Genomic DNA, 57,671 nt, shown 5'->3' with positions numbered 1-57,671 from the left:
CACAACATACTGATCTGTAATTTCATGACCGAGTCTCAAAATAAAGCAGGAGAGCGAAAAGCTCTCCTGTACCGGTTTTATTATTTAACTTCAATGAGTTCTACATCAAAAATTAAAGTACTGTTCGGTGGAATCGTTCCCGGAACACCTTGAGCACCATAACCTAGGTTTGAGGGAATATATAAAGTAGCTTTGCCACCTTCCTTCATTAACTGCAGACCTTCAGTCCAACCCGGAATTACTTGGTTCAACGGAAATTCAATTGGCTCGCCGCGCTGTACTGAACTATCAAATACTGTGCCATCCACTAACTTACCTGTGTAGTGAACTTTAACAACTGATGTGGCTTGCGGTTGTTTACCTGTACCTTCTTTCGTTGTTAGGTACTGTAAACCAGAAGCAGTGGTTTTAACCCCAGCTTTGCTTTTATTTTCTGTTAAGAAATTATCGCTGCTACTTTGTGCTTGCTTATTGCTTTCGAGCTGCTTATTTTGCATTTCTTGTTGGAACTCAGCATATGCTTTTTGTAATTCTTCTTCAGTATATGCAGGTTTTGCACGAGCATGGCCTGCACGAACGCCAGTGACAAAGCTATCAATATCTAATTCTGGAGGCGTTTGATGGGCAACTTCATAACCAAGGGCATAACTTATTTTAGCGACAGCAGAAGCATTGGCAGCTGGTTGAGTTGATGTTGCTGATTGCGTAGCAGGTGTTTTAGTTGCATAGTAAACAGGAACAAGTGCGGCACCGCCGAGTAATACAGCGACAGCGATAGGTAGGGCCTTACTCATATATTTTCCCACAATTATTTTATATGTAAAAAGTTGCTGAAATTCTAGCAGACTTTTCCTGTTCAGCGCTTACCTATCTCTACGATTAGGTAAGGTGCAGGAAAGATCATCATAGTCATGTTCTTATTTTTATACTATAACGGTATGAATATATAAAACATTTTTTATACAGAAAGTGGCATGCAACATAAATTTTGCACATAAAAAAAGCCACCGTATTCGGTGGCTTTTTTGAATAGGCTTGAATTAGTCTTGGTCTTTTGAAGCTTTATAACCATAAGAATAGTTATAGCCATAACCATAACCATAACCAGCTGAGCTACGTTGAATGTCGTTTAGAATAATACCATTGACCTTCACACCCACTTGTTCAAAGCGGTTCACGGTTAACTCTAGTTCTTTCAACTGAGTTTTCGCATAACGAGCAATCACCAAATTCACACCAGCATATTGCGAAATAATGATACCGTCTGTCACAGCAAGTACAGGAGGCGTATCAATGATCACATGATCAAACATCGGTGAAATCAACTCTAAGAATTCTTTGAATTTACCAGAACTTAAAAGCTCAGATGGGTTAGAAGGGCTCTTACCGCGAGTAATCACACTTAAATTTGGAATTTCAGTGGTTTTAATGATGCTGTCTAGATCACGCTGACCATTTAAATACTCAGAAAGACCTGGTTGGTTGTCATGATTGAAGTATTTGTTTAAATAACCACGACGTAAATCGGCATCAACAATTAAAACGCGTTTATCACTTTGCGCAAGAATCGTAGCTAAATTGGTTGAAATAAACGATTTACCGACTTCTGGTGCAGGCCCCGAAATCATGATCAGGTTATTTTTTGCAGATGTCAGTGCAAAGTGAATGGCAGTACGCATACTGCGCAAGCTTTCAATTGCAATATCATCGCTATTTTTAACTGCAAGTACAGGAATGGTCTTTTTCTTCTTCAGTAACTTGATGCGACTTTCTTGAACAGGTGAGCGGGGCACAGTGGCATAAACAGGAAGATCCAGATTGTTTTCAATTTCTGATGAATCTTTGATCCCTGAGCGCAACATGTTACGAAACAACGCAAGTAATGTACCGAGGAAACCACCGAGGAAAATTGAAAGTATCAAGATTTGTAGTTTTTTCGGCGCAATCGGTTCAATCGGCTCTACAGCAGTATCCACAATACGGACATTACCAATTTCACCAGCTTTGGCAATACGAAGCTGTTGGTAAGAATTCAACAACGCTGTATAAAGTTGTTGTTTTACTTCAACTTCACGGTATAGCTGTAAATAACGACGCTGTAAGTCTGGTAATTTTTTTAAGGTAGTATTCAGTTCACCAATTTTGCTATTGATTGCACCCAATTGAGCATTCATTTGTTGCATCACGGGATGTTCACTGGTGTACTTCGCAGAAGCTTCGGCAACTTTTTGCTCTAATTCAGCTTTTTGAGTTTCAAGAGTGACGCTTTGAGTTAAATATAGCTCAGATTCTTTAGTCACATCGACGGTATTAAACTCTTGACGGAATTTGTTAAATTCGCGTTCCGCAACATCCAGTTGTTGTTTTAGTTCAGGTAGTTGCTCATCCAAAAACTTTAAGGTCTGCGCGCTTTCAGCTGAACGGCGTTCAATATTTTGCTGGCTATAGGCTGCTAAAATTGAATTGAGTACTTGGGTAATATGTTCTTTATCTTGACCCTGATAATTTAATCCGAGGACACCGGTCATTTTCCCTTTTTCAGCAACCGAAAAATTCTCTAAAATATTATCAAGTGCAGCAGGTAAAGATTGCTTTTGAATTAGGTAGTGATCTTTTAACTTGTCGCGGGTAAAAATCGAAATATCCCACGATCCATCAGTGGTACGTAATGAATTCGCTTGATTGAGCTTCGCAGTCAGAATTTTTTCTTCAGTTTCGGTATCTATCAGTGTAATGAGATTATCTTCGAAGCTTAAACTGAGGTCTTTATCACGATATACGTTAGGCACATTAAATTGACGGACTTCAAAACTTTTTTCATCGTCTTTAAAAGTTACTGATTTATTTTTATATTCTGTGACATATTCATGCGGGGAAAATAAGCGATCAGTGAAAGAATTTTCTGTACCGGAAATTTTTAGGTCGAGATGTAAACTCTGAATGACATTACCAAGAACTAAACGTGATTTAAGAATCTCAATTTCTGCTTGGGCAGGTTGTTTTTGATCAATCAAGCTTGATAGATCACCCAAGAGTGCTGCTGAAGTTCCTTTACTTTCCTCAACCTGTACCAGTGCATTTACTGCGTAGGTATCAGGCGTGGTTCTTAAATAAAGCAGGGCACAAACGAGACTTAAAATTACACATAAAGCAATTAACTTCCACTGTGCAATCAGAGAGAAAAATAATTCTTTTAAATCAATTGTATCTTCTGTATTGGTATTTTGGCTCATAATCGTACATCAAAAGTTAAATTTGTTTAGTCCAATCTGCAACGCAAGATTGGATCAGTTCTGAGGTCTGGTCAAAAAAAGCTTGATCGTGCTGATATGGGTCAGGCACATTTTTACCTTGCCAATGACCTAAACGAAAAGTCTTTCCCTTTGCAAATGGCCATGTCTGTTCAATATGCTTTTGTTGATTTGAACTCATGACCAAAATTAAATCTGATTTTTTGATCAGTTCAGCATTTAATTTTTGGGCAATATGTCCACTCATATCGATGCCAATTTTTTGCATACAGTATTGAGCTTTTTCATCTGCTGCATGTCCAATCATACCTGAGATTCCCGCTGAATAAATATTCAGATCGGGATGAGCTTTTTTTAGGAGATATTCTGCCATAGGGCTTCGGCAAATATTACCTACACAGACCACCAAAATATTTTTAAATAACATTATTGGCCCAATCTGTCCATGTTATAGATCATATTTGAGAAAGGAATCACTTGATTGATCACACGCTGCCAACGAGCTAAACCGGATGCATCAACATAGACAATATCATTGCTACGCATTTTGAACTGGTTTGCGAGACCAAAATCACCGATACTGGTCAAATCTAAATGGTAAATTTCAGTCATTGGGCTATTCATATCGCTACGCACAACGTATATTTTACCTCGACTCGCTGAAAGTGAGTTAATCCCTAGACTTTCCCCCAAGACGTCACTTAAACTCATTCCTTGATCACGCATTGGTAGGGATTGATTTTTACCAGATTCACCCATTACATAAATTTTCTGATTTTCGCGTGAATTGACATAAATTGTATCGTTAGGCTGTATGAGTAGATTATGTAGTGAATAGCCAGCCTTTTCTAACTGAATGCTATTTAAGTTGTAAGTTTGTCCTTGGCGTACCAAGGTAATAGACGTATTATCGCCAAATTGCGTATTCACACCGCCAGCAAGACCAAGTGCGGTATACACGCTAGTAGGTTGATCCGTTAAATTAAATTGACCGCCTTTCATTACATTACCTTGGACAGAGTAACGTTGTCCTTGGTAGGAAAGTACGCGAACAATCACATCTGGGGTTTTTAAGTAACGAGCAAGTTGGCTGCGTAATTCCTGATTGACTTGTGTCAGCGATTTTCCTGCAGCTTTATATCGGCCAATAATTGGAAATTGGATATAGCCACTTTGATCAATTTGGTAGCCATTAGAAATAATGGCATCTTGATTGTTAATTGTATTTGTTGGGGGGGTTATTTCGGGATATGCCCATAAATAAATAGATAAAATATCACCTGAGTTTAGACGATAACTTTTTTGTTGTTGATTGAACAGATGGGCAAAATTTTGCTGATTTACTTGGGCGGGTTGAACAGCAACTAAATTTTCTTGAGTTAGCTTAATAACATTGACTGTCGAGCCTAAATTAGTCTGAAATGTGCCTTCTTTAGGAAGGTCATAGGTTTGTAAGCCTGAAGTAATGGCACAACCCGTCATACTTAGACTCAAAGCTAACATACAGCTATAACGATAGTAACTCACTCGAATACAAATCCTATTTATAAAATATTTGAATCATTGAAATGCGGGTTTAAGTACCCAAATTACTCATTTTAGAATGTTAAGTTTATACTATTCACCTTGTAGAATATAGTTTTACATTTGTTTTAAATCGTAAGTTTAATCAACACTTGTATGGATGAATATCTTTTTAAAGATCTAGTTGTTATTTGAATTTTTTTAAATATGCAATGTTGGTTTTATAGGGTGAATTGTTTAATCCAATAAATTTTTTTGATTAAAATTACAGTCGTCATAGAACATCATTACACAATCGAAATTTGATTTTCTGATATAATTTAGCGCTATTTACAACATAACGATGATTGATGATTCATCGATGACATAGGCTTCAGTATGTTACAACTCTCCGAATTAAAAATTGCCATAATCGGATTAGGTTATGTCGGTTTACCGCTAGCTGTTGAGTTTGGAAAAAAAGTTCCCGTGGTGGGCTTTGATATTCATCAGAAGCGTATTGATGAATTACGTAGCGGACGTGATCATACCTTAGAAGTCTCTCCTGAAGAATTAGCACAGTCGGCTCAGTTAAGTTACAGCGCAAATTTAGAAGACTTAAATGACTGTAATTTTTTTATTGTTACTGTTCCAACGCCAATTGATGAATATAAACAGCCAGATCTAACACCGTTAGTGAAAGCCTCAGAAAGCATTGCAAAAGTGTTGAAAAAAGGCGATGTGGTTGTCTACGAGTCAACAGTTTATCCGGGTGCAACAGAAGAAGTTTGTATTCCTGTTTTAGAGAAAAATTCAGGCTTAAAATTCAATCAGGATTTTTATGCAGGCTATAGCCCTGAACGAATTAATCCGGGCGATAAATTGCACCGTGTGACCAATATTTTAAAAATCACTTCGGGTTCAACCCCAGAAGTTGCTGATTATGTTGATGAAGTCTATAACCTGATTATTGAAGCAGGCACTCATAAAGCAGCCAGTATTAAGGTTGCAGAAGCCGCTAAGGTGATTGAAAACACCCAACGGGATGTGAATATTGCTTTAATTAATGAATTGGCGTTGATTTTCAATAAAATGGGCATTGATACGGAAGCTGTATTACAAGCGGCTGGTACCAAATGGAATTTCCTTCCATTCCGTCCGGGTTTGGTTGGTGGTCACTGTATTGGTGTTGATCCGTACTATTTAACGCATAAGGCACAAGCGATTGGCTACAACCCTGAAATTATTTTAGCGGGCCGCCGTTTAAATGATGGTATGGGGGCTTATGTGGTGACTCAGCTGGTGAAAGCTATGCTGAAAAAACGCATTCAAGTAGAAGATGCCAAAGTTTTAATTTTAGGCTTAAGTTTTAAAGAAAATTGTCCTGATATTCGTAACACACGCATCATTGATATTGTGAATGAGCTGAAAGAATACCATATTGATGCCGATGTATATGATCCTTGGGTGGATGCAGCTGAGGCTGAACATGAGTACGGCATTAGCCCAGTACAGGCGCTTGAAAATGGCAAATATGATGCAGTAATTTTAGCGGTTGCGCATCACCAGTTTAAAGACATGGGTGTAGAGGCGATCCGTGCTTTGGGTAAAGCTGATCATGTGCTGTATGACTTGAAATACGTGTTATCTCAAGCTGAATCTGATCTTCGTTTGTAAGAGGGCCATACCAAAATGAATCAATATCAACAGGTATGTGAAAACCTTAAAACAGCGCCTAAAACATGGCTAGTGACAGGTGTTGCGGGCTTTATTGGCTCAAACCTTTTAGAAACCTTACTCAAGCTGAATCAAATCGTAGTGGGTTTAGATAACTTTGCTACAGGTCATCAGTATAATCTTGATGAAGTGCAAAGCTTAGTCACAGCTGAACAATGGGCGAAATTCAGTTTTATTGAAGGCGATATTCGCCAGTTTGCCGACTGCCAAAAAGCCTGTGTTGGCGTGGATTATGTCTTGCATGAAGCTGCTTTAGGTTCTGTACCGCGTTCGATTGCCGATCCGATCACCACCAATGACACCAATATCAGTGGTTTCTTAAATATGCTCACTGCTGCGCGTGATGCGGGGGTTGCCAGCTTCACATACGCAGCCAGCAGTTCGACTTATGGTGATCATCCTGCATTGCCAAAAGTTGAAGAAAACATTGGTAATCCATTGTCGCCGTATGCCGTGACCAAGTACGTCAATGAGCTATATGCAGATGTTTTTGCACGTAGCTACGGTTTTAAAGCGATTGGTTTACGCTATTTTAATGTCTTTGGTCAGCGTCAAGATCCAAATGGTGCTTATGCCGCCGTGATTCCGAAATGGACGGCATCGATGATCGCTGGTGAAGATGTCTTCATCAATGGTGATGGTGAAACCAGCCGTGATTTCTGTTTCATCGATAACACGGTTCAAGCCAATATTTTGGCGGCAACAGCATCTGATGACGCTAAAAACCAAGTGTATAACGTGGCTGTGGGTGACCGTACTACGCTGAATGAGTTATATCGCGCCATTCAAGTGGCACTTGCTGAAAATGCGGTGAACTTTGAGCGTGATCCTGTGTACCGTGAATTCCGTGCAGGAGATGTACGTCATTCACAAGCCAGCATTGCTAAAATTGAGCAAGGTTTGGGTTATGCACCGCAGTTTAAAATTGCCGAAGGCATTCAATTGGCCATGCGTTGGTATGTCAATAACTTAAAATGATTTTGAACCGATGATTGCGAAACTCTTCGCAAAGTATCAGTCTATTGGATTGATTACACTCAGTTTACTGGCAGGTGCGATAATGACATTTATCGCACTTCCTGTTTTAACACGCCTCTATTCTGTTGCTGATTTTGGCGCGTATGGCATTGCTTTGGCGATTGTCAGTGTACTTTCAACAGTAGCCAATTTGCGTTTAGATCAAGCGCTTTTGGTTGCCGAAGAGCAAGATAAAAAAAGTCTGATTTTTGAAGGGGCGGTGTTCTCAACAGGCATTGCAATTCTTAGTGGTATCGTCATCAGTGTTATTTTAAATGTTGAAATGGCAGGTGCGGTCGCTACAGGTGTGCTTGCCAATACCTTGCTTCAAAGCGTTTATAGCTATCAATTTGCTGCGCATAAAGAATATTTTTGTGCAGGCTTAAATATTTTTAGAAGTGCCATTGTCGTGGCGGTTCAGCTGTCATTACCATTTGTTATGCAAATCAGTCTGGTCAATAGCTACAATGTCAGCTCGATCCTGATGATTGTGGCGATGTTGCTCTATATATTGAAGTATCAGCTCTATCAAGTCAGTTGGCATGCATTTAAAAATTATCAAGATTTTATCTTTGCCAATACCCCACATGCCTTGCTGAATAGTTTTTCGCATAATTTGCCGTACTATGTGGTGTCGCATTTTGTTGGTGTGCAGGCGATGGGTTTTTATGCCATTGTTGAGCGTACTTTGCGTGTGCCGATCAATCTGATTTCGCAAACTTTGCGTCAGTTCTTTATTCGCAAATTTAAAACCACGGATTCCAATCAAAGTGCTTTAAAGGCGAGTTTACTACTCAGTCTGGTTTCACTACCTTTATTTGCTATTTTCTTTATCTTGCCTGAATCATTATATTTATGGATTTTTGGCAGTGAATGGGTCGGCATCTCAAGCTATTTTCAAATTTTAGCTTTGGGCTATTGGGCGATTTTCTGTAATCCACCGAGCTCAGCTTTTTTGATTGCCAAACGCAACAGCCAAGTGTTATTTAAACTGCAAATCGTGGAACTGATCATTAAGTTTGCATTATTTGCAGGCTTATATATTTTATTTGACGATAAAATTTATATGCTCTTGGCGGTGCCCGTGGCGCTGATCATCTATAACTTTGCCATTTTATATGTGGTGTGGAGAAACAAAAACTGATGTTTTTTAAATTCTTAAAACTGATGAATTGGTTCACTGCACAATGTCGTCAGCAATTTTATAATGTGACTTTTGGCACTAAGTTTCGCTATTTCGGCAAAGGCTGTACCGTGGATATTAGTGGACAAGTGAAGATCGGCAACAATGTCTATATTGGCGATCATGTCAGTCTCATCGTGGAAAATGGTGCAGTGCTTGAGATTGCCGACAACAGCTTTATTGGCGAAAACTGCTATATCAAATGCTTTGGTGGCAAGGTGGTGATTGGTAAAGATGTCAGCATTAATTCTAAGTCCTATATCAATGGCTGTGGTGGTGTGACCATTGGTGACAACACCCGAATTGGCACACAAAGTATCATCATTGCCAGTAATCATAAATTTGGTGAACCTGATCTGTTGGTGAAAGACGCGATTACCAAACAAGGGGTCAGTTTAGGCGAAAATATTTGGCTTGGTGCACGGGTGACGGTACTTGATGGTGTGAAAATTCCAAGCGATTCGGTGATTGGCGCGTGTAGCCTCGTGTCGAAACCTTTGGATGAATCAGGTGTCTATGTCGGTAGTCCTGTTAAAAAAATCAAATCGCTCTGATCTTATTTTTTCATCCTGCATCGTGACTGCAGTTTCCATATCGTAAAGTAGATTTTCAGCGTAAAATAGCTGACTTATTTTCCTCCTTTTAAGTTGCCTCGCCTCATTTAGGTATTGTGTATGTCATTTATGGTTTCTGCTTTTCTACAGCTGTTTGATTTGGCTTATTTTATGGCAAAAGGCAGTGTGGCTTATGCACGTAAAAAAGGTGTGACCGTCGGTGAAAATTGCCGAATTTATATTAAAAGCTGGGGCTCAGAACCATTTTTGGTCAGTATTGGTGATCATGTGACCGTGACCTCAGGGGTGAAATTTATTACCCATGATGGCAGTACTTGTTTAATCAAAGATGAGCAAGGTAAACGCTACCAACGCTTTGCACCAATTCAAGTCGGTTCGCATGTATTTATTGGGGTCAATACCATTGTAATGCCAGGCGTGAGCATTGGCTCAAATGTGGTGATTGGCGCAGGTTCAGTGGTGACCAAAGACATTCCTGATCATAGCGTGGCAATTGGCGTACCTGCAAAAGTGGTATCCAGTTTTGCAGATTATCAAGCCAAAATTCAAAGTACTTGTGCCAGTGACAGTGAGCTTGCAGGTATCACGGATTATCGTGAGCGGGTTGAGCGCGCTATGGCCATTCAAGCCTCAAAAACACCGCATTAATATTCTCCCATTTTAAAATTTAGGTCTGATTATGTTGAATAAAGTCATGTTCTTTTTGCCAAGCTTGGGCGGTGGCGGTGCAGAACGTACAGTCATTCAACTGGCGAACAGCTTTGCAGAACAAGGTCTGAATATTCATTTGGGCGTGTGTGATGTCACAGGTGATAAAGCCAAGTTGTTGCCTGAAGTCAGCCGGAAAATTCAATTGGTGAATTTTAATTGCGGTCGGGTGATGAATAGCATCACACCCTTAAAGATGAAGCTGAAAGCTGAGCAATATGACTGCTTGGTGGCAACGCAAACCCATACCAATATTGTGGCAGGTATTGCCAAAAAGCTGGCAGGCGTGCAAACCGCTTTAATCTTCCGTGAAGTATCGACGCCGTCTAAGAATTTGAAATTACAGGGTCTCGCTAAATTTGTTTTAAAAACTTTGGTGAATTGGACGTATCCCATGGCACAGCAAGTGGTTTGTGTCTCTAAAGGTGTAGAAGCCGATTTTCGTGAATATTATGTTTATAAGAAAAATAACCTGAGCACCATTTATAACCCTGTACTGGATGATGCCTATTTTGAAAAACTGAAAGTGCCCGTCACACACAAATTTTTCAATGAAAGCAATAAAGTGATTTTGGCAGTAGGGCGTCTGACTGAAGCGAAAAATTTTGGTTTTCTGATCAGTTCCTTTAACGCTTTACATGATCAGCATTCTGAAACTCGTCTGATCATTTTAGGTGAGGGTGAACTGCGTACTGAATTTGAAGCTTTAGTATCGGACTTAGGCTTAAACGATGTGGTGGATTTACCTGGCTTTAATTCAAACCCGTATGCCTATTTTAAATATGCTTCGCTATTTGTTTTAAGCTCGAATTGGGAAGGCTTGCCGGGTGTACTTATTCAAGCCTTAGCCTCTAAAGTGAAAGTGGTGAGTACCAACTGTCCAAGTGGACCAATGGAAATTCTAGAAAACTCTAAGTTTGGTTTATTGGTTGAATGTAATGATCAAGCAGGTTTAACCCATGCGATGCAGCAAGCGATATTTGCAGATTATGTGCGATATCAAGAAGCTGATTTTGAAGCGCATATTCAGAAATTCCACAAGGCAACGGTATTGAAGCAGTACTTAAACATGATGGAGTCTGCAACATGAGCAAACCGTTGATGGTACATGTGATCACCAACTTTGCAGGCGTGGGGGGTGCCGAAATGATGTTGGCACGCTTAATTCAGCAAACTGAGCATGACTATCAGCACGTGATCATTGCACTGATGAAAACTTCCAAGGTGTATCAAAGTACTTTAGAACGTTGTCAGTCGCATTATGCGCTCGGTTGGAATGGTTTAAATACGCTGAGTACGGTGAGTCAGCTGCGCGCATTACTCAAAAAGCTACAGCCCGCAACGGTGCAATGCTGGATGTACCATGCCAATGCATTGACCAGTCTCAGTGTTATTGGTTTAGCGAAAAAACCAAAGGTCGTATGGGGTATTCATCATTCTCTTGCTTCTCCTAAAGATGAATCAATCAGCACCAAGATTGCCTTGGGCATAAGCAAAATACTGTCACAGCAACCTAGTGCTATTATTTATTGTGCGCATTCGTCTATGCAGCAGCATCAGGCCTTCGGCTTTAAAAATGGCAATAGCCAAGTGATTGCCAATGGCGTGTTTCTTGATAAATTTCAGCCTAATCCCCAATTGCATGAACCAACCGTGATTGGTTTTGCAGGGCGTTATCACACGGCCAAAGGCTACCCCTATTTGTTTGAAACGATGGGCTTACTCAAGGATCAACACATCATCTTTAAAATTGCAGGTAGCGGCGCGAGTTTAGAGAATCCTGAAGTAAAGGCTTTATTCGATCAATATCAATTGGATAGTCAAAAAGTCCATTTATTGGATCAAATCTCAGATATGCCTGCTTTTTATCAATCGATTGATGCATTCCTCATGACTTCAATTACCGAAGGTTTTCCGAATGTGTTGGTCGAAGCCATGGCATCAGGTTTGCCTTGTATCAGCACCGATGTAGGTGATGCGCAATATATTGTGCAAGAGCTTGGCGAAATTGTACCGCCGCGTAATTCGGCTGCATTGACGCAAGCAATTTTAAATTATGTGCAGCAAAGCAATGATGAAAAATTGCAGTTGAAACAAGCCGTGCGTGAGCGCGTAGAAGCACATTTCAGTATTGAGAAAGTGAGTCAGCAATATATGCAAGTTTGGGAGCAAAGCCGTTGAAATTTCTGATGATCAGCAGTTTTTTGCCTTCTGTTTTAAATTTCCGCGGGAAACTGTTGGAAGCTATTCATGCACAAGGCCACGAAATTCATATTATGGCGCCTGAATTCGCATCATTCCCTGAAGAACAGCAAAAACTGCAAGCCCTTGGCTATCATCTGCATGAAATTCCCATGCAGCGCACAGGCACCAATCCGCTGTCGGATTTAAAACTGTTAAAACATCTCTATCAGAAGATCCGTCAAATTCAGCCTGAGTATGTGCTGTCTTATACTATTAAACCTGTGATTTATGGCACGCTGGCTGGATGGCTTGCGAAAGTACCGCATCGTTTTGCTTTAATTACAGGTCTGGGCTATGCCTTTCAAAATGTGGAATCTGGCAAGCGTAGTCTGTTTCAAAAGCTGGTGCATGGCTTATATGCACAAGCGCTCAAACGTAGCGATAAAGTCTTTTTTCAAAACCCAGATGATTTAAAGCTGTTCCAAGAGATGCACTTACTGGATGTTAGTAAACCGACTGTAGTGGTGAATGGCTCAGGGGTGAATGTGCAAGACTTTGATGTTATGCCTTTACCCAAAAATGAACAAGGGCAGGTCAAAGTCTCATTCTTACTCATTGCACGCCTTTTAGGTGATAAAGGCGTACGTGAATATGCTGAATCGGCGCGCATCATCAAAGCACAATATCCTGAATCGGAATTTCATTTGGTCGGTTGGATTGATGATAATCCATCTGCTATCTCGCAATCTGAACTCGATACATGGATTGCCGATGATCGCCTCAAATATTGGGGCAAACTCAGTGATGTCCGTCCTGCAATTGCGGAAAGCTCGGTCTACGTGTTGCCCTCCTACCGTGAAGGCACGCCACGTACGGTATTAGAGGCGATGGCTATGGGACGGGCGATTATTACCACCGATGCACCAGGTTGTCGTGAAACGGTATCGCACGGTGTGAATGGTTATTTGGTTGGAGTGAAGTCTGTAGATGATTTGGTGCAATGCATGCAATACTTTATTGAAGATCCAAAACTGATTGAGTATATGGGACAGCGTTCGCGGGAAATTGCGCTGAATAAATATGATGTGCATCAAGTGAATAAGCACATGATGGCTGAAATGGATATCCATTAAAGGCGATTCATCCAATTTTAGAGACGATCCAAATGACCTTCAAATATATAAAAAGTGATTTATACCGCTATACCGGTAATCTTGGTTTTAAATCATTTTTGAAAACTTATTTTTTCAATCGCGGTTTTAATTTTTCATTTTGGCTGCGTTTGGCCAGTGCAAAATCATTTTGGGCAAAGTTGGCTTATCCCATTTATTATTATAAAAAAAAGCAGTATGGCATAGATATTCATACCACAACTCAAATTGGCTATGGCTTGTTTATTGGGCATGGCGGCCCTCTAGTCGTTAACCCTACTGCTGTGCTTGGTAACAATGTTAACTTATCGCAATTTACAACGATTGGTGCCAATGGTGGGCGTAAAGCTGCAGAAATTGGTGACAATGTTTATATTGGGCCAAATGTTTGCATCATTGAGCATGTCAAAATAGGTAGCAACTCTACTATTGGCGCAGGCAGCGTTGTGACTAAAGATATTCCTGAAAATGCAACTGCAGTAGGAAACTACGCGAAGGTCATCAGCATGAATAACCCAGGTCATGCAGTCAATCGTCGTTGGACAGATTTTTAAAAGCGTATAAGTACAGGAATAATATGAGGCTTTATTTTATGCCTCTTGAAATTTCTCATGGTGCTCGATTGCTTGATATTGAACGCGTTATAATATGCAGAATACGATTCTTTCTATTTCAATGAAATCTAATGAGTGAACAATGTTAAAGCGTGTATTAGATATAGCAATGGCCTCAACTGCATTAGTTCTTTTATCTCCTGTCTATGCATTGGTTGCTTATAAAGTCCGTAAAAATTTAGGATCACCAGTTTTATTTCGTCAAGTACGTCCGGGTCTGCATGGCAAGCCGTTTGAAATGGTGAAGTTTCGCACCATGAAAGATGCTATTGATTTAGAAGGCAATCCATTACCTGACAGTGAGCGTTTGACGCCATTCGGGAAAATGCTCCGTGCAACCAGTTTGGATGAAATGCCAGAACTGTGGAATGTGATTAAGGGTGATATGAGTATTGTCGGGCCACGTCCATTATTGATGGAATATTTGCCCCTTTATAATACGCAACAAGCGAAACGTCATCACGTGCGTCCGGGCATCACAGGGCATGCTCAAGTGAATGGTCGTAATGCCATTTCATGGGAAAAAAAGTTTGAGCTAGACACATGGTATGTGGAAAATCAGTCTTTATGGCTGGATTTTAAAATCATGCTAAAAACCGTGAAAAAAGTGATTGCCAAGGATGATATTAGTGCTGAAGGCGAGGCAACCATGACAAAATTTACCGGCACACCGGAACAAAAATAATGACAACACTCTCTGCGATTTATGGGGCTTCAGGTTGTGGGCGTAGCCTGATGCCTGTCGCGCGTCAGCAATTGGCACGTCAAGGTGATGCGTCTGAAATTATCTTTATCGATGATGCTTTAACAGACATTGCTTCAGTCAATGGTCATCGTGCCATGAATTACCAAGCGTTTCTAAATGAATTTGCATCGACAAAATACGTGCAAATTGCGATTGCCAATAGTCGTGTGCGTGAAAAAATCGCTCAGCGTTTAGAAGCAAATGGCATTCAGCTTTGGTCGATCACTGCGGACAATGTGGTTTTAATGGATCAGATAGAACTCGCTGAAGGCTCTGCTTTGAGTCCCTTTGTCAGCATTGGCTCAAATGTCAAAATCGGCAAGTGTTTTCATGCCAATTTATACAGTTATGTCGAGCATGATTGTGTGATTGGGGATTTCGTTACTTTCGCACCAGGCGTAAAATGTAACGGCAATATTCATATACATGCACATGCCTATATTGGTGCGGGTGCGATGATTAAGCAGGGCACACCTGATCAGCCTTTAGTGATTGGTGCAGGTGCGATTGTGGGTATGGGTGCTGTCGTGACCAAAAGTGTACCCGCAGGCGTCACCGTGGTGGGTAATCCCGCCCGAATTCTGACTTCAAAATAGATTTTTAGACTGGGAAAACTCCATGTTAAACAGTGCATTTGAGCCTTGGCCAAGCTTTACCCAAGTAGAAGCCGATGCGGTGTCAAAAGTCCTATTATCCAATAAAGTAAATTATTGGACGGGTCAGGAATGCCGTGAATTCGAAAAGGAATTTGCACAGTTTGCAGGAACCAAACATGCAGTTGCCGTTGCCAATGGTACAGTGGCACTCGATTTAGCCCTCAAAGCTTTGGGTATTGGTGCAGGTGATGATGTGATTGTCACTTCACGGACTTTCTTGGCTTCAGCAAGTTCAATTGTCACCGCAGGTGCCAATCCTATTTTTGCTGATGTTGAACTGGATTCACAGAATATCTCACGCCGTACAATTGAAGCAGTCATCACTCCAAATACCAAAGCCATTATTTGTGTGCATTTGGCAGGTTGGATGTGTGATATGGACCCGATCATGCAATTGGCTGAGGAAAAAGGCATCTTCGTGATTGAAGACTGTGCCCAAGCACATGGCGCGATGTATAAAGGAAAATCGGCAGGTTCAATTGGTCATATTGGGGCGTGGTCATTCTGCCAAGACAAGATTATGACCACGGGTGGTGAAGGCGGTATGGTCACTACCAATGACGAGAGTCTGTGGAAAACAATGTGGTCGTATAAAGATCACGGTAAAAACTTTGATAGCGTGTATAACAAGCAACATCCACCGGGCTTCCGTTGGTTGCATGACTCATTTGGCACCAATTGGCGTATGATGGAAATGCAAGCTGTGATTGGTCGTCTGCAACTCAAACAAATGTCTGAATGGACGGCAAAACGTAATACTAATATGGCGCGTATCCAAGCCGTATTTGAAAGTAGCCCTTATTTTACCGTAGCGAAACCGTCAAACGATTATGTACATGCCGCTTATAAATGCTATGTGCAAGTCAATGTTGATGCTTTACCCGACGGCTGGTCACGTGACCGCATCATGGCGGAAATTTCATCTCAAGCTGTTCCATGCTTTAGCGGTTCATGCTCAGAAGTGTATTTAGAAAAAGCCTTTGATGGCACAGCGTGGCGTCCAAAACAATCATTGCCACAAGCAAAACAACTCGGTGAAAGCAGTTTGATGTTCCTTGTACATCCAACATTGTCGGATGCCAGCATGCAAAAAACAGTGGATGCTATTACGCAAGTCATCGCAAAAATCTAAACCTGAAAAGCGCGTATAATATTAGGCGCGAATATTCCCTTGACCTGATTCGAGCACGTTGTGAAAGACTTTATCCGTTCTATAGCATCATTACCGCGTCGCCAAAAACAAATCGTTTTGGTGCTGATGGATATCTGTGTTTTACCGTTGATGATGTGGCTTGCCTATGCCATCCGTTTGGCCCGTCCAAATGTCACGGTGATGCAAGGACTTGAAGTTTGGTATATCTATGTGGCGATCTTTGGCGTATCGGTTTTTGCTTTGCTGGGGATTTACCGTGCCATTGTGCGCTCATTTAACGAAGATTATTTACTACGTATTTCGATTGGCACATTCGTTCAAATTGTCGCTTTGTACGCCATTAAAAAATTAGATGTTGCCTTTATTCCGATGAGTATTCCGCTCATGTATGGCTTTATGCTGTTTTCATACATGTGGTGGAGCCGTGCCGTCATTCGCTACGCAACCCTCAAAACCTTCGCAAAAAAACAGAGCCGTAAACGCGTTGCAATTTATGGCGCAGGTTTAGCAGGTCAGCAAATTGCCGCAGCGCTAAACCGTTCAGATGATTATTTACCGGTGTGTTTTATCGATGATAAACGCTCTTTACAAGGGCAGTCATTAAGCGGTTTAAAGATTTATTCACCGAAAAAAGCGCAAGCGAAACTTGGGAAATTTGGTATTGAGGAAGTTTTATTGGCAATGCCTTCTGTCGGTCGAACCCGTAAAAAAGAGATCATTGAATCTTTTGATTCAGCAGATGTCAAAATTATGGAGTTGCCAGGGGTAACCCAGTTGGTCGATGGTCAAGTACAAGTCTCTGATATTCGTGAAGTAGATATCATTGATTTGCTTGGGCGCGATCCTGTACCGCCGAAACCTGAATTGTTAGAAAAGAATATTAAAAATAAAGTGGTCATGGTGACAGGGGCAGGAGGGTCGATTGGTTCTGAGTTATGCCGTCAGATCCTGAAGCATCAGCCGAAAATGCTGGTGCTGTTTGAAATGTCTGAATTTGCCTTGTACTCGATTGATCGAGAGTTACAAAACGCAGGTGTACAGGTTATTCCAATTCTGGGTTCTGTCACCAATCAGCCGAAGTTAGAGCGTATATTGCAACAGTATGCGGTACAAACGGTTTATCACGCGGCGGCTTATAAACATGTGCCTCTAGTGGAGGCTAATCCTTTTGAAGGTATTTATAATACGTCCATTGGCACACAGCGTAGTGTCGATGCCGCAGTGAATCAAAATGTTGAAACTTTTGTTTTAATTTCAACTGATAAAGCTGTGCGTCCAACCAATGTCATGGGTGCTTCTAAACGCATGGCAGAGCTGTATTGTCAGGGCTTGGCATCGACACATCCAAACACCCAAATCAGTATTGTCCGTTTTGGGAATGTATTAGGTTCTTCGGGATCTGTTGTTCCTTTGTTTAAAAAGCAGATTGCTCAAGGCGGGCCTGTTACAGTAACGCACCCAGAAGTCACGCGTTATTTTATGACGATTCCTGAAGCAGCTCAGCTCGTGATTCAAGCAGGTGCGATGGGGACAGGTGGTGATGTATTTCTGCTTGATATGGGTGAGCCAGTTAAAATAGTAGACTTAGCTAAACAAATGATTCGTTTGAGTGGTTTTCGAGCTGTCGATGAAAATGGGCTAGGTGATATTGAGATACAATTTACAGGTCTACGTCCGGGTGAAAAGTTATATGAAGAGTTGTTAATTGATGCTGAAAATGTTGAAAAAACGGATCATGAAAGGATTTTGAAATCGTTTGAAGAATTTATTGCTTATGTTGACATTTCAAACATATTTAAAGATTTAATGAGTTTAAATAATGAAGGGATTGAAACAAAAAAGTTGTATGAGTTTCTTTCTCATTATGTTGTTGGATTTAAAATATCCCAAATTTGAATGTATTAAAATAATTAAACATATCTAGCATGTTAATAGAATTTAAAAATTGGTAGAATAATACAGCAAGTTGCAGTTTTACACTAACATAGATAAATGAATTAAAGGGTTTTTCGTGAAAAAAGTTCTCATGGTATTTGGTACGAGACCAGAAGCCATAAAAATGGCACCTTTAGCTATAAAGTTGAAAGAAAATAATAATTTTTTTGAAACAAAGGTTTGTGTTACCGGTCAACACCGTCAAATGTTAGACCAAGTGTTAGAATTATTTAATTTAAAACCTGATTTTGATCTAAATTTGATGAAACCAGGTCAAACTTTATCTGACGTGACTTCTGGCGTACTTAAAGGGCTTGAAGGCGTTTTTGCTGAATGGTTGCCAGATGTAGTGCTCGTTCATGGCGATACAGCAACAACATTTGCAGCATCTTTAGCGGCGTATTATCACAAAGTGAAGATTGGTCATGTGGAAGCTGGGTTACGTACAGGTGATATTTACTCACCATGGCCAGAAGAAGCAAACCGTAAGCTAACTGGCTCACTTGCTAATTATCATTTTGCACCTACACAATCTTCTTATAATAATTTAATTAAAGAAAATATTAATCCAAATAATATTACTATTACGGGTAATACTGTAATTGATGCATTGCTGAATGTTAAAGAAAAAGTAGAAACTGATCACAAAGTTATTGCTGATTTTAAATCGCAATTTAGCTTTTTAGATCAAAGCAAAAAAATGATTCTAGTGACAGGCCACCGCCGTGAAAACTTTGGTCAAGGCTTTTTAAATATCTGCCAAGCTTTGGCAAATATTGCGAAAAAATATTCAGATGTACAAATTGTATATCCAGTACATTTAAATCCGAATGTGCAAAAACCTGTAAATGAGCTGTTATCTGGTATTTCAAACATTCATTTAATTGCACCGCAGGATTATCTGCCTTTTGTTTATTTAATGAATCATAGCTATTTAATTTTGACCGATTCTGGTGGTATTCAAGAAGAAGCACCTTCTTTAGGTAAGCCTGTATTGGTGATGCGTGATACGACTGAACGTCCAGAAGCAGTAGATGCAGGAACTGTAAAACTGGTAGGTACAGATGCTGTGATCATTGAAAAATCTGTCTCTGAATTACTTGAAGATACCGCGTTATACAACCAAATGGCAGAAGCCCATAACCCATATGGTGATGGCACATCTTGTCAACAAATTATTGAATTTTTAAAGAATAACTGAGTAAGTGTAAACTATATTATGAATAATAAATTTGAACATATTTGTGTCATTGGTTTGGGTTATATCGGCTTGCCGACTGCTGCGACATTTGCGGCGCATGGGATTAAAGTTACAGGTGTTGATGTGAATCAGCACGCAGTAGACATGATTAACCAAGGTAAAGTACATATTGTAGAACCTGATCTAGATGCGTTAGTTAAAGACGTAGTAGAAAAAGGCATGTTGTCTGCGCAAACCACACCTGTAAAAGCAGATGCTTATATTGTTGCAGTGCCTACGCCATTTAAAGATGATCATGAGCCTGATTTAAAATATATTGAAGCGGCATCAAAAGCACTTGCACCTTATTTGGCTAAAGGCAATTTGGTCATTTTAGAGTCTACTTCACCTGTCGGCGCAACTGAGCAAATGTCTGCATGGTTGAGCGAAGCACGTGCAGATTTAAGCTTTCCACAGCAAGAAGGCGAAGCATCTGATATCCGTGTTGCTCACTGTCCTGAACGTGTTCTTCCAGGTAAAGTATTGTTAGAGCTTATTAGCAATGACCGTATCATTGGTGGTATGACTGAATCATCTTCAGCTGCATCAAGCCAGTTATACAAAACTTTTGTAAAAGGTGAATGCATTGAAACCAATGCACGTACAGCCGAAATGTGTAAGCTAACAGAAAACTCTTTCCGTGACGTGAATATTGCATTTGCAAATGAATTGTCTGTAATTTGCGATAAGTTAGATATTAATGTATGGGAATTGATTGCGCTTGCAAACCGTCATCCGCGTGTCAATATCTTACAACCTGGGCCAGGCGTAGGCGGTCACTGTATTGCAGTTGATCCATGGTTTATTGTGGCTAAAACACCTGAGCAAGCGCGTTTAATCCGCACTGCACGTGAAGTAAACGATGCGAAGCCTGAATGGGTAATTGATCAGGTTAAAATTAAAATTGCTGAATTTTTGCAAGTAAATCCAGCTAAAACTATTAAAGATGTAACTGTTGCTTGCTACGGTTTGGCATTTAAACCAGATATTGATGACTTACGTGAAAGCCCAGCTTTGGAAATTACAAAGAAACTTGCGGAGCAGGGGCTAAATATCTTAGCTATTGAGCCTAATATTTGTGAGTTGCCAAAATCATTACCAGCAAATGTTAAGTTAATTGATGTGGAAGAAAGAGATACTGCAGATATTCATTTAATTTTAGTAGATCATAAACAGTTTAAGAGTAAATTTTTAAATTGTTTAGATAATGTTATTGATACTAAAGGTATTATAGATTAAATTTATGAGTTTTTTAAAAAAAACTATAAAATTCGGAAGTGGTGTAATACTAGCTCAGCTAATAACTGCTGCTAGTATTCCCTTATTATCTAGATTATATAAGCCAGAAGAATTTTCCTTATTTGGCATGTATTTTTCAATTGCAGCAATTTTAATGGTTTTTGTAACTTTGAAGCTGGAAAATACTTTACCAAAAGAAAAAAACATTGAAGATAAAATTCCTATAATATTGAATGTTGGATATTTAACATTTGTACCATTATGTCTATTTTGTGGATTTATTCTTTATATTATTAATGATGAATTTGATAGTGGTGATATATATTGGTCAATTTTAATCGTATTTGCGGCTTATACATTTAATATTTTTAATATTTTAAATATTTTAAATATAAGAGAAAATAAAATTTCTTTGTCAAATAAAGCTAGGGTGTTAAGAAGTGTTTTTTCAATTGTATTTCAAATAATTTTTATATTTTTAAAAGGTGGATTATTCATAGGTGAAACTTTAGGTAGGTTTTTAGGATTAGTATTTTTATCTAGAAAAAAATATTATTATTTAAAACTACATGAATCGATGGATCTTATAAAAAATCAAATAAATTATATTAAATATGTGATGACAGCAAGCTTTTTAAATACGTTAGGATTGAATTTGTACCCAATTGTAATTATGAAGTTTTATGATCCAATTTTAGTTGGTAAGTTTTTCTTTGTGCAAAAAATTTTGAGTGCTCCTGTTACTATAATAGCTCAATCAATTTCTGTAGTGATGTTAGGTGATTTCAGAAAAATCATTCAAACAGATAAGAAAGAATTAATCAAAAAACTTAATAAAATTACCTTTCTCTTTTTTATAGCAAGCATATTTTTATTTATAACAATTGGATTTTTATTGAAATATAGTGAAAGTTTTATATTTGGGCAAAGTTGGATTGGTATATATATTTATGTATTTATTCTATTACCATTTTTAGTTGGGCAAATTGCATTTTCTCCATTTTCACAGATGCTCGTTCTTGTGGGAGGGGAAAAATTTCAGGTGGTTTGGGATATGTTTAGATTAATTTTAGTTATTTTTTCTGTAGCTTACCCATTGCTTTTGGAAATTGAAAATTCTTTTATATGTTGTTTGTTGATATATTCAATAGCTAATTTTTTATTATATCTAATACATTATATCTTTTTGATTAAAAAGATTAAGGTTTATTGTCATGAGTAATCTTTTATTTGTTTTAAAAACTAGAAACTTAATGCAAGATCAAAGAGTTTTGAAGGAAATTAAATCGTTAAAGAAACAAGATGTTATAGTTGATGTTTATGCTGCAACAGATTATGAAATTGACCAAAAAAACATTAATTTCCCAGTAACTGAGATTAAAATTTTCGGTGGAGCTGCCCCAAGTAATATTTTTGTACGAATACTAGGCGTGTTGCATTTTTATGTGAAATTTATTTTTTACTTTTTAATTACTAAGGATAAGTATAGTAAAATTTGGATATGTGATCCTATAATGTTTGGTTTAGTGGTTCTAATAAAATTCATTTCACCTAAAGTTTTTGTAATATGGGATCATCATGAATTGCCACCTGATTGGTTTAGTGGTAATAAATTTTTAATATATTTATTTAAAATTGCATACAAAAAAAGTGATGTAATCATTCATTGTAATAACTCTAGAAAGGATTTTTTAGAGAGTAGGATTTTATTTAAACATTCAAAATGTTTTATCATTAACAATGTCCCTGAAAGTGTTGAAATAGAAGAAGAGAACTTAAGTTTAGATGCTGAACACTGGATAAAAGAAAATTTAGGAAAAATTGTATATTTACAAAATTGCCTACAAGAAGACCGAAATGGTTCTGTAGCAATTAAAGCAATTTTGGGGCAAGGCTATAAAGTATTTCATGCTGGAAATATTTCAGAATCGTATTTAACTGAAAATAAGATTGAGTTAAATGATGTTTATCTTGGTGGTTATTTATCATATAAACAAATAAACAGAATACTTAATAAAAGTCTATTCACAATAGTATTGTATAAAATGAATGCTACAAATCAAATTTATTGTGATCCCAATAGACTTTATCAAGCAATGAACTTAGGAATTCCTGTAATTGTTGGCAATAATCCTTCAATGGTGGAAATTTTAAGTCATTATAAGAATAAACTTATCTTAAGTGATGATGGTTCTAATCAAGATGAATTAGAGCAATCCATCGGTGTTTTTACAAAAGAAAAATATGAAAATCAAAGGATTCCAATGTCATGGAAACAATTTGATAGTGTTTTTTTAGAAATTGGCAAATAATTAAGAAGTGAAGATATGAATATGTCTAGTATTAATGTACTTGAATATAATAAAACAATATCAGCGATATCATTTTTTATTATATTCTGGGGGTATGTCATATATAATTTTATATTATTGTTCTTTAAAGTTCCTGCTTTTCTTGGTGGGTATTTTGGTTTTGTTTCAAGCCTGATTTTTATCTTTTATTTTCTATCTTTTAAATTTGTCTTAACTGATGTTTTAAATTCATCTAAATTTTTTGCTTTTTGTTCTGTATTCTGTTTTTTATTTGCTTTGGTAGCAAGTTTGGCTTCTTTGTTATATTCAGATTTGTATAACGCGTCAATTCAATCATTTGAAATGCTTGTTTATTGGTTTTCTTTTTTTATTTTAGGTTTTTACTTTCCATTTGTTGATAAAAGGAAATTAACAAAAGTATCTATTTTTTTGGTTTATTTGTTCTTGATTTATTCAGTGTATTACATATATTCTGAAAATAAATTTATGTTGCCTTTCGGTACTGGGGATATTGATAATGAAAATGTTTCTGGTTATCAGGGAATTTCAAGAAGTATCTTTATTGTTGGTCTACTGATTATTTCATTTTCAAAGAGAGATTGTTTTTTATATATTAATATTTGTGTGCTTACTTTTTTGTTATTTATAATTGGTTCTCGCTCTGAATTTTATGCCTACATATTGGCTATTATGGTTTACCATCTAGTTTTATCAATTAAAAAGAAATCAACATTTGTTGCATTGTGTTTGATTTTTACATTATTTGCATTTTTATTTTTTACAAATTACGAATTTATTAGTCAAAGTAGACAATTTAATATTTTTGATTTGAAGAGTGATGATTCATGGGTTCTGCGTGAACAAATGAAAGAATTGGCTTTAACGCAGCTGCATAATAGTCCATTATTTGGTCATTTTGGAGGGCATTTAGAGTTCTATAAAGGAGCTAATTACACAGGTTCTTATGTTCACAATATACTCTCTGGATATATTAATTATGGGCTTTTTTTTCTGATATTATTCTCTATAATGTGTTACCTTTCCTTTTTTTATTCATTAAATAGGGTGTATAAAAACCTAAACGACCAAGATTGGGTTTTTGCATTTTTAATAACTTTTGTTGTTGCTTTTCTGGTGAGTACTACAAAGCCTGTTTTTTGGACTGTAACCTATCTGTCTTGGGGGGTATTTATGGGTACTCTATATAAAAAAAGATTGATAGTTTCAAGTTGATATTAAAATTTGAGATTTTATATGAAGACTATATGTGTAATTAGTACTAACTGGTTGAAAGATGAAATTGCATTCAGAAACCACTTGTTAAGTATGATTAATGGGTTATTAAAAAAAGGATATTTTGTTAATTTAATATCTATGGATGAGTCGGACTATATTTTACTAGAGAATGTTAATTTTAAACATCACAAAATCCAATTTTTAAATACAAAAATATCTTCTTTTGTGAAACGTGGTGCATTAGAGGCAAAAATATCTCTTAATGCAATTAATAAAGCTAATGTGTTAAATTGTGATTATAATTTAGTTATGATTCCGTCGATGTTTTTATTGCATTTTTCTTTTCTTTTAAAAGGGAAAAATAATATATTGGATATTAGGGATTTAAGTTGGGAGTACTTGTCAGAGAAAAGTATTGTTAAAAGATTGGCGAAGAATTTTTTTAAGTTATTAGCTTCTTTAAATTTAAAAAATTTTTTTACAATAAATGTAAATAGTACACATGAATTGAATTATATTCTTGATCTTGGATTTTCTAAAAATTCAATTATTCAAGTTCAGAATGGTGTTTCTGAGGAGGTTTATTCTGAATTATCTCAACTTGTTGATAAGGATGAGATAACTAAACCCACGATAACCTATATTGGAAATGTTGGTCTGGCACAAGATCTTTCTACTTTTGTAGAAGCGAGTAAAGTTTTAAAAGATTGGAATTTTAACATAGTAGGTCATGGTACTGATTTTAATCGCATCCAATGTCTTGTAGATCAAAACCAAGAAAATATAAAATTTTGGGGTCAGGTTGATTTTGTTAAAATCAAAGATCTTTATATTGCCTCGGATGTTTTATATGCTCAGCTTACACCAGAGTTTAGTGGTGCTATGCCTTCTAAACTATATGAATATATAGTCACTGGCCGTTATGTTATATATGGTGGGGTAGGTGAGGCTTGTAATAATTTAAAAAAATTTGAGAATGTTAGTATTATAGAACCGCTAAATTCAAATGTACTTGTTAATGAACTGATTAAACTAAAAAAGTCAAAAGCCTTTTTTGCTCACTCTGATAGAAATAAGTTGATGATTCAAAAGGAATTTGTTAGAGAAAATATAATTGATAATTTTATTGATTTTTTCGAATCTAAATTAAACTCATAATTTCTTTTTTATTTTTTTTAATTATAACGTTAAGATCAGTTTATAAGATTATGAGGTGGAGATTTTGAAAAGAATAGTAGATATATTAATAGCAGGTTTAGCTATTATTTGCTTATCGCCTATTTTTATATGGGTGGCCTTTAAAGTCCGTAAAAATTTAGGTTCGCCCGTATTTTTTTATCAGGAAAGACCAGGGCAAGATGCAAAAATTTTTAAAATGATTAAATTTAGGTCAATGCTTGATGCTGTTGATAAGTATGGTAATCCGCTGCCAGACGATCAGCGGATTACGCCATTTGGACATAAGTTGCGATCAACAAGCTTGGATGAAATGCCTCAGCTGATTAATGTCTTAAAAGGGGACATGAGCATCGTAGGTCCTCGTCCTCAAATGAAAGACTTTTTAGAGCACTATACACCGCATCAAATGCGTCGCCATGAAGTAAAACCAGGTATGACTGGCTTAGCTCAGGTTAGTGGTCGTAATAACCTTTCGTGGGAAGAGAAGTTTGAGCTTGATGTGCACTATGTAGAAAATCGATCTATTTTGGGAGATTTTAAAATTATGTTTAAAACAATTAAGGTTATGTTAAACAAAGAGGGAATTAATGCGCCTGATCAAGAGGTTGGTGCGGAAAGGTTTGTAGGTAGTATCAATAAAAAAGCTAAATAGTCTGTGCAATTATATATTTGAAAATGATTACTGAGATTTGATGGTTGCTCAGTTTATTAAATTGTGACAGGTTAAAGGTTTGACTTTTATTCAAGTTTAAAGCATATTTACCAGTAATTTGATGTTTTCGTGTTTAGAAAATTTATTAAATACTACTCTAAACGTGTTAAAACATGTGCGAATTCTAGAAAATCAACTTGAGTATTTTCAACATATTTTCCCTTACTTATTAAATTTATTTAATGCTATGTAGTGAGTAAGCACTTTGATTTTGTGTTTGGGATCAGAGTTTCGGTGCGGTTTTTCGGATAACCAAAATACATTTATTGAGTTGTGGTGGCTTCCTTCAATAGGGATTAGAATAAATCTGACGTGATAGTTGGGAGTAAAATCTACAATCTCAATGGATATACTTGAAAAGCGCGTCTAAAAAAGGGAGCATAAGCTCCCTTTTTTAGACTTTAAATTTTATTCCACCGTCACAGACTTCGCCAAGTTACGTGGCTGATCGACATCTGTTCCACGCAGCACTGCAACATGGTATGAGAGCAGTTGTACTGGAATGCTATACACAATCGGCGCCAAGATTTCATTCACACTTGGTACATAAACCACGTGTTGACGATCTTTCGCTTTGATGCCGCTATTTTCATCTGCAAAAACAAACAACTCACCACCACGTGCTTGAACTTCTTCCATATTCGATTTGAGTTTATCTAACATGTCATCTTGTGGAGCAAGAATCACCACAGGCATATCATTATCTACCAGTGCCAATGGACCATGTTTTAATTCACCAGCCGCATAACCTTCTGCGTGGATATATGAAATCTCTTTAAGTTTCAAAGCACCTTCAAGAGCGATAGGGAACTCAGTTCCACGACCCAAGAATAGGCAGTGATTTTTTTCAACAAATAATTCTGATAGACGTAGAATCTCAGCATTATTTTGTAAAGTATCTAAAATCACTTTCGGTGTATGCCAAAGCGCGGCAATAATTTCAGAGACACGGTCAGTTGAAATGCTTTGCTTAATTTGACCAATTTTCAATACCAATAGCATCAGTGCCGCAAGCTGTGTGGTAAAGGCTTTGGTCGAAGCAACACCAATTTCAGGGCCTGCGAGTGTCAACAAACTGTAGTTGGTTTCACGTACCATCGACGAGGTTGCCACGTTGCAAATGGTCATGGTAGTGATATTCAAACTTTTCGCTGCTGCACGCTTTTGCGTATCACGCAGTGCAGCTAAAGTATCGGCTGTTTCACCTGATTGAGAAATACAAACATACAGTGTGTTATTCACGATCACAGGCGAGCGATAACGGAACTCACTGGCAATTTCGACTTGGCAAGGCACATCAATCAGTTGTTCAAACCAATATTTAGCAATCATGCCGGCATGGTAGCTAGTACCACAAGCGATGATTTGCACTTGTTGAATTTGGCTGAAATCTTGAGCTGCATTGGCAAGGAAATCATCACGAAGCGCATTACCATTTAAGGCTTGTGAAATCGTTTGCTTAATCGCTTCAGGCTGCTCATAAATTTCTTTGAGCATATAGTGTTTATATTCACCTTTTGAAGCATTGCTTACAGTCGCATCAAGCTCTTTGATTGGTCGATTCACTAATTTACCATCGACGAATACTTCAATGGTATGACGTGTCAAACGTGCAATATCACCTTCTTCAAGGTAGATAAAACGGTTGGTAATCGGTAAAAGTGCCAATTGATCTGAGCTAATAAAGTTCTCGCCAATACCGACACCAATCACAAGAGGTGAACCTTCACGCACCGTGATTAATTCATCAGGATGGTCGGTATGTACGATACCCAGTGCATAAGCACCTTTGAGCTGAGGCACGACACTTTTAACCGCTTCCAAAAGACTCGGAGTGCTTTTTAAAGCGTCATTGACTAAATGCGCAACAACTTCTGTATCGGTTTGTGAGGTAAAAACATAACCAAGCGCTTCTAGATCATCTTTAAGCTTTTGATAGTTTTCAATAATACCGTTATGAACAACAGCCACATTGCCTGAAATATGCGGATGGGCATTATTTTCAGTTGGTTTACCATGGGTTGCCCAGCGCGTATGTGCAATACCGACCGAACCTGCGATATCTGCTTCTTCAACGGCTTGTTCAAGATTTGCAACTTTACCTACGCGACGTTCACGTAGAACGTGGCCTTTATTAATCAGCGCTAAACCTGCAGAGTCATAGCCACGATATTCAAGACGCTTTAAGCCTTCAATTAAAATATTGGTAATACTACGTTCTGCAACGCCACCGACAATACCGCACATAATTTAATCCTCTTATTTCTTCAATTTTTGTGGACGTTGATAGTTTTCTTTGGCAAATTGCTTCGAACGTTCTACCGCAAGGCTATTGTCTGCCACGTCACGTGTAATGGTTGAGCCAGCACCCACTGTTGCACCATGACCAATGGTGACAGGAGCGACTAATGAGCTATTTGAGCCGATGAAAGCTGAGTCACCGATAATGGTTTTAAATTTGTTTGCGCCATCATAGTTGCAGGTAATGGTGCCTGCGCCAATGTTTGAACCTGCACCGACTTCTGCATCACCTAAATAGGTAAAGTGGTTGGCTTTTGAGCCTAACCCGACAGTGGTATTTTTAACTTCAACAAAGTTACCAATATGCACTTCATTGGCCAATTTTGCGCCTGGGCGTAAACGTGTAAATGGACCGATTTGAGCGTCTTCACCAACAATGGCGCTGTCAAAAACGCTATATGGTTGAACTTTAGTGCCTGCTGCAATCTTGGTGTTTTTAATCACACAACCTGCACCAATTTCAACGTTATCACCGAGTTCAACATCACCTTCAATAATCACGTTGATATCGATACGGACATCTTGACCAACAGTCAATGTGCCACGTAAGTCGAAACGTGCAGGATCAATCAGGTGAACGCCTTGTTGCATCAGTTGTTTAGCTTGGAATACTTGAAATTCACGTTCAAGGGCTGCCAATTGTACGCGGTCATTGACACCTTCCACTTCGAAAGCACGTTCTGGTTCAACAGATGCCACTTCGAGACCGTCTGCAATCGCCATGGCAACGATATCGGTCAGGTAATATTCACCTTGCGCATTATTATTGCTTAATTTTGGCAACCATTCGTGCAATTTAGCATTACTTACGGCATAAATACCGGTATTAAATTCTTTGATTTTACGTTGTTCTTCAGAGGCATCTTTGTGTTCAACAATGGCTTGAATTTTGCCATTTTCACGTACAATACGACCATAACCTGTCGCATCATTAACCGTTAAGGTTACTAAACCAATGCCAGTCTGAGTCGAAACATCCAGTAGTTTTTGTAATGTTGCTTCAGTGATGCAAGGTACATCACCCGAGAGAATCAAAGAAATACCGGTTTTTGCTAGGACAGGCAGAGTCACTTTGACTGCATGGCCTGTACCCAATTGTTCTGCTTGTTCAACCCATTTGACATTTTCATGTGCAAACGCGTTTTGAACCAATTCACCGCCATGCCCATAAATGGTAATTATTTCTTCTGCATTTAGTTTTTTCGCCGTGTTGATGACATGGCCAAGTAGGGGTTGTCCTGCGAGTGGTTGTAATACTTTGGGTAAACGAGAACGCATACGTGTCCCTTTACCTGCAGCAAGAATAATAACGCTAGTAGACATGTTTAATCCTAGGTGTTTCTATTACATAGACAAAATATAAAAATAAATACAGATGCAAAGCGCGGCCCAAAGACCTGCAATGATGTCGTCGAACATGATGCCAAAGCCACCACCGACTTGACGGTCAATGACACGAATTGGCCACGGTTTCCAGACATCAAATAAACGGAATAAAGCAAAACCAATCAATGCCCAAGTCCAGCTCATTTGCCCAAGATATAAAATCGGGAGGAAGGTAATGGACTGACCGGCAAATTCATCCCATACGATGCGGCCATCGTCATGGACACCCATGACTTTGGCGGTTTGACCACAAATATAGATCCCAATAATCGACATGAGGATCATGACTATAATGGAGTTGAAAAAGCCGATTGCAAGCCAACCTGGAATAAACAACAAAGCAAAAGCAGAGCCAAAGGTACCCGGTGCTTTGGGTGCAAGACCCGAGCCAAATCCCACGCCACAAAAGGCGATGACTCGGTTAAACCAAGACATGGATTTAAAGTTAATGGCTGGCTTATGCAAAATGCTGGTATCCCTTAAATTTTATGACTTGGTCAACACCGTGATTGTTATAACGGATTCCCAAATTTGGGGTGATTTGACCGATTTTACTAATGTTTACATCTAATTCTAGTTGCAGAAGCTTTTTATAATTCTGCGGACTTATTGTAAAGCATAACTCATAGTCATCTCCACCCGCGAGGGCGTATTGCCACTGCTTTTCTTGTTGTAATTGTTTTACATCGTGATCGATAGGAAGTTGATCTAATTCAATTTCTGCACCGACGTGTGAAGCAGCGAGGATATGTCCTAAATCTTGTGCGAGCCCATCAGAGACATCAATCATACTGTTGGCTAAGCCTTTTAGCTGTTGGCCCAGTAAGCAACGTGGCATTGGATAGTCCAAGCGCTTTTGTAATTGGTGGCCCAAATGTTTTAAGCCAAATGCAGCATCACCGACTTGTCCGCTGACGCAGATATAATCACCAATTTTGGCGCCTGAACGTGGGACAGCCTGTCCTGATTCTACCCAGCCGAGGGCTGTGACTGAAATCGTTAAATGTGGACTTTGTGTGGTATCACCACCGATTAAACTCACACCAAATTGATCGCAACAATCATATAAACCCTGACTAAAGCCTTTGAGCCAGTCATGATCAATTTGGGGTAGGCTCAATGCCAATAAAATACTGTGTGGTTTGGCACCCATTGCAGCAATGTCAGAGAGGTTGACAGCAACAGATTTCCAGCCGATGGCATGTGGTTTTGTGTCGAGAGGGAAGTGACGTCCAGCAACCAGTGTATCAGCACAGATGACCAATTGTTGCTGTGGAGGAGGGGTGAGCAAGGCTGAGTCATCACCGACCCCTAAATCGACAGAATTAATATTCTGACGATTAAAATAGGTATCAATGATCGAGAACTCAGCCATACAACGTACTACTTAAAAAATTAATTAGCTTGTTGTTTTTCTGCTGCACGCAATGTAGTCGCTAAACGATCCAATACACCATTGATGTATTTATGGCTGTCTGCACCGCCAAAATGTTTAGCTAACTCGATCGCTTCATCTAACACGACGCGATATGGAATCTCAAGATGTTCTTTGAGTTCATATGCACCAAGACGAAGTGTTGCAAGTTCAACGCCATCTAAGGCTTCAACTTCGCGATCGAGTACAGGGATTAAAAGCGCATCCAATGCTTCATGATTGGCAACAACCTCGGTCAATAACTCGTGGTAATAGCCGAGATCTACCTTGTGCATGGCATTTTCCACACGCGTACGTGCTTCAATCTCATGCACAGGATTGCGGCTCATTTGCCATTCATAAATTCCTTGTACAGCAAAGCGACGTGCTTTACGTTTTGCTGCATAAGTTGCTTGAAGTGTTTGCGACATAGCGTTAAATAGCCTTTAACAAGTTAACCATTTCAATAGCAGTTAAGGCAGCTTCACTACCTTTATTGCCTGCTTTTGTACCTGAGCGTTCAATCGCTTGTTCAATACTATCCGTAGTCAATACACCATTAATTACTGGTAAGCCAGTATCTAGACCAACAACGCCTAAACCTTTGGCACATTCGCCAGCAACAAAATCGAAGTGAGGCGTGCTACCACGAATCACTGCGCCAAGCGCGATGATGGCATCGAAACGATCTGAAGCTGCAAGTTTCTTTGCAACCACTGGAAGTTCCCAAGCACCCGGTGCATGAACAATAGTGATATTATCCTCTGATACGCCATGACGTTTCAATGTATCAACGGCACCTTCTAGCAAATGTTCAACAACAAAGCTATTAAAACGACCAACTAAAATCGCATAACGGTCTTCGTTCGCGAGATGTAACATACCTTCAATACGGCGAACTGCCATAGCAACCTCGATTATTTCTCTGATGTTTGATTTGCGGTGATGTATTCCACCACTTCTAAGTTAAAACCTGATAATGCATTAAAGCGTAATGGCGAGCTAAGAAGCTTCATTTTTTCCACGCCTAAATCACGTAAAATTTGTGCGCCGACACCAATGGTTTGATACTGCTGAGACAGTGCCGCATTGGATTTAACATTTTTCGGTGCAGTTAAATTTTCTAAAGCAGGGCCTAAGTCCTGTAAATGACGCTGACCAATCCATACTAAAACACCACGATCGCTGGATGCGATTTCTTTGAGTGCTTTATCGAGATTCCACGCCGGAGCGCCATCTTGTTTATTGAGTTTTAATAAGTCACGAACCGGGCTGAAACCATGTACACGGACTGTGGTTATGCCTTGTTTCGGTTCGCCTTTAACCAGTGCCAAATGAATGTCTGGGTTACCAATTTCACGGTAACGGAACAATTCAAATTGACCGTATTCTGTATCTAAAGTTTGTTGATCAATGCGTTCAACAGTTTGCTCATTGGTCATGCGGTAGTGAATTAAGTCCGCAATCGTGCCCATTTTTAAGCCATGCTTTTCAGCAAATACTTCAAGATCAGGGCGACGTGCCATAGTGCCATCTTCATTGATGATTTCACAAATCACAGATGCGGGTTCAAGACCTGCTAAACGCGATAAATCACAACCGGCTTCAGTGTGGCCTGCACGGTGAAGGACGCCACCAGGCTGCGCCATCAGCGGGAAAATATGGCCTGGCTGTACGATGTCAGCTGGTTTAGCATGTGCAGCTACCGCTGTTTGAATGGTGTGCGCACGTTCTGCAGGAGAGATGCCTGTTGAAATGCCATTTGCTGCTTCAATAGACAAGGTAAAGTTGGTACCGTGCTGCGCACCATTGGCATCTACCATGAGTGGTAGATTTAACTGTTGGCAACGCTCTTTGCTGAGCGTTAAGCATACAAGACCACGCGCATGCGTAATCATGAAGTTGATATCTTCAGGGCGTACGTGGGTCGCAGCGATGACAAGGTCGCCTTCATTTTCACGATCTTCATCATCCATCAGGATGACCATTTTTCCTGCACGAATATCAGCTACGAGCTCTTCAACAGTATTGAGCGGCATCAATCTTCACCTTTTTGTTTGTCTCGAATGACATTTACTTGCATTGATTGTTGCATAGTCTAACGTTTTTTTGCGTTCTTTGCCTATGCTTATCATTTTCCTTTAATGGCTCATTGTTATACACAGTCCTCAGAACCTTGAAAAGAGGACTTTATTTGAATTGTGCCATTTATGCCCAATCTTTAAGCGATTGAAAAGCATAAAAATGGGTAAGCTTATACAGATTTTAAATAATTCAAATGAAAGAGATGAACAGTTTGTCGGAAAACTGTCGGTCTTTAACTCCATGAACTGTCACATAAAAATCAATCACGTTGATGCAGCCACATGGCTCTCTAAATATTGCCGAATCATCATCTTATTGGCGTTTAAAATAGTTTTTTGCAAATGTGGATCTGCGGCTGCACGCGCAATTAAAATGGCACCGGCAAGTTGGCAGATCATGGCCCAAGCGAGTTCTTCGCTACCGAGATGCTGACTAAATAAAGCGTGACCACGCAGTAATTCAGTTTCATATACCAACTTGGTGTCCTGATCTGCACGCGCTATTTCACTCGCAAGCGTGGGGAGTGAACAACCTTGCTCGGGATGCTGAACATGTGCAGGGGTTAAATAGCGGTCAAGCTCAAATTCAATCCAATCTTGCGCATTATCATGTGGATTGTTTTGCCACATATCAAAACTGTGTTGTAACTCATGTTCAATTAAGGCTTTAAGTAGCTCTTGTTTAGACGAAAAATGTGAGTAAAAGGCGCCACTGGTGACGCCGGCGGCTTTCATGAAACCATCCACACCTGTTGCGGCAAAGCCGTCTTTTTTCGCAATTTGTCCGCTGATGGTTAAAAGTTCTTGGCGTTTTTTTTGTTTGTATTCGGGTTTGTAGCGCATCTGCAACACCCTTGAAAATAAGATTGACGATAAATTAACCATAACATAGTATTCGTTATAGTAGCGATCGTTATTTAATAATGTGTGGTTTAAAACCGACGCTTAAATAAAATGAGCATGGAATAAAAATAAAACAGCAATGGAGTGAGACTATGCAACAACTCAATCGGACTTCGTCAAAAGTCGCTTTAGTGATTGGTGCAGGTGATGCAACTGGTGGTGAAATAGCCAAACGTTTTGCCCGGGAGGGTTATATTGCTTGTATGACACGACGAAATGCAGACAAATTAAAGCCTTTAATTGCTGAAATTCAAGCACAGGGAGGGACTGCTTTTGGCTTTGGTTCTGATGCTCGAAAAGAAGAGCAAGTGATTGAACTCATCGAGCATATCGAATCAAACATTGGCCCGATTGAGGTCATGGTCTTTAATATCGGTGCCAACGTCCCTTGTAGTATTTTGGACGAAACCGCACGTAAATATTTCAAAATATGGGAGATGGCATGTTTCTCGGCTTTTTTAACTGGTCGGGAAGTGGCAAAACGCATGGTGACACGTGAACGAGGCACGATTATTTTTACTGGCGCAACAGCAGGTGTGCGCGGTGCGGCTGGCTTTGCCGCTTTTGCTGGCGCAAAACATGCGCTTCGTGCCTTGGCACAAAGTATGGCACGGGAACTAGGGCCAAGAAATATTCATGTGGCGCATGTGGTGGTTGATGGGGCGATTGATACCGACTTTATTAAAGAGACTTTTCCCGATTTGTACGCAAAAAAAGCGCAAGATGGTATTTTAAATCCCGTACATATTGCAGAAAATTATTGGCATCTCTCACAGCAACCACGAGATGCATGGACGCATGAATTAGATCTGCGACCGTGGATGGAACGCTGGTAAGCGTAATTTGATTCAAATGAAAGAACGATACGCGGTAAGGTCATCCGCAAGTGTTTGAGACAGGACTACATCTATTCAAAAATGTTTTTGCGATACTTTGAATAATTAGACGCTAGTGAACGAGTTTTGCGGATGACAATGGTTTTGGGTACTTTTGCCGAAACAAAAGTACCTCCAGCCGAAGGCTAATCCCTTTATTTAAACCCTGGATGTAAGACTCCGTCAAATCGGCTTAAAAATCATTTAAAAAATACGATGTTACTTTTACGTGCGTAACATCAGTTAGGAAAATAAGCAAAAAAAGGACGAAAAACATGAAAGTCATTGAATTTTATTTTGATGTCGGCAGCCCATATAGTTATATCGGTTTTCATCGCATTCAACAGATTGCACAGCAGTATCAAGCCGAGCTGATCTGGAAGCCGATGCTTCTTGGTGGAGTGTTTAAAGCTACAGGCAATAGTAGCCCGATGGCGGTACCTGCGAAGGCACGTTATTCCATGATTGATCTTCAACGTTGGGGAAAGTTATGGCAGATACCCGTACAGATGAATCCGTATTTTCCGATCAATACTTTGCAGTTGATGCGTTTGATAACCGCAGTCCAATTATTTCAGCCTGAAGTATTTCTCAATGTACTGACGGGTATTTTTAACGCAATGTTTGGTCAGCCACGCAATTTAAATGATCTCAATGAATTAATTCAATTGATGCAGGAGCTTGGATTGGAGGTAGCGCAGGTTAAATCATGGCTTGAAGATGAAAAAGTAAAGTCTGAGCTTAAAGTGGTGACCGAAGAAGCCATTGCACGTGGTGTGTTTGGGGCGCCAAGTTGGTTTGTCGATGATGAGTTATATTGGGGTGTTGATCATTTACATTTTGTTGAGGCGGCTTTACAGGCTTCATCACGATCAGCCTAATTGGACGAATACTTGAGTGAATGCTACTGAATATAAGCACCAGTTTTAGGACGGGAATGCAGAAGTCATTGTAGATGTAAGTAAAATTATAGAATGGATCATGGCTGATTGTCTTACTTACATCTACTTTTACTCAGCTTTCATTTGTATTGAGTCTTATTTTTGGCGTACTAACTTAAAAAACTTAAGCTTTATTCCGTATATAAATAATGCTGACATTTGGTGCAATTTACGGTGCATGAATCGCTTGCATAAATACCTTTACGAAAGAATCGTTTATTGCCGCAAAAGATACAGATAAATTCATCTTTATGATTTTTAGCGCTTGGTAGCTCTTGGTAAACGAGTCTTAATCCATTGTCTTTATAACGATAATCTCGACCATAAATTTGTTTAGCAAGCCAATAGTCCAAACTTGTAAATTTTATGGCAATACAACTCATGATACAAAAAGGAAATAGCCATATGGATTCAAATGCTTTGGAAACAGACGTCCAACCTGAAAATACACTTGTGAAAGTAAAAAACATGACCGCGAAAGCACCAAAGAAGAAAAGATAGAATACTTTGCTTTGGAAAGAGCTTAATTTGTTTAAGTATTTGAGATGATGTTCATAGGTCGAAATATCATCTTGGTTGGGCACAAATGCTGGATAACGTGCTTGCTTAGGTTTTTCTGACACTTGATCACCAAATGAATGACCACAGGCACTACAAAAGTGATGTTGTACTAATGCTTTTTCTCCACAGGAGACACAATATTTCATAGCTATTTAAATGTTTTTAATTAATAAAGTTATTTGTTTAGCAAGCATAAGAAAATTTGCAGCTTTTTAAAAGAAATTTTAATGAATTCTTTGAAGAGGCTTCTAACAAAAAAAGCGAACCGAAGTTCGCTTTTTTATCTTATGTATTGTTCAATGCTGCTTAGAAGAAGCCCATTGGCTTGGTGTCATAGCTCACCAAGAGGTTTTTGGTTTGTTGATAATGATCAAGCATCATTTTGTGGTTTTCACGGCCGATCCCTGATTTTTTGTAGCCGCCGAATGCAGCGTGTGCAGGGTAGATGTGATAACAGTTGGTCCATACACGACCTGCCTGAATAGCACGACCCGCACGATATGAAGTATGTGCTGAACGCGACCAAACCCCTGCACCTAGACCATAAATCGTGTCATTGGCAATTTTAATGGCATCATCAAAGTCTTTAAAGGTTGCTACTGAAAGCACAGGGCCGAAGATTTCTTCTTGGAAAATCTTCATGTCATTGGTGCCTTTGAAAATGGTTGGTTCAATATAGAAACCTGTACCGACTTCATTGCGTGGATCACCACCAGTAATGAGCTGTGCACCTTCATTTTTACCTGTCGCGATACAGCCCAAGATTTTGTCTTGCTGCTCTTGCGATGCCTGTGCACCAATCATGGTATCGGTATCGAGTGGATGACCCGTCTTAATACGTTTCACACGTTCTACTGCCATTTCCAAGAATCGATCAGCAATGCTTTCTTGTACCAATGCACGTGAAGGACAGGTACAGATTTCACCTTGGTTCAGCGCAAACATGGCAAAACCTTCGAGCGTTTTATCTAAGAATTCATCGTCTTTGTCCATGATGTCTTCAAAGAAAATGTTCGGTGATTTACCACCGAGTTCCAATGTCACAGGAATGATATTTTCAGTGGCATATTGCATGATCATTTGTCCCACAGCGGTTGAACCGGTGAAGGCAATTTTTGAGATGCGTGGATTGGTCGCCAATGGACGACCGACTTCAACACCATAACCATTCACAATATTCAGCACGCCCGGTGGGAGCAGGTCTTGAATGAGTTCAGCCAAGACCAAGATGCTGACAGGCGTTTGCTCCGCAGGTTTCAACACGATGCAGTTTCCCGCAGCCAATGCTGGAGCAAGTTTCCACGCCGCCATCAAAATTGGGAAGTTCCACGGAATAATTTGCCCGACCACACCAAGTGGCTCATGGAAATGGTAAGCAATAGTATTTTCATCAATTTCAGAAATGCCACCTTCTTGCGCACGGATACAGCCGGCAAAATAACGGAAGTGATCGATACACAGTGGAATATCAGCGGCTAAGGTTTCACGAATCGGTTTACCGTTGTCCCATGTTTCTGCAACTGCAAGGAGCTCTAGGTTTTCTTCAAGTCGATCGGCAATTTTTAATAAAATATTTGAGCGTGTGGTTGGGGAAGAGGCGTTCCATTGGGCTTTGGCTTTATGCGCTGCATCCAAAGCCAATTCAATATCTTCAGCAGAAGAACGTGGCACTTTGGTAAAAACTTTACCGTCTACAGGGGAGATATTTTCAAAGTATTCACCTTTCACTGGCGCGACCCATTGGCCACCAATCAGGTTTTCATACTGAGCTTTAAACTGAACTTTTGAACCGGGTTGATTAGGATCGACATAACGCATATGAATTTTCCTTTGCTTGTTTATTATGATCTTGTTGGGCTGCCTATCTGTGGCAATCTACAGCTTTGGTATAAGGTACTTTTGTACATTATTTGATTAGCATAGCCTGTATAAGGTTGGAAAAAGGTTGGAGACAAGAAGGTTTACAATATTTTTTTTCAGTCTTAAAAACAAAAGCCGGGAAACGGATTTTTAGTCATGAATTGTTGTGAGAATAATGAATGATGATACCGAAGGATTTATCTGAAAAACGACAGAATGTCGAACGGTTAAGGCAGGGCATGAGTCTGTCAAAGCAGCAAAGCTCGCAATTGAATGAGAGCATTGTGAGTTCTTGGCAGCGATCGGCGCAGGCGGAAATTCCGGAAAACCGGAGTGCTGCGCCTTTGGTGAATTTAAGTCCTCAGAGTCAACAGCAGTCGGCATTGCATCACGCGTTGCAACATTGTGCCGAAGATTTAAAACACATTGCCGAACAGTCATCGATGGTACTTGCCGTGGGTGATGTAGGTAGCACGATTATTTGGAGTGCGTCGAGTCGGCAAATGCAAAGTGCTGCGGAAAGTGTACATTTTATTGCAGGTGGGCAATGGCGCGAAGAATTGGTCGGCACCAATGCATTAGCGTTGTCTTTAAAAACCCAACAGTCGAGTTGTGTGTTTTCAAATGAACATTACATGCCATCAGTACATGAATGGGTCTGCTATGCAGCACCGATTATCGATCCACATACGCAGCAAATTTTGGGCGTGGTTGATTTATCCACCGTGTGGAAAAACCACAATAGTTTAGGGCTACTTGCGGCTGAACGCTGCGCTTCGATTATTCAATCGGCTTTACTCGATTTTCAAAAACAGCATTTGTATATTCGGGCCTTTGCTGTGCCGCAAGTGTTATTTAATGGCAAAGTGATGGTGCTGACCCCGCGGCAAATAGAAATTTTGACCATCTTGGCGCTATGTCCGCAAGGCATGACCTTAGATACTTTGCATCAAGCCTTATATGGTGAACGTAAGGTGAGTGTTGGGACTTTAAAAGCGGAAATGTCGCAGCTACGCGATATTTTGGGTGGCATGTTAGGCTCAAGACCCTATCGCTTATTGGCGCAAGTCGAAGCCGACTTTTTACAAGCCGAGCAAGCTTTAGATGCAGGTTATCTCGATTCTGCATTAAAACTGTGTTCAGGGGTTTTCTTGGCCAAAACCGAAAGCCCATTTTTAGGGGCATGGCGTGATTGTCTTGAGTCACGATTAAGCCAAGCGATTTTTAATGCTAAAGAAACAGATGTTCTGCTCAAGCATGTCGCGCGTTTTCCTGAAGCTATTGATGCGGTTGAACGTCTGATCGAGCTGATGCCGAGATCGCATCCCGTACATCAGACCTTGTTGAAATTAAAACAGTAAGTTGCAATGTCATTCGGGCTGTTAAAAACCTTTATTGGCCAGCCATTCAAAGAGCTGGGTATAGACTTGTTCGCGCGCGTTTTTTTCCGAAAGCACTAAATCATGCAAGCCATTGTGTATGCTTTGAATGGTGACATCGCCTTGAATTTTCTTGGCATATTTTTGGATGTCTTTTACACCTAAAATCACATCACTGGTCTGTGCTGCTTTACCCCATCGTTTTGGATTTTGTGTTTGATGCGAGTGCATGACCAAGACCGGTACATCTAGGCTGACACCTCGATGAATCTCTTTTTGAGCCTCATAAATTGTCCGCACGAAACTTAAATACACCATTGGATAGCGGGTCTTTTTCCAGTCTAAATTAAAGTCCCACTCACCTTTTAAATCTTGATGTAGGCTCGCCGTATACCATTTATTCAGCTCACTTGGGAATTTTAAATTTGGAAAAGTCTTTGCCAGTCTACTGAGCTGTGGAATACCCAGTGCGCGTTTCACCGGATTCATGTTGAAATCATAAAATGGGCTGTTACACCACAAGGCTTTAATTAGAGGATGATTGGGATGATGGGCTGCATATAAGGTCGTGGTGAGGCCACCTGTGGAATGACCGCAGAGCAGTAAGGCATCGTGACCTTCAGCGGAGATAATCTCAAGGGCCTGGTCAATTTCGGCATCGTATTCGCAGAGGTTGTGCACATTATAATATTTTTGATGCGGTAGAATTGATCGTCCATATTTTCTTAAATCCAAGGCATAAAAGTCGAAACCGTGCTGATTAAAGCGTTCCGCCATTTCGGTTTGGAAAAAATAATCGATAAAGCCATGGATATAGAGCACCGCTTTGGAGGTGGGGGCCGCTGCTTTTTTGCGAACCAGTGTGGCAACCACAGGGCCTTCATAATCATCCGGGAAGGTCAGCGTGGCTTGTTCATAGCCTGCGCCCAAAATGTCAGGCTGATACTGAATTGGTGAATGGCTCATTATTATACTCATCAATATTATTGGACATTATGCTTTATCCTTGATGAGCCATAAGCTTTTGTCAAATGAATAATCGATGCTGTTATGCGGACTAAAAAAGAGTGACCTCAGTATGAAAGCGACCAATCTATAGTCGCTTTCCTGAAATAAAAGGTGAAATGGATTCAGTTGAGCCTACATCACCAGACTCAAAGGATAATGTAGGCACTTAGGTCACTTAAACATGAAGACCTTTGAGGGCTTAACTTAAACGGCCGCTTTGAAGTCGACGACAGAAGCATTGGCTTTAAGCGCTGCCTTGAAAATATCAACCACTTGAGCATGATTCGCTTTACGTGGATTAGTTAGCATGCAGGCATCTTTTTGCGCATTTTCAGACATGATGCTGAGGTCTTGTTCTTTCACACCGAGTTCAGAAAGGCTTGATGGAATGCCAATCGAAGCAGACAGTTCACGGATTGCTGCAATCGCTGCATAAGCCGCTTCAGTCACCGTTAAACCGTCGGTTGGCACACCCATGAGCTGTGCGATACGTGCATAGCGGTCAGGGCAGGCGATCAGGTTAAATTCGCAAACGTGTGGTAACAGCACGGCATTACATACGCCATGTGGCAAGTTGTAGAAGCCGCCGAGTTGGTGGGCCATCGCGTGGACATAACCTAAAGATGCATTGTTAAATGCCATTCCTGCTAAGTACTGTGCATAGCTCATCGCATCACGTGCTTCTAGGTTTTCGCCATTGGCTACGGCAGGGCTGAGCCATTCACTGATCATTGCAATGGCCTTTTCAGCACAAGCATCGGTAATGGGATTGGCTGCTGTAGACACATAAGCTTCGACCGCATGCGTTAATGCATCCATACCGGTTGCTGCAGTGAGCGCCGCAGGTTTCGCAATCATCAGCTTCGGGTCATCAATGGCGATAAGAGGGGTACAACGCCAATCGACAATCGCCATTTTAACGTGGGTGTCAGTATTGGTAATGATACAGAAACGGGTCATTTCTGATGCCGTACCTGCGGTGGTATTAATCGCAATGAGTGGAGTCATTGGGACTGTACTTTTATCGATGCCTTCATAGTCACGAATATGACCACCACCCGCAGTGACTAAGCCAATGCCTTTGGCACAGTCATGAGAAGAGCCGCCACCGAGAGAGACAATAAAATCACAGCCATTGTCATTATAGGCATCTACACCGCTATGCACGTTGGTGTCAGTTGGGTTGGGTTCTGCGCCCGGGAAGATGTGACTTTCTACGCCAGCTTCAGTTAAATATGCGGCAATGGTGTCTGCCACACCAAATTTGTAAAGACCGGCATCGGTCACGATAAGCGCTTTTTTTGCGCCAAGATTTTGTGCCTTTGCACCAATTTCTTTAGCACAGCCAGGGCCAAAAAGTGAAACACAAGGGATGTAAAAACCGTTTGTTTGATCTGCAATATTTTTAAAAGCCATGGTGCGATTCCTTCTACCATTCATTGTCATTTGTTATGGGTGATACTCACCTAAACTGAGTATTGCGAGGGATGTTTTAAATTCACACCTACCAAAGACCTACCAAATTTAGGGCTTTGTATTGAACTTATTTAATTGATTGAAATTTAATCATTAATTATTTTTGCTATTTTCTGAGATTCGCTAAAAGTCGTATACGTTTAAGCCCAAATAGGCGTTGCGATGATTGGATGCATGATCGAGTTATCAGATTATAAAATCTAACTAAAACTACTATCAATTTACTAAATGCCCCAAAGCACTCGAATCAGGATAGGCTATAACAAATAACGAGATAGTCACTTTTGTGCATTTCGCTTTTTGCAGTGCGAAACAAAAGATTAATTAAACGAGTTAAATAATGCCCAGTGAAAATTTGAAAACGAAACGTCCTTTATATATTCCTTATGCCGGAAATACACTTTTAGAACTCCCACTTTTAAATAAAGGTTCTGCGTTTAATGAAGATGAACGTAAGAGCTTTAATTTGCACGGTTTAATTCCACACGTCACAGAAAGCATTGAAGAACAAAGTCAGCGTTCTTATCAGCAATATTGTGCATTTAATAGTGATATCAATAAGCATATCTACCTGCGCAATATTCAAGACACCAATGAAACATTGTTCTATCACTTAATTGAAAACCACCTCAGTGAGATGATGCCGATCATCTATACACCAACAGTGGGTGAAGCTTGTCAGCGCTTCTCTGACATTTACCGTCGTCATCGTGGGATTTTTATTTCATATCCTGACCGTGATCATATTGACCAAATTATTCATAACGTGAATAAAAAGAACGTGAAAGTGATCGTGATTACGGACGGTGAACGTATTCTTGGACTTGGTGACCAAGGCATTGGCGGGATGGGGATTCCAATTGGTAAGTTGTCGCTGTACACCGCATGTGGTGGGATCAGTCCAGCTTATACATTGCCGATTACTTTAGATGTCGGAACCAATAACCAACAGCTGTTGAATGACCCGATTTATATGGGATGGAGTCAGCCTCGTATCAGCGGTGAAGAATATTATCAATTTGTCGATGACGTGATTAAAGCCATTCAACAACGTTGGCCAAAAGCGCTGATTCAATTTGAAGACTTTGCACAAAAAAATGCGATGCCTTTATTGGAAAAATATCGCGATAAAATTTGCTGCTTTAATGATGATATTCAAGGAACAGCAGCGGTGTCTGTCGGAAGTTTAATTGCGGTATCACGTGCAGCAGGCAAGCAGCTCAAAGATCAAATCGTCACATTCTTAGGTGCAGGTTCAGCAGGTTGCGGGATTGCAGAACAGATCATCAAGCAAATGGTGGCGGAAGGTTTAACCGATGCTCAAGCACGTGCGCGGGTGTTTATGGTCGACCGCTTTGGTTTAATTACTGAAAATCAGCCGAATCTTTTAGATTTCCAACGCAAGCTTGCGCAAGCACCGGATAACGTCGCACATTGGGCAAATGCAGATTCGGTCATCTCACTCCTGGATGTGGTTACACATGCCAAACCGACTGTATTGATTGGGGTTTCGGGACAACCGGGGCTGTTTAGCCAAGAGGTTATTGAAACGATGGCTGCAAATTGTGAACAGCCTATTGTGTTGCCACTATCTAACCCGACATCACGTGTCGAAGCGGTGCCTGCAGATATTATCGAGTGGACCAAAGGTAAGGCCCTGATTGCGACAGGTAGTCCATTTGCACCAGTGAATTATCATGGCAAGATTCATCAGATTTCACAGTGCAATAACTCCTATATTTTCCCGGGGATTGGACTGGGTGTGATTGCATCTGGGGCGAAACGTGTGACGGAAAATATGCTGATGGCATCTAGTACGGCATTGGCGGACTGTTCACCAAAATTGGCAGATCCAAATGCTGATTTATTGCCAAGTTTGGATTATTTACAGGATATTTCGAAGAAAATTGCATTGAAAGTCGCGTTGGCTGCGATTGCTGATGGTGTTGCGCCAAATGTCAGCGTTGAAGTGCTCGAACATGCGATTGAAGCGAATTTCTGGAAACCTGAATATCGTGATTATGTCCGTGTGACCTATTAACGCAATTTTAATTTTTATTCATATTTGTGGAACCTGACTCAAACCATGTTCCACATACTGAATAAATATAGATTGATTTTGATTGGTGTAAGCGATAGATAAAAAAGCCCCCATCTTTCGATGAGGGCTTTTTGAATTTGGAGCGGGAAAGGAGACTCGAACTCCCGACCCCAACCTTGGCAAGGTTATGCTCTACCAACTGAGCTATTCCCGCGGAGTCTATCCTGTTTTTTTACTAAAAAACTGAATCGAAAAAAATTTGGAGCGGGAAAGGAGACTCGAACTCCCGACCCCAACCTTGGCAAGGTTATGCTCTACCAACTGAGCTATTCCCGCGGAGTCTATCCAATTTTTTAAATAAAAAACCGAATGAAAAAATTTTGAGCGGGAAAGGAGACTCGAACTCCCGACCCCAACCTTGGCAAGGTTATGCTCTACCAACTGAGCTATTCCCGCATAGCCACGTATAATACATTAAGGATTTTTCAGGTCAATAACTTTATGAAAATCTGTGCATCGTTTGCATAAAATAAAAACAATTTGTTTGAAATTCGGAAGATTTTTGCAGGTCGAAGGCTTCCATTTTGATGAAATCATGCAATTCAGATGGTTTCAGCAAGTTTGCGACACAAGAACTTCAACAAATACAGGCTATACTAAGACCAGTTGAACCTTTTTTTGAATTTGGGAGAGCCGTTTTGAGTTTAGAACAGCAATTAATTGAGCGTCTACAGACATTAGCGCCTACACATCTTGAAGTGGTGAATGAGTCCGCAGGTCATGGAGGTTATTTCCCAGGTAAAGAGTCGCATTTTAAAGCAGTGATCGTGAGTGAGGCATTTGCAGGTTTGCGTTTGGTGCAACGTCATCAAAAAGTCTATGCCGCAGCCGGTGATTTACTTAGTCCGGGGCAAATTCATGCCTTGGCCATTCATGCGTTTTTACCCGAAGAATGGAAAGGTCAAGACACCACTAGCCCTGAATGTGCGCATGCACCTAAGTCATCTTAAGGTGAGCCATGGAAACGCAATTAATCATTAAAATCATTCATATGTGTGGTGTGGCTTTAGGCTGTGCTGCCATTTTCATTCGTGCTTTTACGTTGTTTAAAGGGACGCAGGGCAATTTACCGAATCCATCAGGTCGTAAGTTTTTTGTTGCTTTGCAACATGGCTCAATGACATTAATTGCCGTGACTGGAATTATCTTATTGTTTATGAAGAACTTTGATGTGCAGCCATGGTTCTATGCCAAAGTTGTGCTGTTTTTGGTGCTGCTGTCTTCTTTATCTAAAGCGTATAAAAAAGATGACAGTGTATTATTGGTTCAGCGCCGTGCGGGCTTATTTATTGCAGCTGTTGCACTTATTTTCATCATTACATTGGTTATAATCAAACCAGTTTTTGGATAAATGGCTTATCCACATGGCCGATTTCAAGGCTTGAGTAGAAAAACAAAGATTAGAGGGTTTTGAATGCGTACGCGTGTGGTATTTAACCAAAAAGGTGGTGTGGGGAAATCGAGTATTACGGTCAATTTAGCGGCGATAAGCGCGCACCAAGGTTTAAAAACTTTGGTGATTGACCTCGACCCTCAAGCCAATTCAAGTCAATATTTGTTGGGGGATGATGCGACGTATTCGGCAGATAAGCCTGCACTTGAACCCAATATTGAAAATTATTTTGAAGAAGTCTTGGGGACACAACAAAGTAAAGGTTTGTTGGGAAATGCCATCGGTTCGATTTTGAAAGGTCGTGCCAAAGGTTTGGAAAGCTATGTGCATGCATCACCTTATCCACGCTTAGATGTGATTCCTGCCAGTCCAAATTTAGGCGCGTTGGCACATGCCTTAGAATCTAAGCATAAAATTTACAAACTCCGCGATGCTTTGCAGCAGATGAGCGGTCAATATGATCGGGTATTTATTGATACACCGCCGGCCTTTAACTTTTTTACCTTATCTGCGTTGATTGCGGCAGATCGCGTGCTGATTCCATTTGACTGCGATGTGTTTTCAAAACGTGCCTTACAGACCCTGATCGAAAATGTGTTAGAAACGCAGGATGATCATAATGATCATTTGGAAATTGAAGGCATTGTGGTCAATCAATTTCAGGCACAGGCGAAGTTGCCGCGCGAAGTTGTACAACAACTCAAAGATGAAGGACTTCCTGTATTGGACAGCATGTTACCGCCTTCGGTGCTGATGAAAGAATCTCATCATAAAAATCAACCTTTAATCCATTTGGCTGCAGATCATAAATTGACGCAAGCCTATCAATCATTGTTCAATGAAATTGAGCAAAAGTAGTATCGAGAAAAGTATGAATGCACTTAAATGTGGTCTAGTTGCTTTCACTGCTGTTGTATTGGGTGCATGTGCAAGTACGCCAAAACCAAGCTATGTTTCACCTACACAGTATCAGTCTTTGAGTTGCCAACAATTGCAAAGCGAATACAACCGAATCCACGACTATATTCAAAATGGTGTAGAAACACCGAAGCGCACAGGCGTTGGTGTCGGTGTTGGCCTCGGTGGTGGCTGGGGCAGCCGTGGAGGTTGGGGAATTGGTCCGAGTATTTCGGTCAATATGGGACAATCTTCAAATACCAAACGTACCGAACTTTCTCGTGTTTTAGGTGAGCAAGAAGCGATTGTACAGGCAGCAAAATTTAAAGGTTGTCCGATTATCGTTCGCGCAAATTCGGCTACCGCAGCAAAATCATAAACGGATCATGAGCAGGGGCTCAGGCCTGTGCTATGAGAAAAGTGTAATAAAATTTGTCAGTAGGCGAGGCGTCTACTGGCATTTTTTTTGAGTCAAATAAACTGCACTATTTAGAGTCAATAAAATATTTAAATCTATGAAAAAATTAAATTAAATATCATTCGTAAATTTTAATACCTTCTTCTGGTCTTGAACATTCAGCGTGAGTGCATTGACTTGTACAAGGATAAAACTGACCTAGCGCGTACTTGTTTTTTTAAATTCATTTCGGCTAAGGTGTGCGCTTTGAAACATTGTCTGGATATTTATGATTGAGAGTTGGCTTTTTGTATTGGCAATGATTGCGGTGATGATGACGCCGGGACCTAGCAATGCACTAATGGCAAGCTCTGCACATCAACAAGGCATTGCAAAGACGTGCATGCTGATTCCTGCAGAATTATTGGGCTATTTCTATGCCATTAATTTATGGGCGTTGATTATTCATTTAAGTGCTCCAGTGTGGCCGAATTTAATTCACTTGCTACATTTTCTCAGTATTGCCTATGTTTTATGGTTGGCTTTTCATTTGTGGAAATCGACGCATTTACATCAGTACAATCAAAAACATCCTTCAATTCAACCACGTGAATTATTCATTTCCTCGTTAAAAAATCCGAAAGCGTTGCTTTTTGCTGCAGGTATTTTCCCGATTGAAACTTGGGCTAGCCCATTAAATTTTATTTTGGTTTTCGCTGTATTTAGTGTGGTTTTGCTGCCGGTTGCGTTGTTTTGGATGTCATTTGGACGGACGATTTTGGCCGGTAAGACCCAAAAAATTAAGGCCGATCTTCTGTATAAAGGGTCGGCCCTGATGCTGATTTTATGTATGTTTCCCGTGGTTTTGCGCTTTTTTGCTTAAAGGCGTTCACCACATCGGTTTATTTCTTTAATTTTGCTCGAATAAAACCAATCACACCCGGTAAAACACTAATAATAATGATGCCAAAGATCAGATGGGTGAAGTTATCTTTCACGATTGGCATATTGCCAAATAAATAACCCAAAGTGATAAATGAGCCAACCCAGCAAATCGCACCAATCATGTTAAAAGTCAGGAAGTACTTGTAGTTCATGCTGCCTGCACCTGCGACAAAAGGCGCGAAGGTTCGTGCAAAAGGAATAAAGCGGGCAAAAATAATGGTTTTACCACCATGTTTTTCAAAGAATTTTTGCGTATTCACCAAATGTTGACGGTTAATGAAGCGTGATTCAATTTCAAAGACACGTGGGCCAATATATTTACCAATATGGTAGTTCAGCGTGTCGCCCAAGACTGCCGCGATAAACAGCAAAATCACCAAAACCCACGGATCCATGGCACCTGTTGACGCAGCGAGCGCGCCTGCTGCAAACAGAAGACTGTCACCCGGTAAAAAGGGCATGACGACTAAACCGGTTTCAACAAAAATAATCAGGAACAGAATTGCATAAATCCATACGCCATAATTGGTAATGAACTCGAGTAAATGGTCATCAACATGTAGTATAAAATCAATCAGTTCCATGGGGCTTATATGCGTAAAATAGTGGTCTGATGCTATCAGTCTGGGGCAGCAAAGTCAGTATTAAAACGTAATTAATTATCAGTAAAACCGTTCTATATATAGAATGATGAGTATTATAAAAGCATATTTAAAGAGAATAAGAAACGACCTAATCTAAGCACATCTTTTGAACAGTATTAAGAATAGGTTTCAGTATGCTTAACCCAAATTTGATGGTGAAAAATCTGAGTCAACAGCCGCAAATCAATGCAGTGATCAGTCTCGTTGCACGTATATTAATGGCTTATATTTTTATTGTGGCAGGTTGGGGCAAAATTACGGCTTACACTGCAACAGCAGGTTATATGGAGTCAATGGGTGTGCCCGCTGGGCTTCTTCCGATTACTATCTTAGTCGAGCTAGGTGGCGGCTTAGCTTTATTGTTTGGTTTTCAAGCACGTTTTGCGGCATTGGGTCTAACCGTATTTAGTTTAATCACTGCGTTTTTATTCCATGGTGGTGCTGAAGATGGCATTAACTTTATGAAAAACTTGGCGATGTCTGGCGGCTTATTATTTCTCATGTTACATGGTGCTGGTCAATTTAGTTTTGATCATTGGATCGAAAAATCAAAATAAAGCGGTCATGAGTCCGAGCATCCATCAAAGCGGCGTTCTGCCGCTTTTTTCATGTCTACCGCTGATTGAAAGCGGATGGGTAAAGTCCTGAAATGTGTTGTAAAAAACACCGTTTGGCTTGTGGTTTTTGCCCCTGTCCGAATAGTGTGCGAAAGTCCAAGAAAAATGTTAGAATACGGCGCTTATATTCGTTGCCTGCATAGTTGTTTGCCATGACTACCAATACCCAAATTACTGAAGACCGTATCCTGATTTTGGATTTCGGTTCTCAATATAGTCAGCTTATTGCACGTCGTGTACGTGAAGCTGGTGTTTATTCAGAAATGTACGCATTTGATATGTCTGAAGAAGACATTCGTGCATTTAACCCAAACGGGATCATTCTTTCAGGTGGTCCAGAAAGTGTTCATGAAGAAGGTAGTCCGCGCGCACCACAAGTTGTATTTGAACTTGGTGTACCTGTTTTAGGTATTTGCTATGGTCTACAAACCATGTCAGAACAGCTTGGCGGTAAAGTTGAGCCAGGTACTGTGCATGAATTTGGTTATGCAGAAGTTGATATTAAAGTCCGTGATGCTTTAATTGGTGATCTTGAAGATACCAAAGACCAATTAAAAGTATGGATGAGTCATGGCGATAAAGTGACTCAAATTCCTGAAGGTTTCCAAATCACTGCCAGCACACCAAGCTGCCCAGTGGCGATGGTTTCTGATGAAAAACGTCGTTTCTACGGTATCCAATTCCACCCTGAAGTGACACACACTGCGAAAGGTGCTGAGTTATTGTCTAACTTCGTACATGGCGTATGTGGTTGCCGTAACTTGTGGAACTCAGAAAACATCATCGATCTTCGCGTAGAACAACTTCGTGAGCAAATTGGTGATCAAAAAGTTCTCTTGGGTCTTTCAGGCGGTGTCGATTCATCTGTTGTAGCTGCACTTTTACACCGTGCGATTGGCGACCAATTGACTTGTGTATTCGTAGATAACGGTTTACTTCGTTTGAACGAAGGCGAGCAAGTGATGGACATGTTTGCGAAAAACATGGGTATTCGCGTGATTCGTGCCGACGCTGAAAATCGCTTCTTAACAGCGCTTGCTGGTGAAGTTGATCCAGAGAAAAAACGTAAAATCATCGGTCGTGAATTCATTGAAGTGTTTGCTGAAGAAGCACGTAAGCTTGACGGTGTGAACTTCCTTGCTCAAGGTACCATTTACCCAGACGTAATTGAATCTGCAGCAAGCAAACAAGGTAAAGCACACGTGATTAAATCACACCACAACGTGGGTGGTTTACCTGAAGATTTAGCATTCGAATTGGTTGAGCCAATCCGTGATTTATTCAAAGACGAAGTACGCCGTTTAGGTACAACTTTAGGTCTTCCATTTGAAATGCTTTACCGTCATCCATTCCCAGGCCCAGGTCTAGGTGTACGTATTCTTGGTGAAGTGAAAAAAGAATATGCAGATATCCTTCGTCTAGCAGATGACATCTTCATGCAAGAACTTCGCGCAAGCGGCTGGTATGACAAAACTGCACAAGCATTTGCTGTATTCCAACCTGTGAAATCTGTGGGTGTCGTAGGTGATGGCCGTCGTTATGCATGGGTGATCGCGCTTCGTGCTGTAGAAACTGTGGACTTTATGACTGCACGTTTTGCACATCTTCCATACGACTTAGTAGACAAGATTTCTACACGTATCATGAACGAGATTGCTGAAGTTTCTCGTGTTGTTTATGACGTATCGTCTAAACCACCTGCTACGATTGAGTGGGAGTAATTTAGGGATTTCAAGAAACAACGTTTCTTGCCTAAATTACGGCAAAGGCTATGCCTGCGCCAGACTGGGGTTTCACGAAGCACTGCTTCGTGCCAGTTTTACGCCAAGAGCTACGCTCGCGGCAGTGAGGGATTTCAAGAAGCGAAGCTTCTTGCCTAAATTACACCGAGAGCTATGCTTGAGGTTATTTAGGGAAACCTAAATATTTCTAATAAAAAAAGGACGCTTCAGCGTCCTTTTTTTTGTTTATAATTATGAAAAATACTATTTTAAAAAGAGCAAGTTAAATGTCATTGCCTACATACGATCAGTTGATGCTTCCATTAATGAAACTTTTAGCAGAACAAAAAGAGGCAATAAAATTAAGTTCTGCCACAAAAATTTTAGCTGAAAGATCTGGGTTATCTGAAGCTGATTTAAATTTAAGGCTATCTAGTGGTACAAAAACAGTATTTTATGATCGTGTTGGCTGGGCGAAAACATATTTGGTTAAAGCAGGTTTGATACAACAACCATCACGTGGTCTTTGCGAATTAAGTACGTTAGGTTGGTCTATTGAGTTGTCCAGCTTATCCAATATAACTAATCAGTATTTGATGCAGTTTGAAGGGTTTTCTGATTATAAAATTGGTTCTAACCATAATAAAAATATTCAAAATCTAGTTCTAATAGAAGAGCATGCTACATCTATTCAAACAGAATATTTGACGCCTGCAGAAATAATCGAACAATCATCAAAGGAGCTTAATCAAACAATTAAAGATGAGCTATTAAATAAAATTAAAAGTAATTCACCCAAATTCTTTGAGCAATTAGTTGTCGATTTGTTGGTAATAATGGGTTATGGCGGTTCACATCAAGACGCAGCCCAAGCAATAGGTAAAACCAGTGATGGTGGCATTGACGGTATTATCAGTGAAGATCGTTTAGGTTTAGATAAAATATATATTCAAGCTAAACGTTGGGAAAATACGGTGGGGCGCCCTGACATTCAACAGTTTAAGGGAGCTTTGGCTGATCAAGTGGCGAAAAAGGGCGTATTTATTACTACTTCTTGTTTTAGTAAAGAAGCAATTGAGTCAGCAAAGAAATCAGGCATTGTTTTAATTGATGGTGACAAGCTTACATCTCTCATGATTGAATTTGGCTTGGGTATTCAAATTGAAAGAAGTTTCCATATTTATAAAATAGATCAAGACCGTTTTGATGAAGATAGTTTTTAAATAAACTTAAAGGACGCTTCAGCGTCCTTTTTTTATATCTCAACATTCTATTTATAAACAATTGACCAACTACGATCGCTCTCATTATTCGGTTCAGCTTTGGACTTCGCTTTATGGGTAAAGCTTTGCCAAGACTTCGTCGATTTACGTTCGGGCTTCATGCTTGGGTCATAGCGTTCGACACGGTTACGGCCATTTTCTTTTGCCTGATACAGCGCAATATCAGCTTGCTTAATCAGTTCAGTTAAATTTTGCTTATGTGATTTAAGCTGTGAAACACCAATGGAAACGGTAAATTGGATCGGGTGATTTGCGACATTCAGCAATGATTGATTTTGAAGCGTTAGACGAATACGTTCTGCGATTAACATTGCATCCTGTATTTGCGTTTCCGACAGCAGCACAATAAATTCTTCGCCACCAAAGCGAGCCAAGACATCTTTTTGGCGCATTTCTTTGCGGGTGGTTTCAGCGATACATTGTAGTACCTGATCACCAACATCATGCCCGTAATTATCATTAATATGTTTAAAATGATCGACATCAAACATCAATAAGCAAGTACTTGCAGGCGTTGGCCATTCATGGATACGGTGCTCAGCCAACTGAACAAACTGACGACGGTTGTATAACTGGGTGAGCTCATCTGTATGCGCTAGATTTTTCAGCGTATGCATATTCCAATCGTCAAGCAGGGTGCGTAAAAAATGACGTCGTGCATTGAGCGTATTGTTCCAGCTCATATGCAGGCTGATCATCCAAACGGGAATAGACACGACCACAAAAATCAGCGCTTCTTGCCATGATAAAAGCTGACTCACCGCAAAATATACCAATAGCGAAATGAGACCCGAACAATACAAGGCAGGCTTAAATTGTGTTTGTACGCAGACATTGGCAATTAAAATAAAGATCGCCGCACCATAGATATAGGACGAGACCATTGGGCTATTTGAAGCCAGTAATAAGCCAATCCAAATCGCGGTGCTACAGACCGTCCCGATCGGTAAGATCATGTCGAGTACACGAATGTCTTTTTTGTATTTAAATAAATAAAAGCTAACCAATAAAGCCACAATAATCAGGGCAACTCGAGAAAGGCCTGACCAAAAGAACATGTCTGGAATAATAAAAATGTCAGCAAAAAAATAAAGAAGAAACGTAATCTGCGCCATGTAGTTCACTTGACGCAAATAAGGTAACTGATGGGCATACTGATGTTGTAGAAAATAGTTTCTAAACTGCGTAGGAATACGTGCAAAAGGATCTGCAATGGCTTGTTCAATCTCGGCACGATTGGCAAGATCACACTCAGAAAGTTTCAAAGTATGAGTATGATTTTTACGAACTTCCTGAGCAGACGAATTAGTCCGAGAACTCATTCGTACATCAACAGACATGTCCCTTCTCCATAAATGGCTTAGGACAAATTATGAACAAAAAACACACAAAAATATCTACCTGAAACTAGGGATTTTTCGAATGAATGATAAAAAATCGTCTGATGAATGTTACAAAATATATTATTAACTTGCTGTTTTATAAGTTGAAATTTGATTTCTTCCTGCAGATTTTGCTTGGTAAAGTGCCTGATCGGCCATGCGAATTACACTTTGTAAATCTCGGTTTTTTTGACCAAATTCGGCAACACCAATTGAAACGGTAAATTTAAGTTTTTGTAGTGTATCAAGTTCTAAATAATCATCGGCTATTGCCCGTCGCAGACGTTCGGCAATATCTTGAGCCTGACGCAGGTGTGTCTGCGGTAAAAGGATAATAAATTCTTCACCACCGAAGCGGGCAATGATGTCTTGGCTACGTAAAGTATGTCGGCACGTTTCTGCAATTTGTTGTAAAACATGATCACCAATATAGTGCCCAAACTGATCATTAATATTTTTAAATTTGTCGACATCAAAAATCAGTAATGAAAGTGGCTGTAACGGTTTGGACTGATGATGAATATGATAATTGGCAAGTTGAATAAATTGACGTCGATTGTTTAAGCCAGTCAGCACATCGGTATGCGCCATAATATTGAGCGCTTCACGGTTCAACTGATCGAGTTTACTGTGTAAAAAAACAATTCTGGATTTTTGCGTTGAATTCCAACTGATATACAGACTAAATAACAACACAGGGGAATAGATCAAGATAAACAGTTGCAGTTGATGGATATTGCCAGAAATGGCGAAATACACCCCAATCAGCAAGATTAGACTGATACACAGAGAAATGAGCACAGCAGCTTTAAAGCGGATTTGCACACATAAATTAGCTAACACAATAAAAACCAAAGATGCATATAAATAGATCGGCACATCGGGGCTATTGGATAAATTGAGGAGGCTAAACCACAGCGCAGAAGCACCAACGATCGATAGGGGAAGCATCAAGTCAAAGAGTAAAATGCTCTTGCTATATGTATAAATGACCCATGTGATGCCCATCATCAGTAAGGTATAGGCCGTTTTTAAGCCTATCGCGAGCAAGCCCACATCGGGCAACATAAACCAATCCGCTATGGCATAAGAGAGATAGGCCAATTGTGCAACGATGTTGACTTGGAAAAAGAATTTAAAAAGTTGACGACGATGGTAGTGGAAAAATTCTTGACGAAATTGAGCAGGAACGCGAACAACGGTTCCTTTCAAGGCTTTTTGGATCAGTGCACGTGATTCTTTCTTATACTCATTGATCATGCAAGATTACCGACGGGTGAGCATGGTTTGTATGTAATTTTATGTAACTCAAATAATCTATACCATTTTTATTTAAAATTAAACACGTTATTTCAAGGATTTGTGAATTATTTGGTATTGTTTGGTCAAAAATGAGTGTTAATTTGTGTTACTTAAATTTACATTTCACGTGATCTGAACAAGTAATTTCGCATTGGATGTTGTCTAAATAAGCATCAATAACTGTTATGCTGTATGTCATATTAGGCAACAAAAAAACGATTGTCCTATCTCTGTGATTCAGCGTATTAATGACAGCTGAAGAAGATTGAGTTAATGCAGATATAATGGAAAAAATGCATAGCTCTAGCCGATAGTCCTTGCATCGGCTTAGCCAAATTTAGGGTAAGAATATGACCAATACCAATTACACAGAAATATCTCATTCCGACGATTGTGAAAAATACGTCAATCAGTTCATTCAAGAATTTCCACTGCGCCGTGCTGAAATTGGTCAAGGCACAGTGATTAAACGTGCTTTACCAAGTCGTCATAAACGGATGATTGGTGCATGGTGTTTCCTTGATCATGCCGGTCCAGTGCATTTTCCGCAAGGTGATGGCTTAGATGTCGGTCCACATCCACATATTGGTTTGCAAACGTTCACCTGGATGATTGATGGCACCATGATGCATACCGACAGTTTGGGCACACATCAGTTAATTCAGCCCAAACAAGTCAATCTCATGACAGCGGGTTATGGTATTTCGCATACTGAGGTTGCTCCAGAGTCTGAAACGCAAATGCATGCTGCGCAGCTTTGGATTGCATTGCCAGATGACAAAATCAATATGGCGCCCCAGTTTGACCATTACCCAGAGTTGCCTGTGGTGACACAAGAGGGGATTGAATTGACGGTATTGGTGGGTGAGTTTTTACAGACTAAATCGCCGGTAAAAGTACATAGTGAATTATTGGGTGCCGATCTGCGTAGTTCGGAAAGTCAAAGTACCGTCCTGCCGCTCAATCCAAAATTTGAATATGGCTTTATGGCCCTCGAAGGGACTGCCAGTATCAATGGTCACGAGCTAAATGAAGACAATATGGTGGTACTTGAGCCGGGCTTAACCCAAGTCAAAATTGACCTACATGCAGGTGGCCGTGTTTTATTATTAGGAGGTGAACCTTTTGAATCACCGATTCTGCTGTGGTGGAATTTTGTGGGGCGCACACAAGAAGAATTGAATATTGCCCGTGAGCAGTGGATTAATCAGGACGAGCGCTTTGGCTCTATTCCAGACTATGATGGTCCACGACTAGAAGCACCGGCTTTCCCTGATAAAATGCGTCCATCACGTTAACTTAAAAATAAAAATGAACAGCCGTACCTGTGGTGAAAATGGTGCGGCATAACCATGAGGGAGTCATTATGGGTATCGTCGCAACGGCAACAGTAAACACCTTACAAGCACCATGGTCAGGTGAAATTCAGAGTGGAAAACATCAACTTATTACCGATAAGCCCGAATCATTTGGCGGTGGGGATTTAGGTTTAGCACCGTATGATTTACTGTGCGCCTCTTTAATTTCATGCACCATGATTACCTTGCGCATGTATGCAGCACATAAACAAATCCAATTGGGGGAGTTTCGTGTTGAGGCAGACTTTTGTGCGAACCGTGAAGGTGCTGAATGGGTTGAGCGACGCCTGCATTTTCAAACATCCTTGGATGCAGAATTAGAGCAAAAGATCTTGTCCATTTGTGAAAAAACTCCAGTGACAAAAAACTTTATTGCGCAGTGTAGACATTAAAACCACTCTAGTTTAATTTAAAAGCAGGTCGCTGCTGTACTGTGCAAAATTTAGTTTTGATATAGCCCTAAGCAGTGATCTGACACTTTTTATGATTTAAGTACTTCAAAATAATAATGGCTTGCCAGAAATAAGAAAATTTTAGACTTCATATAGGAGATGAACCCATGCGGGTGCTACATCATCTAGAAAAATCTCGTTCATTTCGTATTTTATGGGCAATGCAGGAATTAGGACTGGATTATCAGGTTCAGTTTTATCTGCGCCAGCCAAATTTGTCTGCTCCCCCTGAGCTTAAAGCCATCCATCCTTTAGGGAAGTCGCCCATATTGCAGGATGATGGACTGGTCTTGGTAGAATCTGCAGCGATCTTGGAGTATTTACAAGAGAAGTATGATCGCCATGATTTTTTTGCAGCCAAGGCGGAACATTCAAAACAACAATATCGCTTTTGGATGCATTATGCCGAAGGTTCTCTAATGCCGTTGTTGGTGATGCAGTTGGTCATGAGCAATGTGCCACGCCATGTACCTTGGGTCATCAAACCCGTCGCTAATCGTATTTGTGATGGGGTCAAAAAAGGTTTTGTACGGCCTCGCTTAAAAGAAAATATCGAGTTTTTAGAAAACCATTTAGCGGAAAATGAATATTTTGCGGGACCGTTTAGCTTTGCGGATATTCAGATGACGTTTCCATTAGAAGCCGTCATGACCAGAACTCA

General features: G+C 39.9%; 54 protein-coding genes, 3 tRNA genes and 1 pseudogene (2 of these 58 cut by a window edge). 35 read left to right on the top strand and 23 right to left on the bottom strand.

Annotation, left to right across the window (positions count from 1 at the left end; translation table 11 throughout):
• The 5 genes from FTV37_RS06665 to FTV37_RS06645 all read right to left on the bottom strand — a co-directional run.
• Positions 1-26, bottom strand: partial view of an FKBP-type peptidyl-prolyl cis-trans isomerase gene (locus tag FTV37_RS06665; RefSeq protein WP_180063337.1) — the start only. It extends 667 nt beyond the left edge of the window; only the first 26 of its 693 coding nucleotides appear in the window; its start codon is at positions 24-26; its stop codon lies beyond the left edge, outside the window.
• A 54-nt stretch (positions 27-80) separates the two neighbouring features.
• Positions 81-794: an FKBP-type peptidyl-prolyl cis-trans isomerase gene (locus FTV37_RS06660; RefSeq protein ID WP_078191625.1), complete on the bottom strand. Its 714-nt coding sequence runs from the start codon at positions 792-794 to the stop codon at positions 81-83.
• Between the two features lie 246 nt (positions 795-1,040).
• Positions 1,041-3,233: a polysaccharide biosynthesis tyrosine autokinase gene (locus FTV37_RS06655; protein WP_180063336.1), complete on the bottom strand. Its 2,193-nt coding sequence runs from the start codon at positions 3,231-3,233 to the stop codon at positions 1,041-1,043.
• A 16-nt stretch (positions 3,234-3,249) separates the two neighbouring features.
• Positions 3,250-3,678, bottom strand: a complete 429-nt coding sequence (locus FTV37_RS06650) for a low molecular weight protein-tyrosine-phosphatase (RefSeq protein ID WP_180008026.1) — start codon at positions 3,676-3,678, stop codon at positions 3,250-3,252.
• Positions 3,678-4,754, bottom strand: coding sequence for a polysaccharide biosynthesis/export family protein (locus tag FTV37_RS06645; protein ID WP_218947567.1), 1,077 nt, complete (start codon positions 4,752-4,754; stop codon positions 3,678-3,680). Before FTV37_RS06645 ends, FTV37_RS06650 begins: the two co-directional genes overlap by 1 nt.
• A gap of 399 nt (positions 4,755-5,153) precedes the next feature.
• On the opposite strand from FTV37_RS06645, the gene tviB reads away from it, so the two are divergent.
• The 20 genes from tviB (at position 5,154) to FTV37_RS06545 (ending at position 26,270) form a co-directional block, all read left to right on the top strand.
• On the top strand, positions 5,154-6,431 hold the full coding sequence (gene tviB / locus FTV37_RS06640; protein ID WP_180063335.1) for a Vi polysaccharide biosynthesis UDP-N-acetylglucosamine C-6 dehydrogenase TviB: 1,278 nt from the start codon (positions 5,154-5,156) through the stop codon (positions 6,429-6,431).
• Positions 6,432-6,446: 15 nt separating this feature from the next.
• Positions 6,447-7,469, top strand: coding sequence for an NAD-dependent epimerase/dehydratase family protein (locus FTV37_RS06635; RefSeq protein ID WP_180063334.1), 1,023 nt, complete (start codon positions 6,447-6,449; stop codon positions 7,467-7,469).
• Between the two features lie 10 nt (positions 7,470-7,479).
• Positions 7,480-8,652, top strand: coding sequence for an oligosaccharide flippase family protein (locus tag FTV37_RS06630; protein ID WP_180063333.1), 1,173 nt, complete (start codon positions 7,480-7,482; stop codon positions 8,650-8,652).
• On the top strand, positions 8,652-9,245 hold the full coding sequence (locus FTV37_RS06625; protein ID WP_180063332.1) for an acyltransferase: 594 nt from the start codon (positions 8,652-8,654) through the stop codon (positions 9,243-9,245). The genes FTV37_RS06630 and FTV37_RS06625 overlap by 1 nt, the downstream gene beginning before the upstream one ends.
• A gap of 120 nt (positions 9,246-9,365) precedes the next feature.
• On the top strand, positions 9,366-9,914 hold the full coding sequence (locus FTV37_RS06620; RefSeq protein WP_180063331.1) for an acyltransferase: 549 nt from the start codon (positions 9,366-9,368) through the stop codon (positions 9,912-9,914).
• 31 nt (positions 9,915-9,945) lie between these two features.
• Positions 9,946-11,064 (top strand): glycosyltransferase, encoded by a 1,119-nt coding sequence (locus FTV37_RS06615; RefSeq protein WP_180063330.1) that lies wholly within the window; start codon positions 9,946-9,948, stop codon positions 11,062-11,064.
• Positions 11,061-12,155, top strand: coding sequence for a glycosyltransferase (locus tag FTV37_RS06610; protein ID WP_180049539.1), 1,095 nt, complete (start codon positions 11,061-11,063; stop codon positions 12,153-12,155). The genes FTV37_RS06615 and FTV37_RS06610 overlap by 4 nt, the downstream gene beginning before the upstream one ends.
• Positions 12,152-13,291, top strand: coding sequence for a glycosyltransferase family 4 protein (locus tag FTV37_RS06605; RefSeq protein ID WP_180049537.1), 1,140 nt, complete (start codon positions 12,152-12,154; stop codon positions 13,289-13,291). The genes FTV37_RS06610 and FTV37_RS06605 overlap by 4 nt, the downstream gene beginning before the upstream one ends.
• 32 nt (positions 13,292-13,323) lie before the next feature.
• Positions 13,324-13,863, top strand: coding sequence for a serine O-acetyltransferase (locus FTV37_RS06600; RefSeq protein ID WP_180049535.1), 540 nt, complete (start codon positions 13,324-13,326; stop codon positions 13,861-13,863).
• Positions 13,864-14,005: 142 nt separating this feature from the next.
• Positions 14,006-14,608, top strand: coding sequence for a sugar transferase (locus FTV37_RS06595; RefSeq protein WP_180049533.1), 603 nt, complete (start codon positions 14,006-14,008; stop codon positions 14,606-14,608).
• Complete coding sequence (locus FTV37_RS06590; RefSeq protein WP_218947564.1) at positions 14,608-15,264, top strand: NeuD/PglB/VioB family sugar acetyltransferase; 657 nt, start codon at positions 14,608-14,610, stop codon at positions 15,262-15,264. The genes FTV37_RS06595 and FTV37_RS06590 overlap by 1 nt, the downstream gene beginning before the upstream one ends.
• A 22-nt stretch (positions 15,265-15,286) precedes the next feature.
• On the top strand, positions 15,287-16,456 hold the full coding sequence (locus tag FTV37_RS06585; protein WP_180063329.1) for a DegT/DnrJ/EryC1/StrS aminotransferase family protein: 1,170 nt from the start codon (positions 15,287-15,289) through the stop codon (positions 16,454-16,456).
• A gap of 60 nt (positions 16,457-16,516) precedes the next feature.
• Positions 16,517-18,373 carry a nucleoside-diphosphate sugar epimerase/dehydratase gene (locus FTV37_RS06580; RefSeq protein WP_180063328.1) on the top strand — a complete coding sequence of 619 codons (1,857 nt, stop codon included), beginning with the start codon at positions 16,517-16,519 and terminating at the stop codon, positions 18,371-18,373.
• Between the two features lie 115 nt (positions 18,374-18,488).
• A complete protein-coding gene (gene wecB, locus FTV37_RS06575) occupies positions 18,489-19,613 on the top strand; it encodes a non-hydrolyzing UDP-N-acetylglucosamine 2-epimerase (RefSeq protein ID WP_180063327.1) in 1,125 nt (374 codons plus the stop codon).
• Positions 19,614-19,631: 18 nt separating this feature from the next.
• Positions 19,632-20,891, top strand: coding sequence for a UDP-N-acetyl-D-mannosamine dehydrogenase (gene wecC, locus FTV37_RS06570; RefSeq protein ID WP_180063326.1), 1,260 nt, complete (start codon positions 19,632-19,634; stop codon positions 20,889-20,891).
• 4 nt (positions 20,892-20,895) lie between these two features.
• The gene (locus FTV37_RS06565; protein ID WP_180063325.1) at positions 20,896-22,113 is read left to right on the top strand and encodes a lipopolysaccharide biosynthesis protein; all 1,218 of its coding nucleotides are present in this window, start codon (positions 20,896-20,898) and stop codon (positions 22,111-22,113) included.
• Positions 22,106-23,203, top strand: a complete 1,098-nt coding sequence (locus FTV37_RS06560) for a glycosyl transferase family 1 (protein WP_180063324.1) — start codon at positions 22,106-22,108, stop codon at positions 23,201-23,203. Before FTV37_RS06565 ends, FTV37_RS06560 begins: the two co-directional genes overlap by 8 nt.
• Positions 23,204-23,224: 21 nt before the next feature.
• On the top strand, positions 23,225-24,436 hold the full coding sequence (locus tag FTV37_RS06555; RefSeq protein ID WP_180063323.1) for a hypothetical protein: 1,212 nt from the start codon (positions 23,225-23,227) through the stop codon (positions 24,434-24,436).
• Between the two features lie 21 nt (positions 24,437-24,457).
• On the top strand, positions 24,458-25,597 hold the full coding sequence (locus tag FTV37_RS06550; protein ID WP_180063322.1) for a glycosyltransferase: 1,140 nt from the start codon (positions 24,458-24,460) through the stop codon (positions 25,595-25,597).
• Positions 25,598-25,658: 61 nt separating this feature from the next.
• Positions 25,659-26,270, top strand: a complete 612-nt coding sequence (locus FTV37_RS06545; RefSeq protein WP_373683560.1) for a sugar transferase — start codon at positions 25,659-25,661, stop codon at positions 26,268-26,270.
• Between the two features lie 468 nt (positions 26,271-26,738).
• Here the strand turns inward: FTV37_RS06545 and glmS are convergent, their stop codons facing one another.
• From glmS to FTV37_RS06505, 8 genes are all read right to left on the bottom strand, one after another.
• Positions 26,739-28,577 (bottom strand): glutamine--fructose-6-phosphate transaminase (isomerizing), encoded by a 1,839-nt coding sequence (gene glmS, locus FTV37_RS06540; protein WP_168378860.1) that lies wholly within the window; start codon positions 28,575-28,577, stop codon positions 26,739-26,741.
• Positions 28,578-28,589: 12 nt separating this feature from the next.
• Positions 28,590-29,954: a bifunctional UDP-N-acetylglucosamine diphosphorylase/glucosamine-1-phosphate N-acetyltransferase GlmU gene (glmU, locus tag FTV37_RS06535; RefSeq protein ID WP_180063320.1), complete on the bottom strand. Its 1,365-nt coding sequence runs from the start codon at positions 29,952-29,954 to the stop codon at positions 28,590-28,592.
• A 21-nt stretch (positions 29,955-29,975) separates the two neighbouring features.
• Positions 29,976-30,452: a phosphatidylglycerophosphatase A gene (locus FTV37_RS06530; RefSeq protein WP_180003656.1), complete on the bottom strand. Its 477-nt coding sequence runs from the start codon at positions 30,450-30,452 to the stop codon at positions 29,976-29,978.
• 22 nt (positions 30,453-30,474) lie between these two features.
• The gene (gene thiL / locus FTV37_RS06525) at positions 30,475-31,392 is read right to left on the bottom strand and encodes a thiamine-phosphate kinase (RefSeq protein WP_180063319.1); all 918 of its coding nucleotides are present in this window, start codon (positions 31,390-31,392) and stop codon (positions 30,475-30,477) included.
• 20 nt (positions 31,393-31,412) lie between these two features.
• Entirely contained in the window at positions 31,413-31,862 is a 450-nt protein-coding gene (gene nusB, locus FTV37_RS06520; RefSeq protein ID WP_067765594.1) for a transcription antitermination factor NusB, read from the bottom strand.
• A gap of 4 nt (positions 31,863-31,866) precedes the next feature.
• Positions 31,867-32,337 (bottom strand): 6,7-dimethyl-8-ribityllumazine synthase, encoded by a 471-nt coding sequence (gene ribE, locus FTV37_RS06515; RefSeq protein ID WP_111885509.1) that lies wholly within the window; start codon positions 32,335-32,337, stop codon positions 31,867-31,869.
• 11 nt (positions 32,338-32,348) lie between these two features.
• Positions 32,349-33,470 (bottom strand): bifunctional 3,4-dihydroxy-2-butanone-4-phosphate synthase/GTP cyclohydrolase II, encoded by a 1,122-nt coding sequence (gene ribBA / locus FTV37_RS06510; RefSeq protein ID WP_180063318.1) that lies wholly within the window; start codon positions 33,468-33,470, stop codon positions 32,349-32,351.
• Positions 33,471-33,779: 309 nt separating this feature from the next.
• Positions 33,780-34,358, bottom strand: a complete 579-nt coding sequence (locus tag FTV37_RS06505; protein WP_180026166.1) for a TetR/AcrR family transcriptional regulator — start codon at positions 34,356-34,358, stop codon at positions 33,780-33,782.
• 152 nt (positions 34,359-34,510) lie between these two features.
• Here FTV37_RS06505 and FTV37_RS06500 point away from each other — a divergent pair, with 152 nt between their 5' ends.
• Together FTV37_RS06500 and FTV37_RS06495 are read left to right on the top strand one after the other, a co-directional pair.
• A complete protein-coding gene (locus FTV37_RS06500) occupies positions 34,511-35,254 on the top strand; it encodes an SDR family oxidoreductase (RefSeq protein ID WP_180063317.1) in 744 nt (247 codons plus the stop codon).
• Between the two features lie 314 nt (positions 35,255-35,568).
• Positions 35,569-36,174 carry a 2-hydroxychromene-2-carboxylate isomerase gene (locus FTV37_RS06495; RefSeq protein WP_180063316.1) on the top strand — a complete coding sequence of 202 codons (606 nt, stop codon included), beginning with the start codon at positions 35,569-35,571 and terminating at the stop codon, positions 36,172-36,174.
• Positions 36,175-36,365: 191 nt separating this feature from the next.
• Here the strand turns inward: FTV37_RS06495 and FTV37_RS06490 are convergent, their stop codons facing one another.
• Complete coding sequence (locus FTV37_RS06490) at positions 36,366-36,941, bottom strand: hypothetical protein (RefSeq protein ID WP_180063315.1); 576 nt, start codon at positions 36,939-36,941, stop codon at positions 36,366-36,368.
• A 160-nt stretch (positions 36,942-37,101) separates the two neighbouring features.
• Positions 37,102-38,613 carry an aldehyde dehydrogenase family protein gene (locus tag FTV37_RS06485; RefSeq protein ID WP_078194071.1) on the bottom strand — a complete coding sequence of 504 codons (1,512 nt, stop codon included), beginning with the start codon at positions 38,611-38,613 and terminating at the stop codon, positions 37,102-37,104.
• Positions 38,614-38,834: 221 nt separating this feature from the next.
• On the opposite strand from FTV37_RS06485, the gene FTV37_RS06480 reads away from it, so the two are divergent.
• A complete protein-coding gene (locus tag FTV37_RS06480) occupies positions 38,835-40,016 on the top strand; it encodes a transcriptional regulator (protein ID WP_168378852.1) in 1,182 nt (393 codons plus the stop codon).
• Between the two features lie 21 nt (positions 40,017-40,037).
• Here the strand turns inward: FTV37_RS06480 and FTV37_RS06475 are convergent, their stop codons facing one another.
• Together FTV37_RS06475 and FTV37_RS06470 are read right to left on the bottom strand one after the other, a co-directional pair.
• On the bottom strand, positions 40,038-41,000 hold the full coding sequence (locus FTV37_RS06475) for an alpha/beta hydrolase (RefSeq protein WP_180063314.1): 963 nt from the start codon (positions 40,998-41,000) through the stop codon (positions 40,038-40,040).
• Positions 41,001-41,246: 246 nt separating this feature from the next.
• Positions 41,247-42,458 (bottom strand): iron-containing alcohol dehydrogenase, encoded by a 1,212-nt coding sequence (locus tag FTV37_RS06470; protein WP_078191526.1) that lies wholly within the window; start codon positions 42,456-42,458, stop codon positions 41,247-41,249.
• A gap of 400 nt (positions 42,459-42,858) precedes the next feature.
• Between FTV37_RS06470 and FTV37_RS06465 the strand changes: the two genes are divergently transcribed.
• Positions 42,859-44,559 (top strand): NAD-dependent malic enzyme, encoded by a 1,701-nt coding sequence (locus tag FTV37_RS06465; RefSeq protein ID WP_180063313.1) that lies wholly within the window; start codon positions 42,859-42,861, stop codon positions 44,557-44,559.
• A gap of 138 nt (positions 44,560-44,697) precedes the next feature.
• Here FTV37_RS06465 and FTV37_RS06460 read toward each other — a convergent pair.
• From FTV37_RS06460 to FTV37_RS06450, 3 genes are all read right to left on the bottom strand, one after another.
• A tRNA-Gly gene (locus tag FTV37_RS06460) sits at positions 44,698-44,773 on the bottom strand.
• Between the two features lie 46 nt (positions 44,774-44,819).
• Positions 44,820-44,895: transfer RNA gene (locus FTV37_RS06455), tRNA-Gly, on the bottom strand.
• 47 nt (positions 44,896-44,942) lie between these two features.
• Positions 44,943-45,015 (bottom strand) — tRNA-Gly (locus tag FTV37_RS06450).
• Positions 45,016-45,257: 242 nt separating this feature from the next.
• Here FTV37_RS06450 and FTV37_RS06445 point away from each other — a divergent pair.
• The 5 genes from FTV37_RS06445 (at position 45,258) to FTV37_RS06425 (ending at position 48,189) form a co-directional block, all read left to right on the top strand.
• Positions 45,258-45,569, top strand: a complete 312-nt coding sequence (locus FTV37_RS06445; RefSeq protein WP_078191519.1) for a BolA family transcriptional regulator — start codon at positions 45,258-45,260, stop codon at positions 45,567-45,569.
• A gap of 8 nt (positions 45,570-45,577) precedes the next feature.
• Complete coding sequence (locus FTV37_RS06440; protein WP_180063312.1) at positions 45,578-45,970, top strand: SirB2 family protein; 393 nt, start codon at positions 45,578-45,580, stop codon at positions 45,968-45,970.
• A 63-nt stretch (positions 45,971-46,033) separates the two neighbouring features.
• Positions 46,034-46,870, top strand: a complete 837-nt coding sequence (locus tag FTV37_RS06435) for a ParA family protein (RefSeq protein ID WP_180003554.1) — start codon at positions 46,034-46,036, stop codon at positions 46,868-46,870.
• Positions 46,871-46,883: 13 nt separating this feature from the next.
• On the top strand, positions 46,884-47,288 hold the full coding sequence (locus FTV37_RS06430; RefSeq protein ID WP_078191516.1) for a hypothetical protein: 405 nt from the start codon (positions 46,884-46,886) through the stop codon (positions 47,286-47,288).
• Between the two features lie 307 nt (positions 47,289-47,595).
• A complete protein-coding gene (locus tag FTV37_RS06425; RefSeq protein ID WP_168378830.1) occupies positions 47,596-48,189 on the top strand; it encodes a LysE family translocator in 594 nt (197 codons plus the stop codon).
• Positions 48,190-48,208: 19 nt separating this feature from the next.
• On the opposite strand, the gene FTV37_RS06420 is transcribed toward FTV37_RS06425, so the two are convergent.
• Positions 48,209-48,835: a DedA family protein gene (locus FTV37_RS06420; protein ID WP_078191514.1), complete on the bottom strand. Its 627-nt coding sequence runs from the start codon at positions 48,833-48,835 to the stop codon at positions 48,209-48,211.
• 194 nt (positions 48,836-49,029) lie between these two features.
• On the opposite strand from FTV37_RS06420, the gene FTV37_RS06415 reads away from it, so the two are divergent.
• From FTV37_RS06415 to FTV37_RS06405, 3 genes are all read left to right on the top strand, one after another.
• Entirely contained in the window at positions 49,030-49,452 is a 423-nt protein-coding gene (locus FTV37_RS06415; RefSeq protein WP_180049488.1) for a DoxX family protein, read from the top strand.
• 212 nt (positions 49,453-49,664) lie between these two features.
• Positions 49,665-51,233 carry a glutamine-hydrolyzing GMP synthase gene (gene guaA / locus FTV37_RS06410; protein WP_078194056.1) on the top strand — a complete coding sequence of 523 codons (1,569 nt, stop codon included), beginning with the start codon at positions 49,665-49,667 and terminating at the stop codon, positions 51,231-51,233.
• 287 nt (positions 51,234-51,520) lie between these two features.
• Positions 51,521-52,456, top strand: coding sequence for a restriction endonuclease (locus FTV37_RS06405; RefSeq protein ID WP_180007975.1), 936 nt, complete (start codon positions 51,521-51,523; stop codon positions 52,454-52,456).
• A 47-nt stretch (positions 52,457-52,503) separates the two neighbouring features.
• On the opposite strand, the gene FTV37_RS06400 is transcribed toward FTV37_RS06405, so the two are convergent.
• Together FTV37_RS06400 and FTV37_RS06395 are read right to left on the bottom strand one after the other, a co-directional pair.
• On the bottom strand, positions 52,504-53,838 hold the full coding sequence (locus FTV37_RS06400) for a GGDEF domain-containing protein (protein ID WP_180026233.1): 1,335 nt from the start codon (positions 53,836-53,838) through the stop codon (positions 52,504-52,506).
• 144 nt (positions 53,839-53,982) lie between these two features.
• Complete coding sequence (locus FTV37_RS06395) at positions 53,983-55,158, bottom strand: diguanylate cyclase (RefSeq protein WP_180063311.1); 1,176 nt, start codon at positions 55,156-55,158, stop codon at positions 53,983-53,985.
• Between the two features lie 392 nt (positions 55,159-55,550).
• Here FTV37_RS06395 and FTV37_RS06390 point away from each other — a divergent pair, with 392 nt between their 5' ends.
• The 3 genes and pseudogenes from FTV37_RS06390 to FTV37_RS06380 all read left to right on the top strand — a co-directional run.
• Positions 55,551-56,498: a pirin family protein gene (locus FTV37_RS06390; RefSeq protein WP_180063310.1), complete on the top strand. Its 948-nt coding sequence runs from the start codon at positions 55,551-55,553 to the stop codon at positions 56,496-56,498.
• 68 nt (positions 56,499-56,566) lie between these two features.
• A pseudogene (locus tag FTV37_RS06385) lies at positions 56,567-56,966 on the top strand (OsmC family protein).
• Between the two features lie 151 nt (positions 56,967-57,117).
• A protein-coding gene (locus FTV37_RS06380) for a glutathione S-transferase family protein (RefSeq protein WP_180063309.1) crosses the window boundary here: on the top strand, positions 57,118-57,671 show its 5' portion. 124 nt of this gene lie beyond the right edge of the window; only the first 554 of its 678 coding nucleotides appear in the window; it begins with the start codon at positions 57,118-57,120; its stop codon lies off the right edge, out of view.

Source organism: Acinetobacter sp. YH16042, assembly GCF_013417245.1.
Lineage (GTDB): Bacteria > Pseudomonadota > Gammaproteobacteria > Pseudomonadales > Moraxellaceae > Acinetobacter > Acinetobacter amyesii.
The sequence above is the reverse complement of the archived record's forward strand: the minus strand, read 5'-3'. Positions and strand labels throughout refer to the sequence as shown.

Excerpts from the sequence above, each read along its gene's own strand:
- FTV37_RS06480 (WP_168378852.1), top strand. The coding sequence starts at position 38,835 with ATGATGATACCGAAGGATTTATCTGAAAAACGACAGAATGTCGAACGG.
- FTV37_RS06585 (WP_180063329.1), top strand. The coding sequence starts at position 15,287 with ATGTTAAACAGTGCATTTGAGCCTTGGCCAAGCTTTACCCAAGTAGAA.
- FTV37_RS06500 (WP_180063317.1), top strand. The coding sequence starts at position 34,511 with ATGCAACAACTCAATCGGACTTCGTCAAAAGTCGCTTTAGTGATTGGT.
- guaA (WP_078194056.1), top strand. The coding sequence starts at position 49,665 with ATGACTACCAATACCCAAATTACTGAAGACCGTATCCTGATTTTGGAT.
- glmS (WP_168378860.1), bottom strand. The coding sequence starts at position 28,577 with ATGTGCGGTATTGTCGGTGGCGTTGCAGAACGTAGTATTACCAATATT.
- FTV37_RS06470 (WP_078191526.1), bottom strand. The coding sequence starts at position 42,458 with ATGGCTTTTAAAAATATTGCAGATCAAACAAACGGTTTTTACATCCCT.
- FTV37_RS06630 (WP_180063333.1), top strand. The coding sequence starts at position 7,480 with ATGATTGCGAAACTCTTCGCAAAGTATCAGTCTATTGGATTGATTACA.
- FTV37_RS06435 (WP_180003554.1), top strand. The coding sequence starts at position 46,034 with ATGCGTACGCGTGTGGTATTTAACCAAAAAGGTGGTGTGGGGAAATCG.
- FTV37_RS06475 (WP_180063314.1), bottom strand. The coding sequence starts at position 41,000 with ATGAGCCATTCACCAATTCAGTATCAGCCTGACATTTTGGGCGCAGGC.
- FTV37_RS06440 (WP_180063312.1), top strand. The coding sequence starts at position 45,578 with ATGGAAACGCAATTAATCATTAAAATCATTCATATGTGTGGTGTGGCT.
- nusB (WP_067765594.1), bottom strand. The coding sequence starts at position 31,862 with ATGTCGCAAACACTTCAAGCAACTTATGCAGCAAAACGTAAAGCACGT.
- FTV37_RS06615 (WP_180063330.1), top strand. The coding sequence starts at position 9,946 with ATGTTGAATAAAGTCATGTTCTTTTTGCCAAGCTTGGGCGGTGGCGGT.
- FTV37_RS06610 (WP_180049539.1), top strand. The coding sequence starts at position 11,061 with ATGAGCAAACCGTTGATGGTACATGTGATCACCAACTTTGCAGGCGTG.
- FTV37_RS06405 (WP_180007975.1), top strand. The coding sequence starts at position 51,521 with ATGTCATTGCCTACATACGATCAGTTGATGCTTCCATTAATGAAACTT.
- FTV37_RS06555 (WP_180063323.1), top strand. The coding sequence starts at position 23,225 with ATGTCTAGTATTAATGTACTTGAATATAATAAAACAATATCAGCGATA.
- FTV37_RS06625 (WP_180063332.1), top strand. The coding sequence starts at position 8,652 with ATGTTTTTTAAATTCTTAAAACTGATGAATTGGTTCACTGCACAATGT.
- FTV37_RS06655 (WP_180063336.1), bottom strand. The coding sequence starts at position 3,233 with ATGAGCCAAAATACCAATACAGAAGATACAATTGATTTAAAAGAATTA.
- FTV37_RS06485 (WP_078194071.1), bottom strand. The coding sequence starts at position 38,613 with ATGCGTTATGTCGATCCTAATCAACCCGGTTCAAAAGTTCAGTTTAAA.
- FTV37_RS06490 (WP_180063315.1), bottom strand. The coding sequence starts at position 36,941 with ATGAAATATTGTGTCTCCTGTGGAGAAAAAGCATTAGTACAACATCAC.
- FTV37_RS06465 (WP_180063313.1), top strand. The coding sequence starts at position 42,859 with ATGCCCAGTGAAAATTTGAAAACGAAACGTCCTTTATATATTCCTTAT.
- FTV37_RS06390 (WP_180063310.1), top strand. The coding sequence starts at position 55,551 with ATGACCAATACCAATTACACAGAAATATCTCATTCCGACGATTGTGAA.
- FTV37_RS06620 (WP_180063331.1), top strand. The coding sequence starts at position 9,366 with ATGTCATTTATGGTTTCTGCTTTTCTACAGCTGTTTGATTTGGCTTAT.
- glmU (WP_180063320.1), bottom strand. The coding sequence starts at position 29,954 with ATGTCTACTAGCGTTATTATTCTTGCTGCAGGTAAAGGGACACGTATG.
- FTV37_RS06505 (WP_180026166.1), bottom strand. The coding sequence starts at position 34,358 with ATGCGCTACAAACCCGAATACAAACAAAAAAAACGCCAAGAACTTTTA.
- ribBA (WP_180063318.1), bottom strand. The coding sequence starts at position 33,470 with ATGCCGCTCAATACTGTTGAAGAGCTCGTAGCTGATATTCGTGCAGGA.
- FTV37_RS06565 (WP_180063325.1), top strand. The coding sequence starts at position 20,896 with ATGAGTTTTTTAAAAAAAACTATAAAATTCGGAAGTGGTGTAATACTA.
- FTV37_RS06395 (WP_180063311.1), bottom strand. The coding sequence starts at position 55,158 with ATGATCAATGAGTATAAGAAAGAATCACGTGCACTGATCCAAAAAGCC.
- FTV37_RS06650 (WP_180008026.1), bottom strand. The coding sequence starts at position 3,678 with ATGTTATTTAAAAATATTTTGGTGGTCTGTGTAGGTAATATTTGCCGA.
- FTV37_RS06400 (WP_180026233.1), bottom strand. The coding sequence starts at position 53,838 with ATGAGTTCTCGGACTAATTCGTCTGCTCAGGAAGTTCGTAAAAATCAT.
- thiL (WP_180063319.1), bottom strand. The coding sequence starts at position 31,392 with ATGGCTGAGTTCTCGATCATTGATACCTATTTTAATCGTCAGAATATT.
- FTV37_RS06660 (WP_078191625.1), bottom strand. The coding sequence starts at position 794 with ATGAGTAAGGCCCTACCTATCGCTGTCGCTGTATTACTCGGCGGTGCC.
- ribE (WP_111885509.1), bottom strand. The coding sequence starts at position 32,337 with ATGGCAGTTCGCCGTATTGAAGGTATGTTACATCTCGCGAACGAAGAC.
- FTV37_RS06590 (WP_218947564.1), top strand. The coding sequence starts at position 14,608 with ATGACAACACTCTCTGCGATTTATGGGGCTTCAGGTTGTGGGCGTAGC.
- FTV37_RS06530 (WP_180003656.1), bottom strand. The coding sequence starts at position 30,452 with ATGTCTTGGTTTAACCGAGTCATCGCCTTTTGTGGCGTGGGATTTGGC.
- FTV37_RS06420 (WP_078191514.1), bottom strand. The coding sequence starts at position 48,835 with ATGGAACTGATTGATTTTATACTACATGTTGATGACCATTTACTCGAG.
- FTV37_RS06600 (WP_180049535.1), top strand. The coding sequence starts at position 13,324 with ATGACCTTCAAATATATAAAAAGTGATTTATACCGCTATACCGGTAAT.
- tviB (WP_180063335.1), top strand. The coding sequence starts at position 5,154 with ATGTTACAACTCTCCGAATTAAAAATTGCCATAATCGGATTAGGTTAT.
- wecC (WP_180063326.1), top strand. The coding sequence starts at position 19,632 with ATGAATAATAAATTTGAACATATTTGTGTCATTGGTTTGGGTTATATC.
- FTV37_RS06550 (WP_180063322.1), top strand. The coding sequence starts at position 24,458 with ATGAAGACTATATGTGTAATTAGTACTAACTGGTTGAAAGATGAAATT.
- FTV37_RS06645 (WP_218947567.1), bottom strand. The coding sequence starts at position 4,754 with ATGTTAGCTTTGAGTCTAAGTATGACGGGTTGTGCCATTACTTCAGGC.
- FTV37_RS06430 (WP_078191516.1), top strand. The coding sequence starts at position 46,884 with ATGAATGCACTTAAATGTGGTCTAGTTGCTTTCACTGCTGTTGTATTG.
- FTV37_RS06595 (WP_180049533.1), top strand. The coding sequence starts at position 14,006 with ATGTTAAAGCGTGTATTAGATATAGCAATGGCCTCAACTGCATTAGTT.
- FTV37_RS06415 (WP_180049488.1), top strand. The coding sequence starts at position 49,030 with ATGCTTAACCCAAATTTGATGGTGAAAAATCTGAGTCAACAGCCGCAA.
- FTV37_RS06635 (WP_180063334.1), top strand. The coding sequence starts at position 6,447 with ATGAATCAATATCAACAGGTATGTGAAAACCTTAAAACAGCGCCTAAA.
- FTV37_RS06560 (WP_180063324.1), top strand. The coding sequence starts at position 22,106 with ATGAGTAATCTTTTATTTGTTTTAAAAACTAGAAACTTAATGCAAGAT.
- FTV37_RS06425 (WP_168378830.1), top strand. The coding sequence starts at position 47,596 with ATGATTGAGAGTTGGCTTTTTGTATTGGCAATGATTGCGGTGATGATG.
- FTV37_RS06495 (WP_180063316.1), top strand. The coding sequence starts at position 35,569 with ATGAAAGTCATTGAATTTTATTTTGATGTCGGCAGCCCATATAGTTAT.